The sequence below is a fragment of the Achromobacter sp. 1011791174 genome (genome assembly GCF_059760925.1).
On sequence record NZ_JCBANH010000029.1, the window covers coordinates 1 to 56063 of the forward strand.

Here is a 56063-nt window from a genome sequence, read left to right on the forward strand (position 1 = left end):
CTGCCGGCCGCGTCCTGCCCATGCAGATGGAAGCTGTGTTTGCCCAGATCGATGCCAATCAGCGTGACGGTGCTCATGAGAGGTCTCCCAAAAAGAACAATCCCCACTCAGCGTACCGCTTCGTGGGGATCGGGCTGACCATCTCATTAACCCCCGCGCCCTTGCGGGCGCGGGGGTTTTTCAGGCCAAGCGCGGCCGATCAGTTCCTGGCCAGACGCTGCCAGGTGTCGACCACGGTGTCCGGGTTCAGCGACATGGACAGGATGCCCTCGTCCTTCAGCCACTGGGCGAAGTCCGGGTGATCGCTGGGACCCTGGCCGCAGATGCCGACGTACTTGCCGGCGTCCAGGCAAGCCTTGATCGCGCGGCGCAGCATGAACTTCACCGCCTCGTCGCGCTCGTCGAAGTCGGCCGCCAGCAGCTCCATGCCCGAATCGCGGTCCAGGCCCAGCGTCAGCTGGGTCATGTCGTTCGAACCGATGGAGAAGCCGTCGAAGTACTGCAGGAACTCATCGGCCAGGATGGCGTTGGACGGCACCTCGCACATCATCACCAGGCGCAGGCCGTTCTCGCCGCGCGCCAGACCGTGCGCGGCCAACAGCTTGACCACCTTGTCCGCCTGGCCCAGGGTACGCACGAAGGGCACCATGATCTCGACGTTGGTCAGGCCCATCTCATCGCGCACCTTCTTGAGGGCTTCGCATTCCATGCGGAAGCACTCGGCGAAGTCCTCGGCGATGTAGCGCGACGCGCCGCGGAAGCCGAGCATGGGGTTCTCTTCCTCGGGTTCGTAGCGCGAGCCGCCGACCAGCTTGCGGTACTCGTTGGACTTGAAGTCCGACATGCGCACGATCACGGGCTTCGGATAGAAGGCCGCCGCGATGGTGGCCACGCCCTCGGCCATCTTCTCGACGAAGAAGGCGCGTGGGCTGGCGTGGCCGCGGGCGGCCGATTCGACCGCCTTCTTCAGCTCGCCATCCACGTTCGGGTAGTCCAGCACCGCCTTGGGGTGGATGCCGATGTTGTTGTTGATGATGAATTCCAGGCGGGCCAAGCCGACGCCGCTGTTGGGGATCTGGGCGAAGTCGAAGGCCAGCTGCGGGTTGCCGACGTTCATCATGATCTTGACGTCGATCGGAGGCATGTCGCCGCGGCGCACTTCTTCCACTTCGGTCTCGATCAGGCCGTCATAGATGCGGCCTTCGTCGCCCTCGGCGCAAGACACGGTGACCGCCTGACCTTCCTTCAGCACGTCGGTGGCGTTGGCGCAACCGACCACGGCCGGGATGCCCAGCTCGCGCGCGATGATGGCGGCGTGGCAGGTGCGGCCGCCGCGGTTGGTGACGATGGCGGCGGCGCGCTTCATCACCGGCTCCCAGTTGGGGTCGGTCATGTCGGTGACCAGCACGTCGCCGGGCTGCACCTTGTCCATGTCGGAGATGTCGCCGACCACGCGCACCGGACCGGCGCCGATCTTCTGGCCGATCGCGCGGCCGGTGATCAGGACCTGGCCGGTGGCCTTCAGGCGGTAGCGCTGCTGCACGTCATTGGCGCCCTGCTGCGACTTCACCGTCTCGGGACGGGCCTGCAGGATGTAGATCTTGCCGTCGATGCCGTCGCGGCCCCACTCGATGTCCATCGGGCGGCCGTAGTGCTTTTCGATGATGACGGCGTAGCGGGCCAGCTCGTTGACCTCGTCGTCGGTCAGCGAGTAGCGGTTGCGCTCCGACACCGGCACGTCGACGGTGCGCACGGCACGGCCGCCTGGACGCTCGGGATCGAATTCCATCTTGATCAGCTTGGAGCCGATGCGGCGGCCGACGATGGGGAAATGACCCTGGGCCAGCGTGGGCTTGAAGACGTAGAACTCGTCGGGGTTGACGGCGCCCTGCACCACGGTTTCGCCCAGACCGTAGGACGAGGTGATGAAGACCACGTCCTGGAAGCCCGATTCGGTGTCGATGGTGAACATCACGCCGGCGCTGCCCTTGTCGGAGCGGACCATGCGCTGGATGCCGGCCGACAGCGCCACGTCGGCATGGGCGTAGCCCTTGTGCACGCGGTACGAAATGGCGCGGTCGTTGTAGAGCGAGGCGAACACGTGGCGGATCTTGTCCAGCACGTCGTCGATGCCGACCACGTTCAGGAAGGTTTCCTGCTGGCCGGCGAAGGACGCGTCGGGCAGGTCTTCGGCGGTGGCGGACGAGCGCACGGCGAACGAGCCCTTGCCGTCGGCGTCGAGCTTGGCGAAGGCGTCGCGGATCTGCTTCTCGAATTCGGCCGAGAACGGGGCGTCGACGATCCACTGGCGGATCTCGGAGCCTGCGTTGGCCAGCTCGCGCACGTCTTCAGGATTGAGCGTGGTCAGGCGTTCGGCGATGCGCTTGTCCAGGCCGGAGGCCTTGAGGAAGTCGCGGAAGGCGTCAGCGGTCGTGGCGAAGCCGCCCGGCACGCGGACTCCCGCGCCAGACAGCTGACTGATCATTTCGCCTAGTGATGCGTTCTTGCCTCCTACCGAGTCCACGTCCGTCATGCGGAGCTGCTCGAACAAAACAACGTACGACATTGAAGTCACCTTTTACAATGGAATGAAAGCGAGTTTGGTCAATGCATGGAAGGCGCTTTCGCCTTGCCGTCACGCGCTGACCAAACTGGCCTTGGACCGCCCTTGGGGTGACTCATATAGGGGCCTGATTGTACTCTTCGGAGCACTGCCGGCCATCCGCCCGGTTGGAATTTTTTACACATGACATCTAGCCCGATCGCACGCACCGTCTACATCGTTTCTGACAGCACCGGCATCACCGCCGAGACCTTCAGCCAGTCGGTCCTGTCACAATTCGAGGAGGTCCAGTTCAAGCCCGTGCGACTGCCCTACGTCGACACCCTGGAAAAAGCCGCCGAGGTGGCCCAGCGCATCGACCGCAGCGCCCTGGAAGCCGGGGTCCCGCCCATTGTGTTCAGCACCCTGGTCAATCCGGATATCCTGGCCCGTGTTCGCCAGGCGAACGGCGTTTTCCTGGACCTGTTCGGCACCTTCGTCAGCCATATCGAGCAGGCGCTGGGACTGAAATCCAGCCATTCCATCGGCCGGTCCCACATGGCGGCCAATTCCGAGAAATACCGCAACCGGATCGACGCCATCAACTTCAGCCTGGCGCATGACGATGGGCAGTTCGTGAACCAGTTGGACCAGGCCGACGTGATCCTGGTGGGCGTGTCCCGCTGCGGCAAGACGCCGACCAGCCTGTACCTGGCCATGCAATATGCGATCAAGGCGGCCAATTTCCCGCTCACGCCGGACGATTTCGAGCGCGGCACGCTGCCCTCCACCATCGCGCCCCACCGCGCCAAGCTGTTCGGCCTGTCGATCCAGCCCGAGCGACTGGCGGAGGTGCGCAACGAGCGCCGTCCGAACAGCCGCTACGCGCAGCTGGAGCAATGCCGTTACGAAGTCGCCGAGGCCGAGCGCATGATGCGGCGCGAGGGCATTTCCTGGCTGTCGACCACCACCAAGTCCATCGAGGAAATCTCGACCACGGTGCTGCAGGAAGTGGGCCTGGACCGGACCTGAACGCCACGCCGGCGACGACGCCACCGGACGCCCGGCGCCTCCGGGCGGGGGCGGCTCGACCAGACGGCCGCCAGGGCCGCCACGCCAGGCGAATCGCGCCCTACAGGCGCTGCGAGAACGGCAGCACCTGCGACTCGGACAGCGGCAGGAACACGCTGGCCGCCGGCAAATAGAACCCGATCAACCGTCCGGAAGACGCCACCAGATAGGCCTCCGAGCGCGCGCCCTTGCCCAGCGCCACCGGCGCGCCCAGCGGGCGATAGACATCCCCCTGCACCAGCGCCCCCACCCTGCGCCACTGCGAGGCATCTTCCAGCCTGAAGGCCTGACCGTCGGACAGCTTGCCGGTCACGGCGCGCGACAGCACCTGGGTGTTGGCGGCGTCCGCCGACACCACTGGCACCAGCACCGCCCGCTCGGGGCCGGACGCGCACGCGCCCAGGACAACCAGCGCCGCGGCGCCGGCCAGGCCGCGCCAGGCGCGCCCGGATGACAGGAATGACATGCGCGGCATCGTCATGAGCCCGCTCCCCAATGTTGACGACGTTGTTCGAACAGACAGATCGCGGCGGCGGCGCCGACATTCAGCGATTCCACCGCCTGCGCATCATGCGGGATGCGGACCTTCAAGGCCGCGGCGGCCAGCAGGCCCGCGTCCACGCCCTGCCCTTCATGTCCGAACACCCAGGCGCAGCGCGCCGGCAATGCGGTGCGGTACAGGTCGCTGGCGCCGTCCAGCGCCGTCGCCACCAGCGGCGCGCGCAGGCGCGGCAGCAGGGCCGCAAGATCCACGTGTTCATGAATCGCCAGCGCGAAATGCGCGCCCTGGCCACTGCGCAGCACCTTGGGCGACCAGGCGGCGGCCGTGCCGGTGGCCAGGAACACGCGCTTGACGCCGGCCGCCGCGCAGGTGCGCAGCAAGGTGCCGACATTGCCCGGATCCTGGATGCGGTCGAACAGCACGCAATTCTCGTCCACGGCACCCGGCAAGGCCGGCGCCGGCGGCGCGACCACGAAGGCCACGCCCTGCCCGCTCTCCACGCTGGCCAGCGATTGCATCAGGCGCGCGTCCAGCGCCAGGCAGCGCTCGGACGGCAGCGCGGCGGCCAGGGCCGCGAGTTCGGGCTGGTCCAGACGCTCGGCATCGAACACCGCCTGCTCCGGCTGGCCATGATGGTCCAGCCAGGCCCGGCACAGATGCACGCCGTCCAGCAAGACGGACGCGCCACGGCGCCCCGCCAGCCCGGCCAGCTTGACCAGCGCCTTGACGGCCGGGTTGTCGCGGGAACTGATGTGTTTCATGCGTCGGCGCCGAAGGCCTTGATGGGCGCGAAGCTGCGCCGGTGTTCGGCGCAGGGGCCATGCTCGCGCAGCAGCCGCAGGTGCAGCGCCGTGCCGTAACCCTTGTGCTGATCGAAGGCATATTGCGGATACTGCTCGTGCAGGCGCAGCAGGTCGGCGTCGCGGGCGGTCTTGGCCAGGATGGACGCGGCCGAGATCGCCGGCACCAGGGCGTCACCCTTGATCACGGTCTGCACCGTGCAGCCCAGCTTGGGCGCCTGGTTGCCGTCCACCAGCGCCAGTTGCGGCGCGACGGACAGGCCCTGTACCGCGCGCTGCATCGCCAGCATGGTGGCGCGCAGGATGTTCAGGCTGTCGATCTCCTGGACGCTGGCGCTGGCGATGAACCAGGCCAGCGCGCGCTCGCGGATCTCCAGCGCCAGCGCTTCGCGCCGCGCCGGCTTGAGCGCCTTGGAATCGGCCAGGCCCTCGATCGGCCGGGCCGGATCGAGAATCACGGCGGCGGCGTAGACCGCGCCGGCCAGCGGGCCCCGGCCGGCCTCGTCCACGCCGGCGGTGATCTGCTCGGGCTGGGGCGTGGCCCCGAAAAGGTCAGGCTGCACCGTCGGCGACCTCGAGGATGGCGCGCGCGGCCAGCGCGGGCGTGTCGCGCAGCAGGTCCTGGTGCAGCGCCGTGAAGCGCGCCTCGATGCGCGCGCCCAGGGCTTCGTCGGTCAGAGCCGTCCAGGTCGCCTCGGCCAGCTTTTCCGGCGTGGCGTCGTCCTGCAGCAGCTCCGGCACCGCGAAGTCGCGCAGCAGCACGTTGGGCAGTCCGACCCAGGGCAGATAGGGGCGTTCCTGGCCGGATTTCCAGGCCATGATGCGCCGCATCCACGGCGACAGCACGTAGGAGATGACCATGGGACGCTTGTACAGCGCCGTCTCCAGCGTGGCGGTGCCGCTGGCCACCAGCACCGCGGTGCTGGCCTCCATGACCGACCAGGCGACCGGCGCCTGCCGTTCGCCGCCTTCGCCATGCAGGTCCTGCGCCGTGACGCAGCGCAGGCCCGGCACCGGGTACTGCTCGAGGAAGGACTGGAACTCCGCGCGCCGCTGTTCGTTGACCATGGGCACGATGCACTGCAACGCCGGATCGCGCTTTTGCAGGATCTGCGCGGCCTGCAAGAAGCGTGGCGCCAACAGGCGAATTTCCGACGAGCGGCTGCCTGGCAGGATCGCCAACACGCGGGCGTTCTGGTCGATGCCCAGCCGCGCGCGCGCGGCGGCCCGGTCCGGCTGCATCGGCACCGCGCCGGCCAGCGGATGGCCGACATAGGTGACCGGTATGCCTTCCTTGCGGTAGATCTCTTCCTCGAACGGAAACAGTACCAGCATGTGCGAAACCGACTCGCGGATCTTGTGGATGCGCTCATAGCGCCACGCCCAGATCGACGGACCGACGAAGTGCACCGTGGGCGTGCCGGCCTGGCGCAGCTGATGCTCCAGGCGCAGGTTGAAATCAGGCGCGTCGATGCCAACGAACACGGCCGGCGGCTCGGCCAGCCAGCGCCGCTTGACGTCGCGATAGGTGGACAGCAGGCTGGGCAGGCGCTTGAGCGCGTCGACGTAGCCGAACACGGTCAGGGCATGCATGGGATGCCAGGCGTTGAAGTCGCGGGCCTGCATCTGCGGCCCGCCGATGCCTTCGCAACGCACCGAGGCGTCGCCGGCCTGCAGGCCGGCGATGATGCGACCGGCCAGCAGGTCGCCCGAGGGCTCGCCCGCCACCATGCCGATGCGCTTGCTCATTGTGCATCCCCCAAATTGCCCGGCTGCGCTGCGCGCCGGGGAGCCCGACACGGCTGTGGCGGCCGGACGGGGGTCATGGACGAATGATGCCGCGCGAGGCGACGTCCAGGAAATCCAGGAAAACCTGCAACGGCTCGGCCACGCCGGGCTCGGACTGCTGGCGCGCCTTCAGCTCGGCGCGCGCTTCGTCCAGCGACAGGCCGCGGCGGTAGACGATCTTGTAGGCCTCGCGCAACGCGGAAATCGCCTCGGCCGAGAAGCCGCGGCGGCGCAGGCCCTCGACGTTGACGCCGACCGGCCGGCAGGGATTGCCCGCGGCCAGCAGGAAGGGCGGCGCATCCTGCATCAGCGAGCTGTTGCCGCCGGTCATGGAATGCGCGCCGATGCGCGAAAACTGGTGCACGCCGGTCAGGCCGCCGATGATGGCCCAATCGCCCACATGCACGTGGCCGCCAAGCTGGACCGAGTTGGCCAGGATGACGTTGTTGCCAACGTGGCAGTCGTGCGCCACATGCACATAGGCCATGATCCAGTTGTCATTGCCCAACGTGGTGACGCCGCCGTCCTGCACGGTGCCCGTGTTGAGCGTGACGAATTCACGGACCGTGTTGCGGTCGCCGATCGTCAAGCGAGTGCGCTCGCCGTCGTACTTCTTGTCCTGCGGCATGCCGCCGATCGAGCAGTACCGGTAGAAGCGGTTGTCGCGCCCGATGGTCGTCACGCCGTCGATCATGCAATACGGACCCACTTCGGTGCCCGCGCCGATGGTCACATCCGGCCCGATCACGCAGAACGGCCCGATGGTGACAGAGGGATCGATCTTCGCCGCCGGATCGACGACAGCGCTCGGATGGATGTTCGCGGCCATTTACTCTTCCAGGCTGCGGATGGCGCACATGAGCGTGGCCGCGGCCACTTCCTGCCCGTCGACCGTCGCGCGCGCTTGGTACTTACAGATGCTGCGGCTCAGGCGCAGCGCCTCGACTTCCAGGCGCAGCTGGTCGCCCGGCACGACCGGACGGCGGAAGCGCGCATCATCGATGCCGACCAGGTAGTAGGCGGTCTTGCCGTCGCACTTCAGGCCGCCGTCGGCATCCGTGAACGAGAACAGCGCGGCGGCCTGCGCCATGGCTTCCACGATCAGGACGCCGGGCATCACAGGGTGATGCGGGAAGTGCCCCGTGAAAAACGGCTCGTTGATGGAGACGTTCTTGATGGCGACGATGGACTTGCCGGGCACCATCTCCACGACGCGATCGATCAGCAGCATCGGGTAACGATGCGGCAGACGCTCCATGATCCCCTTGATGTCGAGTTCCATTTTTCTGTGAATTCCTGCGAAATGAAATGATCTTGCGGCGTGCGCCGGGCGGCGGACCCGCGCCTTACTCTTTTTCGAGCGAGCGCACGCGGCGGCGCAACTGCGCCAACTGTTGTATCACGGCGGCGTTGCGCTGCCATTCGCCGTGCTCGGCGTACGGGAAGACCCCGGTATACCGGCCCGGCTTCAGGATATTGGACGTCACCGCGGTGCCACCCGAAATATGCACATCGTCGCCCAGCGTCAGGTGCCCCGACAGCATCGCGGCGCCACCGATGGTGCAGCGCTCGCCGATGGTGGTCGAACCGGCCACCCCCACGCACGCGGCCATCGCTGTGTGCGCGCCGATGCGGCAGTTGTGACCCACCATGATCTGGTTGTCCAGCTTGACGCCGTCGGCCACGAAGGTGTCTTCGAGCGCGCCGCGATCGATCGTGGTGTTGGCGCCGATCTCGACGTCGTCGCCGATGGCCACGCCGCCCAGCTGGGGGATCTTGCCCCAGGCGCCCTGCCCCAGCGAGGGATCCGGCGCGAAACCGAAACCGTCCGCGCCCAGCACGACACCGCTATGGAGGATGGCGCGGGCGCCTACCTTGACGCCTTCGTACAGGGTCACGTGCGCGTGCAGCAGGCTGTCCGGCCCCACCGAGGAACCGGCGCCGATCACGCAGCCCGGGCCCAGCACGGCGCCGCGCCCGATGCGCGCGCCCGATTCCACGACACAGAGCGGGCCGATGCGGGCGCCCTCTTCGATGACGGCGTCAGCCGCCACCACCGCGGAAGGATGCGTGCCGCCCGGTAGCGCGGGACGACGCGCCGCGTCGAACCACTGGGCCACGCGGGCATACAGCAGGTAGGGATGCTTGCAGACGACCAGCGCAAAGGGCGGACGGCCTTGCTCGCCGCTTTCCAGGGCCTGGGCCACATCGGGGGAGACGATGACCGCCGCCGCCTTGGTGGCACCCAGCTGACTCTGGTAGCGCGGGTTCGCCAGGAAACTGATTTCCTGGCCGCCCGCCGAGGACAAGGTCCCCACGCCCTGGATCTTGAGAGGCCCCGCGTCGGGGACCGCGCTGATCCGCCAGTCCATGCCCTGGGTCTTGGCGGCGCTCAGCAGCGCTTCAAGCGTGGGCGCGCGGGCAATATCCAGCAATACCGGCATGCTGACGACCGAGCTTACTTGCCCAGGCTCTGAATCACCTTGTCGGTGATGTCGATGCGCGGGTTGACCGTGACGGCGTCCTGAATGATCAGGTCGTAGCTTTCCTGTTCGGCAATGCGCTTGATGGCGTCATTGGCCTTGGTCACGATCGAGGAGAACTCTTCGTTGCGGCGGCGGTTGAAGTCTTCCTGGAACTCGCGGCGCTTGCGCTGCAGGTCGGTGTCCAGGTTGGACAGTTCGCGCTGGCGCTTGACGCGGTCGGATTCCGACAGCACCGGAGCGTCCTTGTCGAACTTCTCGGCTTGCGTGCGCAGGCTGGTGTTCAGGCGCTGCAGTTCGTCGTCACGCTTCTTGAATTCGGATTCGATCTTGCTTTGCGCGGCCTTGGCGGGGGCCGATTCACGCAGGATCCGCTCGGTATTGACGAAGCCGATCTTGGTGCCTTGGGCCTGGGCGGGAACCGCCGCGACCGAACCGAGAATGAGCGCACCTGCCAGGGCCATGGTGGCGCCCAGCTTGCCGCGGCGCTTGGCGCCCAGCGAATCCGACGATTTAAGTGCGAAATCAGACATCATGAAAATCTCACCTTCCAGTAAGGCAAAGCCAAAGTGTGTATTGTGCCACTAAACGATAAGGGAGCCGGGCCACCCGGCCCGCCCCTTGTTTTCAAGCGTAACCGGACAGCTTAGAAACCGGTTCCGATCTGGAACTGGAATGCCTGCTTGTCGTCGCCCTGCTTGGCGTTGAGCGGTCGCGCATAGGACAGCTGCAGCGGACCCATCGGCGATTGCCACGACAGGCCGATACCCGCCGAGAAACGCCAGCCGCAAGGATCTTCCACGGGGCTGCTCGACTTGCCGGTGGTGCAAGACAGGCCGCTGCCCGCGGACACCTGGCCGGCATCGGTGAAGAGGAACCAGCGCAACGTGCGGTCCTTCGACGCGCCCGGGAACGGCAGGTACAGCTGCGCGTTGGCCACAACGCGGCGCGTGCCGCCCAGGTAGTCGCCGGTCACCGGATCGCGCGCGCCCAGCGAGGAGCCCTCATAGCCGCGCACCGTGCCGATACCACCAGCGTAGACGGTCTTGATGATCGGATAGTCCTTGCCGCCGTAGCTCTGGCCCCAGTCGGCCATGGCGTTCAAGGCCAGCGTGTAGGCGCCACCCAGCGGCACGAAGTATTGCTGCTGGGCCGTCAGCATGTAGTACTTGAGGTCCACGGTCGACAGGTCGCTCTTCAGACGCGTATAGCTGCCCTTGGTGGGCGCCAGCGCGCTGTCGCGCGTATCCTTGGACCAGCCGGCGCTGAAGATCACCGAGTTGGTGGAATCGCCGTACTGGTTCACGAAATTCTTATAGGCCAGCGGCGAGTTGTTATACAGGTCGATCTGGTTGCGCTCGAAGTTCGCGCCCAGGAAGATCCGGTCGTATTCCGAGATCGGCACGCCGAAGTTCATGCCCAGGCCCATGGCCTTGACACGGTAGTCGCCGTCGTTGTTGTTCCAGGGCTCGGTCACGCGGTAGTAGGCCGACGTGGTGCGGCTGATGCCGTCCTTGGTCCAGTACGGGTCCGTATGCGACAGCACCACCGCGCGGTTGCTCTTGCTGGTGTTCAGCTGCAGGGTCAGGTTGGTGCCGCTGCCGAAGACGTTGTCTTCGCTGATACCGGCCGACAGGATGGCCTTTTCGGACGAGCCGTAACCCACGCCCAGATTGATCATGCCGGTGGGCTTTTCCTTCACGTCGACGTTGACGTCGACCTGGTCGGGCGAGCCCGGCACAGGGTCGGTCTTGACATTGACTTCGCTGAAGTAGCCCAGACGGTCGACGCGGTCGCGCGAGGTCTTGATGTCCTTGGCGTCGTACCAGGCGGCTTCCTGCTGGCGCATTTCGCGGCGCACGACCTCGTCGCGCGTGCGGGTATTGCCGCCGATCTGGATGCGGCGCACGTACACGCGGCGGCTCGGGTCGACGTAGAAGGTCACGTCGGCTTCGTGCTTGTCGCGGTCGAGCTGCGGATTCGGGTTGACGTTGGCGAAGGCGTAGCCCAGTTCGCCCAGGTAGTCGGTGATGGCCTTGGCCGAATCGTTGGCCTTGGCGGCCGAGAAGGTCTCGGCGGGCTTGAGCTGCACCAGACCATTGATCTGGCTGTCCAGGCCGAGCAGGTTGCCGGCCAGCTTGACGCTGCGCACCTTGTAGGGCTCGCCCTCGTGGACGGTGATGGTGATGCGGATGTCCTTGCGGTCGGGCGAGATCGTGACCTGCGGGGGCTCGACGGAAAACTCCAGGTAGCCCCGGTCCAGATAATACGAACGCAGGCGTTCCAGATCGCCTTCGAGCTTTTCGCGCGAATACTTGTCGGTATCGGTATACCAGGTCAGCCAACCCGGCGTGGTCAGCTTCATTTCGTCAAGCAGGTCGCTTTCCGAGAAAGCCTTGTTGCCGACGAAACGGATTTCCTGGATGCGCGCGACCGAGCCTTCGAACACGTCGAAGCTCACGCCCACGCGGTTACGCGGCAGCGGCGTCACGGTGGAGGTCACTTCGACGCCGTACTTGCCCTTGGACAGGTACTGTTGCTTGAGTTCGTATTCCGCGCGCTCGAGCATGGAGCGGTCGAAAATACGGCCTTCGGCGAAACCGACCTGGCCCAGCGACTTGATGATGGCCTTGGAATCGAATTCGCGCATGCCGTTGAAATTCACGGATGCGATGGTGGGACGTTCCTGTACGACCACGACAACGACATTATTGTCGGTCTGGATCTGCACGTCGGAGAAAAAGCCCGTGCCGTACAGGCGGCGAATCGCCTCGGTGGCTTCTTCATCGGTGAATTTCTCGCCCACTTTCACGGGGAGATAACCGAATACGGTGCCGGCGTCGGTTCGCTGGATCCCTTCTACGCGGATATCCCGCACGACGAAAGGGTCGAAGGCGTGAGCCATGGCCGGAACGAGCAGCGCGGCGACAAGACTCGGCAATACACCCTTCTTGTGTTGAAACATCCGGCGAAAAGACATCCTTGAGTATCCTCGGTCGTGCAAATGGCGGGGGATTTTATATGCTATTGACGCCTAGGTGAACAGGCGCGAGAAATCATTAAACAGCGCAAGGCCCATGAGCCCTGCCAATATTCCTATGCCGGCGCGCTGTCCGATATCGATCCAGCGGGCGGGCGGCGGGCTGCCCCGCACGATTTCGACGAGATAGTACAGCAGATGGCCGCCGTCCAGCATAGGAATGGGCAGCAAATTTAGTACGCCAAGGCTGATACTGATCAACGCGATATAGGCGATATAAGCAACAATGCCGATCCGGGCGGTCTGGCCAGCGTAGTCGGCGATCGTGACCGGGCCGCTGACATTGCGCCAGGACACCTCGCCCATGACCATGCGGCCCATCATCCGCAGCGAGAACCAGGCGGTGTCCCAGGTGCGGACCGCGCCGCGCCACAGGCTTTCGAACACGCCATAGCGGACCGTCACCATCGGCACATCGCCGCCCAGCTGCACGCCAAGCCGGCCTATCTGGCGGCCTTCCACGGTTTCGGCGCGGGGCGTCACATTCAGCGTGACCGTGTCCGAGCCACGCTTGAGCGTCAGGGCCAGCGGCTGGCCGGCGCTTTCCTGGATGCGGCGCACCAGCGCGCCGGTATCCGGGGCCGGCTGGCCGTCGACGGCCACGATCAGGTCGCCGTCCTTAAGGCCGGCCGCTTCACCCTGCCCGCCCGCGATGACGCTGCGGACGGCGGGACGCGGCTGGGCCAGCCGCAGGCCGGCGGCCGCCAGCGGGTCGCCGCCAGCGGGATCCATGGCATTGGCGGGCAACGTCAATTCACGCTGGTGCACCGCGCCGGACGGAGTGCTGACCTCGACCAGGGCGCGCCCGCCGCCGGACATCACGTCCATCAGCCGCCAGCGCGCGTCCGCCCAGGAAACGACTTCCTCGCCGCCGATGGACAGGATGCGGTCCCCTTCCAGCAGCCCGGCACGGGCCGCCGGCGTATCCACGGCCGGCTTGGCCAGGATCGCGGCAGGCTCCTGCGTGCCGGCCAGGTTCAGGACGGCGTACAGCAGCACGGCCAGGATCAGGTTGAAGATCGGCCCGGCCGCGACGATGGCGATGCGCTTGCCGACCGGTTGGGTATTGAAGGCGGAAGCGATCTCGGACGGACTCGCGCCCGGTGGAGGATCGTCCTGCATCTTGACGTAGCCGCCGAGCGGCAGGGCCGAGACGGCCCACTCCGTGCCGTGCCGGTCGGTGCGGCGCAGCACCACCTTGCCAAAACCCACGGAAAACCGCAGGACCTTCACGCCGCACAGGCGCGCGACCCAATAGTGGCCCAGCTCGTGAAAAATGATCAGGGAGCCTAGCGCAACCGCAAAGGCGAGCAGGGTGAAAAGCATCGGGATCTAGAATCCAGGATCGATAAGCAGGCGATAACCCAACGATTGCCAAGCGGGATACACCAGACAAGGCAGGCGCGCGGGGCGCCTCAGGCCAGCCCCAGGTTGCCCGCGTAACGGCGCGCCGCCGCATCCAGCGCCAGCACATCCTCGAGACTGCCGAGCGTAACAGAAGCCTGCCGCGCCTGCCACTCCAGCGCCGCCTCGATGACGCGGGGGATCCAGGTATAGGCCAGCCGGCCGCTCAGGAATGCCTCCACCGCCACCTCGTTGGCGGCGTTCAGCGCCACGCAGGCGCCTTGCCCGGCCCGCAACGCGGCAAAGGCCAGCGCCAGACAGGGAAAGCGCGCCAGATCCGGCTGCTCGAAATCCAACCGGCCCAGGCGCATCAGATCCAGCGGGCCGACCCCGCTGTCGATGCGCTCGGGAAAACCCAGGCCATAGGCGATCGGCGTGCGCATGTCGGGCTGGCCCAGCTGGGCCAGGATGGAGCCGTCCGCGTACTCCACCATGGAATGCACCACGCTCTGCGGGTGGACCACCACCTCGATGCGGTCGGCGGGCATGGCGAACAGCCAGTGCGCCTCGATCACTTCCAGGCCCTTGTTCAGCATGGTGGCCGAATCGACGGAAATCTTGCGGCCCATGCTCCAGTTCGGGTGGGCGCAGGCCTGCGCCGGGGTCACGTCATGCAGGTCGTCCAGGTCGCGCCCACGGAACGGACCGCCCGAAGCGGTCAGCAGCAGGCGGCGCACGCCTGGCGCGGGCGCGTCTGGCGCCTGGGCCCGGCCGCCATGCGGCAGGCACTGGAAAATGGCGTTGTGCTCGCTGTCGATGGGCAGCAATTCGGCGCCGCTGTCGCGGATGGCCTGCATGAACAGCGAACCGGCCGCCACCAGGGCTTCCTTGTTGGCCAGCAGCACGCGCTTGCCCGCCCGGGCCGCGGCCAGCGCCGCCGGCAGGCCGGCCGCGCCGACGATGGCGGCCATGACCGCGTCGCAACGCGCGTCGGCGGCCGTATCCGCCAGCGCCTGGGCGCCCACCCGGATCTCGGGCAAGGCCGGGCCGGCGGGCCAGGCGTCCAGGAACTGCCGGCGCGCCGCGTCGTCGGGCACCACCACCACTTCCGCGCGGCTGGCCAGCGCCTGCTCGGCCAGCTTCTGCATGCGCGTGTACGCCGACAGCGCATAGACCGCCAGCCGTTCGGGATGGCGGGCGATCACATCGAGCGTGCTTTCGCCGATCGAGCCGGTGGACCCCAGCACGACGACGCGTTGGAAAACCGTCAAGACAACACTCCAGACAAAATTAGCGCGAACGGCGCGACCGGCAGGATGGCGTCGATACGGTCGTAGACGCCGCCATGGCCGGGCAGCAGCGCGCTGGAATCCTTGCGGCCCGCGCGCCGCTTGAGCAGCGATTCGAACAGGTCGCCGATGATGGACAGCACGCCCAGCGCGGCCGCCAGCGGCAGCGCCAGCCAGAAGCTCCAGCGCGCCACCAGCGCGTGGCCATATGTGCCGTCCCAGAGGCTGGACAGGCCGATCCACACGACCGCGCCCAGCACGCCGGCGACCGCGCCGGCGATGGTCTTGCCGGGGCTCACCCGCGGCGCCAGTTTACGCTTGCCGAACGCGCGGCCGGCAAAATAGGCGGCGATATCGGCCACCCAGACCAGCGCCAGCAGCGACACCACGAACGCCGCGCCGCGCGCGATGTACATCTGGGCCAGCACGGCCCAGGCCACGAAGGCGGCGGGCACCGAGAACAGCGACCAGCCCAGGCTGGCAGGCGGCGCGCTGGACTGACCGCGAACCACGGCGGTCACGCCGCCGAACAGCCAGACGGCGGCGACGGCGGGCGCCGCGTAGCCCAGGATCCAGCGAGGGTCGGCCCAGCCTGGACCCGCGCCGCCCAGCCATGCCGAGCTTAGCGCCAGCATCGCGGCGAACAGCAGGACCGGCACGCCGGCGCAGATCAGTGGGGACGGAGGCTGCGGCAAGGTCAGCCGCAGCCATTCCCAGTTGGCGCAGGCCGCGGCCAGCGCGAGCAGGGCGACGAACCACCAGGGATTGGCGCTCATCATGGCGGCGGCCAGGATGGCCAACAGGACGACGGCGGTAACGATACGCTGGCCCAACATGTGACGGTCTCCTCTTGTGCTGCCCGGAAAGACGCGCGCTCGGCGGCCTATTTCGGGTCGTCGCCGTTGACTTGGGCGCTGGTGCGGCCGAAGCGGCGCTCGCGGGTCCGATACCAGTCGAACGCCGCCTGCAATTCGGCGGCGCCGAAATCCGGCCAGTAGCGATCCGTGAAGTAGAACTCCGCGTAGGCCATCTGCCAGATCAGGAAATTGGAAATGCGTTGTTCTCCGCCGGTGCGGATGAACAGGTCCGGCTCGGGCGCCCAGGACATCGACAGGTGGCGCGACAGATGCGCCTCATCGATCCGTTCCGGGTGCGCGGCCAGATCGGGTTCGGCCGCCAGCATGGCGCGCGTGGCCTGCAGGATGTCCCAGCGTCCGCCGTAATTGGCCGCCACGGTGAGATGCAGGCGGTCGTTGTGGGCGGTGCGTTGCTGCGCCGCGAAAATGAGTTCCTGCAGCCGCGGCTCGAAGGCCGAGAGATCGCCGATCACGTGCAGCCGCACGCCCTGCTCTTCGAGCTTGCCGACCTCGCGCTCCAGCGCCTGGACGAACAGCCGCATCAGCAGGGAGACCTCTTCGGCGGGACGCCGCCAGTTCTCGGAGCTGAACGCGAACAGCGTCAGGTAGCGCACGCCGGCGCGCCCGCAGGCCTCGACCACGCGCCGGACGGCCTGCACGCCCTTGGCGTGTCCCGCCGTGCGGGGCAGCAGACGCCGCGTCGCCCACCTGCCGTTGCCGTCCATGATGATGGCCACGTGCTGCGGGGTATCGCGGGTCTCGGGAACCGCCTGGGTGGAACTGGTTGCCATGGAGTCTGGTGCCGCGCGCGTATGACCGGCGAAAAACGTAATACGGGAAAATCCGCGCCGTGATTCCATCGCCGCCAAGCTTGGCGCGAAACGGCGGACGGGGCGGCGCAAAAAAGCAAAAACCGGCGCCGGGACACGAGCGCCAACCCGTGTCCCGCCATGCGCCGGAATTATACGGTCATGATTTCCGCTTCTTTCTGAGTGACCATCTTGTCGATGTCGCTCACGTTGCGGTCGGTCAGCTTCTGGACATCGTCCTGGGCGCGACGCTCGTCGTCCTCGGAGATTTCCTTGTCCTTGACCAGCTTCTTGAGCGCGTCGTTGGCTTCGCGGCGCAGGTTGCGCACGGCGACCTTGGCATCCTCGCCTTCGCTGCGCACGACCTTGGTCAGGTCGCGGCGGCGCTCTTCGGTCAGGGCCGGCATCGGCACGCGGATGGTGTCGCCCATGGACATGGGGTTCAGGCCCAGGTCCGACTCGCGGATGGCCTTCTCGATCGGGGCGGCCATGCTCTTCTCGTAGGGCTGCACGCTGATGGTGCGCGCGTCCACCAGGTTCAGGTTGGCCACCTGGCTGATCGGCACCGGCGAACCGTAGTACTCGACCTGCACATGATCCAGGATGCCGGCGTGGGCGCGGCCCGTACGGATCTTGGACAGGTTGGTCTTGAGCGTATCAAGCGACTTGACCATCCTGGCTTCGGCGGATTTGCGGATTTCTGCGACGCTCATGGTTTTTCCTTTTCTTTAAACGTGTACCAGGGTGCCTTCGTCGTCCCCGCTGACCACGCGCTTGAGCGCGCCGGACTTGTTGATCGAAAACACCTTGATCGGCAGCTTCTGGTCACGGCACAGCGCGAAAGCGGTGGCGTCCATGACTTCCAGGCGACGCACGATCGCCTCGTCGAAGCTGATGCGGGCATAGCGCGTGGCGGTCGGGTCCTTGTTGGGATCCGCGCTGTAGATGCCGTCGACCTTGGTGGCCTTCAGCACGATCTCCGCGCCGATCTCGGCGCCGCGCAGGGCGGCCGCGGTATCGGTCGTGAAGAAGGGGTTGCCGGTGCCCGCGGCGAAGATGACGACCTTGCCTTCTTCGAGGTAGCGCAAGGCCTTGGGGCGGATGTACGGCTCGACCACCTGGTCGATATTCAGGGCCGATTGTACGCGCGTGTCGATACCCTTGTGCTTGAGCGCGTCCTGCAGGGCAAGCGCGTTCATGATGGTGGCCATCATGCCCATGTAGTCGGCGGTGGCGCGGTCCATGCCCTGCGCACCCGGCGCGACGCCGCGGAAGATGTTGCCACCGCCGATGACGATGGCCAGCTCGACGCCCGTGGCGGCGACTTCGGCGATCTCATCGGTCATGCGGACGATGGTGGAGCGGTTGATGCCGAAAGCATCTTCGCCCATCAGCGCCTCGCCGGAAAGCTTGAGAAGAACCCGTTTGTATGATCTGCTGCTCATAGGTGATATCCCGTAGAACAATCCGACGAAAGTGTAAGACAAGAAATGATAGCCCTGCCCTGGCGCCACGCCTCCCCCGCAGGAGAAACGTTACGTCACAGAAGGGCCTGGCGAGAAAAAGGCCGGACTAGACTGTAATCTAGCGCCGGCCTTCAAGCACTACCCTGCGATCAGGCGCGGCCGGCGGCGGCGGCGGCAACCTCGGCGGCGAAATCGCTGGTCTTCTTCTCGATACCTTCGCCGACGACGAACAGCACGAACTTGGTGATCGAAGCGCCCTTGGCTTTCAGCATCTGTTCGACGGTGTTCTTGTCATCCTTGACGAAGGGCTGCGACAGCAGCGTCACTTCCTTCAGGAACTTCTGCACCGAGCCTTCGACCATCTTGGCGACGATTTCAGCCGGCTTGCCCGATTCGGCGGCCTTCTGCTCGGCGACCGAGCGCTCGGCGGCGATGTCGGCGGCGTTCACGCCATCGGCGTTCAGAGCCTTGGGCTTGGTGGCCGCGATGTGCATGGCCAGATCCTTGCCGACTTCTTCCGAGCCGCTGTACTCGACCAGCACGCCGATGCGGCCGCCGTGCACGTAGCTGGCCAGGGCGTTGGGGGTCTCGATGCGCTCGAAGCGGCGGATCGCCATGTTCTCGCCGATCTTGCCGATCAGGGCGGTGCGGGTCGTTTCGACCGTGCCGTCGCCGTAGGGCAGCGCCGACAGAGCGGCCACGTCGGCCGGGTTCTGCGTGGCGACCAGTTCGGCCAGCTTGTTCACGAAGGCGACGAAGTCGTCGTTCTTGGCGACGAAGTCGGTTTCGCAGTTGACTTCGATGACGGCGCCCTTCTTGGCGTCGGCGGAGATGAACAGGCCGATCAGGCCCTCGGCGGTGACGCGGGCGGCAGCCTTGCTGGCCTTGTTGCCCAGCTTGACGCGCAGGATTTCCTCGGCGCGGGCCAGGTCACCCTCGGCTTCCGTCAGAGCCTTCTTGCACTCCATCATCGGGGCGTCGGTCTTTTCGCGCAGTTCCTTGACCAGGGCAGCGGTAATTTCAGCCATGTTTGCTCCAAATTTGCTAAGACATGCCCCGGCTTGGCGGGGCAGCGGTGTGATTCGATGGGACGCCCGCGTACAGCGGGCCTGGAAGATGGGAGCCCATCCTCGCAATGCCGGCGAGGCGGGAGCGGCGACCGCCGCTCCCAGACACTAACCGCCGGACATGACAGCAGGCTTAGGCCTGGTTGTCCTGCACTTCGACGAACTCTTCCTGGCCTTCGCCCAGCTCTTCGACCAGACCGTTCAGGTTCTGCTCGCGGCCTTCCAGCACGGCGTCGGCGATGCCCTTGGCGTACAGCGCGATGGCCTTGGCCGAGTCGTCGTTGCCGGGGATGACGTAGTCGATGCCGTCGGGCGAGTGGTTGGTGTCAACCACGCCCACGACCGGGATGCCCAGCGTCTTGGCTTCGGCGATGGCGATCTTGTGGTAGCCAACGTCGATCACGAAGATGGCGTCGGGCAGGCCGTTCATGTCCTTGATGCCGCCGATCGACTTGTTCAGCTTGTCCAGTTCGCGCTGGAACAGCAGGCCTTCCTTCTTGATCATGCGCTCGGCGCCGCCTTCGGCGACCAGGGCTTCCATGTCCTTCAGGCGCTTGACCGAGGTCTTGACCGTCTTGAAGTTGGTCAGCATGCCGCCGAGCCAGCGGGCGTCGACGAAGGGCATGCCGCAACGGGCGGCTTCGACGGCGACCAGTTCACGGGCGGCGCGCTTGGTGCCGACGAACAGGATGTTGCCGCCACGAGCAGCCACTTGCTTCACGAACTTGGTGGCTTCGACGTACTTCTCAACCGTCTTTTCGAGGTTGATGATGTGAATCTTGTTGCGATGGCCGAAGATGTATTGGGACATCTTGGGGTTCCAGTAGCGGGTCTGGTGACCAAAGTGGACACCCGCTTCCAGCATTTCGCGCATCAGGGACATTCTATTCTCCAAGGGTTGATTTCTTGCGCCGCACCTGCATCGGCCTTTGCCGACACCCTGGGTGGTGTTGCGCGCGATTTCCCGCACATGCGGGATGAAAAAATTTTAACCGGACCTGCCGATCACTGCCGCATTCATTCAGGACGCCTTGCGACGTCCCGCGACCTGCTCTGCCGCGATAAACCCAGACGGCCATCACGACCAAGAGCCTTGCGTTGCCGCCCGCCTGACGCCCCAGAAAAATGGGAGCGCGCCCGGACCTGTTTCGTCGGTGGCGAAATCGAGTTCCATTCATGCGCCTGTGCTACCGCGCACGCATCAGACCGCGGGGCATTTCTTCAAGAAACCGGGAAACCCGTCTTCCAAGAACTTAGGCCGCCGTCCACAGGGAACCTGCATCGCCGCTCAAAAACATGACCGGGCTTACGGGCATGCCCCGCTCCAGCCTGCGCTCGCCGTTCCGGTCTTTCCGCACTCGTGAAACCCGCCAGGCCGTCCCGCCGCCGCCCTTTCCGCGTCGTTGTTCTTTTGCTTGCCGCCATCCACAACCTTCGCTTGCGGACACAGATGCCAAAGAATCCCGATATCGGAAAAACCGCCGCCTGGGCCGTCTTGCCGGGCGCCTGAGCGCCGACCGACCAAATCCAGATCGCACAAACCGGATGAAGGCTCTTTGCCGTAACCTAAACCCGATTACTACACTACTTGCTTTGCGCACATGAAAGGCTTTCCGTCCCGTCGGACCAGGCCTTCCCGCCGCGCATCGCTCCCCAAAAATTTAGGGAAGCCTATAATTCTACTATTCTTTCCAGCAGACATTCAAGCAAGAGAGCTTCAGTTACTTCATGGGCACCATTACCAATCCGGACGACCTGAACAAGATGCGCGCGGCCTGCCAGGACGCCGCCAAGGTTCTCGACTTCATCACCCCCCACGTCAAGCCGGGCGTCACCACCGGCGAGCTGGACCGGCTCTGCCTGGAATACCTGACCGACGAACTCAAGGTGAAGTCCGCCACGGTGGGCTACGCCCCGCCTGGCTACCCGCCCTTCCCCGGCGCCATCTGCACCTCGGTCAACCACCAGGTCTGCCATGGCGTTCCGGGCGACAAGGTCCTGAAAAACGGGGACTCCCTCAATATCGACGTGACCATCATCAAGGATGGCTGGTTCGGCGACACCAGCCGGATGTATCACGTGGGCGAGCAGTCCATCCTGTCGCGCCGGCTGACCGACGTCACGTTCGAGTGCATGTGGAAAGGCATCCAGCAGGTCAAAAACGGGGCCACGCTGGGCGATATCGGTCACGCCATCCAGAAGCACGCGGAGGCCAATGGCTTTTCCGTGGTGCGCGAGTTCTGCGGCCACGGCATCGGCCAACGCTTCCATGAAGATCCGCAGGTGCTGCACTATGGCAAGCCAGGCACGGGCGTGAAATTGGTGACGGGTATGCTGTTCACCATCGAGCCCATGATCAACGCCGGCCGCCGCGAGATACGCCAGTTGTCCGATGGCTGGACGGTCGTGACGCGCGACCACAGCCTGTCGGCCCAATGGGAGCATGCTGTATGCGTCACCGATACCGGCTATGAAGTGCTGACCCTGTCGCCGGGCATGCCCCAGCCGCCCGCCTTCATCACCGAACCCCTCGTCATCCCCGCCGTCTGACGCAGCCGCCACCATGACCGCCGCCCCCCTCGCCGCCCTGCGCGAACGCATCCAGGAATCCCGGCGGACGGCGGTGGCCCAGTTCCGCGAGCACGAGCGCCCCGACACGCTGCTGTCCGAATTGCGCCGGATCGTCGACGCCGCGCTGCGCGATCTGGTCAAGCAACACCCCCTGCCCGAGGGCGCGGCGCTGGCGGCCGTGGGCGGCTATGGCCGCGGCGAGCTGTACCCGCATTCGGACGTGGATCTGCTGATCCTGCTGCCGCAAGCGCCGTCGGCCGACGATGAAGCCGCGATCGAGCGCCTGGTCGCGGCCCTCTGGGACCTGGGCCTGGAGCCCGGCCACAGCGTGCGCACCATCGAGGACTGCCAGCGCGAAGCCGAGGCCGACATCACGGTGGAAACCGCGATGCTGGAATCGCGCTGGCTGGCGGGCAGCCGCGCGCTGATGAAGAAATTCGACGCGGCCACCAAGGCGCGGCTGGACCCGCGCGCCTTCTTCCGCGCCAAGCGCGTCGAGATGCAGCAGCGTCACGCCCGCTACCAGGACACGCCCTACGCGCTGGAGCCGAACTGCAAGGAATCGCCCGGCGGCCTGCGCGACCTGCAGGTCATCCTGTGGATGGCGCGCGCGGCCGGCTTCGGCGACAACTGGCGCCAGGTGGCCCAGGCCGGCCTGCTGACGCCGTCCGAGGCGCGCGACCTGCGCAAGGCCGAGCAGGCCTTCAAGCGGCTGCGCATCGAACTGCACCTGCTGGCCCGCCGCCGCGAAGACCGCGTGCTGTTCGACCTGCAACCCGCGCTGGCCGAGATCTACCGCATCCACGCCACCGCCACGCGGCGCGGCAGCGAACTGCTGATGCAGCGCTATTACTGGGCGGCGCGGCTGGTGACCCAGCTCAACGTCATCCTGGTGCAGAACATCGAAGAGCGGCTGTTCCCGCGCCCGGACAGCGACGCGCGCGACATCGACGACGATTTCCGCAACCTGCGCGACCGGCTGGACATCATCCGTGACGACGGTTTCGAGCGCAATCCGACCCTGCTGCTGCGCGCCTTCCTGGTCATGCAGCAACATCCCGAGCTGACCGGCATGTCGGCGCGCACGCTGCGCGCCATCTGGCATTCGCGCCACCGCATCGACGCGCAGTTCCGCCGCAACCCGGTCAACCGCAAGCTGTTCCTGCAGATCCTGCAGCAGCCGCGCGGCATCGTGCACGAGCTGCGCCGCATGACCATGCTGAACATCCTGCCGCGCTATCTGCCGGTGTTCCGGCGCATCGTCGGCCAGATGCAGCACGACCTGTTCCACGCCTATACCGTGGACCAGCACACCCTGGCCGTGGTGCGCAACCTGCGCCGTTTCACCATGCCCGAGCACGCCCAGGAGTATCCGCTGGCCAGCCAGCTGATCGCCGGCCTGGACCGCCACTGGCTGCTGTATGTCGCGGCGCTGTTCCATGACATCGCCAAGGGCCGCGGCGGCGATCACTCCGAACTCGGCGCGCGCGACCTGCGCCGCTTCGCCCATGAGCACGGGCTGGACGCCGAGGACACCGAGCTGGCCGAATTCCTGGTGCGCCAACACCTGCTCATGTCCGCCGTGGCGCAAAAGCGCGACTTGTCCGATCCTGCCGTGATCCAGGACTTCGCCGCCATCGTCAAGGACGAACGCCACCTGACCGCCCTGTATCTGCTGACCGTGGCCGACATCCGCGGCACCAGCCCCAAGGTCTGGAACGCCTGGAAGGGCAAGCTGCTCGAAGACCTGTACCGGCTGACGCTGGCCGCGCTGGGCGGCGCCCATGCCGACGCCCATACCGTGCTGGCCGAGCGCAAGGAAGAAGCCGCGCGCCTGACCCGCCGCGCCGGCCTGCGCGACGACGCCCGCGAAGCCTTCTGGAACCAGCTCGACGTGGCCTATTTCCTGCGCCACGACGCCTCGGACATCGCCTGGCACACGCGCCACCTCTATCACCAGGTGACGCCGGCCGAGCCCGTGGTGCGAGCCCGCCCCACCGAACAGGGCGAGGGCCTGCAGATCATGGTCTACACGCGCGACGTGCCCGATCTGTTCGTGGCCATCTGCGCCTATTTCGCCGCCAAGTCGCTGTCGATCCAGGACGCCCGCATCCATACCACCCGCCACGGCTGGGCGCTGGACAGCTTCATCGTGCTGCTGCCCGAGGGCGACGCCGACCTGCGCGCCCAGGCGACACTGGTCGAACACGAACTGGCCGAGCGCCTGAAGGCGCCCGCCGCCACGGCGCAACAGCCGGCGCACACGGGTGGCTACTACGGCCGCGCGCGCCAGTCGCGCGTTTCACGCGTGTTTCCTGTCATGCCCCAGGCCGAACTGCAGCCCGACGAGCGCAGCAAGTCCTGGCGCCTGTCGGTGACCGCCACCGACCGCGCCGGCCTGCTGCACGCGCTGGCGCAGGTATTCGCGCGGCACGAGGTGAACCTGCTCATGGCCAAGATCATGACGCTGGGCGACCGCGTCGAGGACGTGTTCATCGTGGACGGCGCGGCGCTGGAGCGGCCCCGCACGCAGATGCAGTTCGAGCGCGACATCCTGGACGCATTGGCCGGCGAGGAAGCCCGCCAGCGCGCGGCCTGATCGCAGCGTGACCCGGCAGCAATAACGGCCCGCGCGGCGCATCGCCACGCGGGCCGCCAACGCATACAATCCGGGTTTTGGCTCCGGCGATGGCCCTCTATGCAGCTCTACGACTACCTGCGCGTGTTCGGCGGAAGCTTTCTCTTCGCGCTGGCGACCCTGCTGCCCTTTCTCAATCCGCCGGCCATCGCCCCCATCTTCCTGTCGCTCACCGAAGGCGCGTCGTCCTCGACCCGCACCGTGCTGTCCAAGCGGGTCGCCGTCAACGTTGGCCTGATGCTGGTCGTGGCCATGGTCGCCGGCAACGTGCTGCTGAGCTTCTTCGGCATCTCGCTGTCCATCGTGCGCGTGGGCGGCGGCATGCTGGTGATCGCCAGCGCCTGGCGCCTGGTCAACTCGCCCGACGCCGACACCGAGCGCGTGGCGCGGCTGGCCGAATCGTTCACCCCGGAAATGGCCAAGGCCCGCGCCTTCTACCCGCTGACCTTCCCCATCAGCTGCGGCCCCGGCTCGATCGCCGCGGCCATCACGGTCGGCGTGTCGCTGCGCGACCAGAACCACGCGCTGAGCCTGGTCCGGCTGGCCGGCTCCATCCCGGGCATCATCGTGGTGTCCGTCACCCTGTATATCTGCCTGCGCTTCGCGGCTCAGATGCTGCACCGGCTGGGCGACAATGGCACCGCCGTGTTCATGCGCCTGTCGGCCTTCATCATGCTGTGCCTGGGCGTGCAGATCTTCTGGGAAGGCGCGCGCGAACTGATGGTCGGCGTGCTGCAGCAGGTCATGCAACCAATTCCGGTTCCCAAGGTCTAGGTCTAGGCCACGGGCCGGAAGGCCCGCGCAGGCCCCGGCCTGCCCCGTGCCGCGCCGCGGCTCCACCAACCCGTCTTACAAGATTCATTGAAACCATGACCTCCCGCTCCGAACGCCTGCTACGCCTGGTCGCCCTGTTCTGCTTCGGCGCCGTCGGCGTCGCCCTGATCTCCCAGCATGCGTTCGACATGCCGCCCTGCGCCTGGTGCGTGATGCAGCGCCTGATCTACCTGGTCATCGGCGTGGTGGCGCTGGTTGGCGGCTTAGGCGGCGGCCGCGCCCTGACGCGCGTCTGCGGCGCGCTGGCCGCGCTGCTGGGCCTGGCGGGCGTCGTCGCCGCCTGGTACCAGTACAGCGTGGCCGCCAAGATGCTGTCCTGCGACCAGACCTTCGCCGACCGCTTCATGAGCGGCGCAGGCCTGGACGCCGCCGTGCCCTGGCTGTTCGGCATCTACGCCACCTGCATGGACGCGGTCGTGTCGGTGCTGGGCGTGGAATACGCGCTGTGGAGCCTGGCGCTGTTCGTGGTCGTGCTGCTGCTGTCCCTGCGGGCCGCCTTCGGCCGCGGCCGCGCATAGCAAATAGTGATTGAAGATCCCCGCGCCGACGCGCTGCGCGCCCTGGTCCGCGCCCACGCGCCGCTGATGTGCTGGCTGCGCGCGGCGCGGGCCTGCGCGACCGGGCTGGACTGGTGCATCGGCGCCGGCGCGGTGCGGGCGCTGGTCTGGAATCACCTGCACGGACTGCCCGCTGGCAGCCATGCGCCCGCCGACGTGGATTTCGTTTATTTCGATCCCGCCGACCTGTCCTCGGCAAGTGAAACCGGGCTGGCCGCCCGCCTGCGCGCGGCGGCGCCGGACGCGCCCTGGGAAGTGGTCAATCAGGCGCGCGTGCATCTGTGGCGCCGCGATGGCGAGCGCGTCCCGCCCCCCATCGCATCGCTGGAAGCCGGCATCGCCGCCTGGCCTGAAACGGCGACCTGCGTCGGCGTTTCGCTGGGGCGCGACGACGCCTTGCGCATCCTGTGCCCGCACGGGCTGTCCGACCTGTATGCCTTGATCCTGCGCCCCAGCCCGGCGCTCGCCGATCCGGCGCTCTTCGCCCAACGGCTGCGCGCCAAGCGCTATACAGAGAAATGGCCCCGGCTGCGCCTCGCGGCCGCGCCCGAACTGAATTCATGTCCGCATTGAAATACCTGACCGGCTACCCGCCCCCCCTGCTCGACCAGGCCCGCAAGCTCATGGACCAGGGCCGCCTGGGGCCGGCGCTGCGCGCCCGTTATCCGCAAGGCCCGCATGGCGTGCGCACCGACCGCCAGCTGTATGACTACGTGGTCGATCTGAAGAACGCCTACATCCGCAACGGCGACCCGATCAGCAAAGTGGCCTATGACAGCAAGATCCAGGTCATGCAGCATGCGCTGGGCCAGCATACCTATGTATCGCGCGTGCAGGGCGGCAAGCTCAAGGCCAAGCACGAGATCCGCGTGGCGACGCTGTTCCGCAACCTGCCCGAGGAATTCCTGCGCATGATCGTGGTGCACGAGCTGGCGCATCTGAAGGAAAAAGAGCACAACAAGGCGTTCTATGGCCTGTGCCAGCGCATGGAACCACAGTATCACCAGTACGAGTTCGACCTGCGGCTGTATCTGACGCACCTGGATGCGACCCGGCAGGTGCTGTGGGAGCCGGCGGGCTGAAACCTGGCGTCACGCGCCCGCCCCACCCACGCGCCGCGAAGGGTTCATTCGGTGTGGACGGCCATGTCCCAGACGCGTTGCGCGATGGGGTTGCTCTGCTCCTCGAGGATGTGGGCCATCAGCCCCACGGACCGTCCTATCATCGTCAGGGCTTTGCCCAACTCCGGCGTCAGTCCCATGTCGAGCACGATCGCGCCCTTCGCGCCCGTCGCGTTCAAGGGAATCTTGCGGCCAGACTGGCGCGCGGCAGCGGCAGCCAGCTCCACGGCGAAGCGGGAAAAATTGCCGTAGTATCCGCAAGCCCTTGCGATCTCGAACATTTTTTCGCAGCGGGGATCGCCATCTACGTGTATTGGATGGCCGATGCCGGGAATCTTGCGCTTTGCCGCCTTGTTGGCGGTGACGCATTCCTCGGCATAGCGGCGCAGTTCCTCGTCTGTGTAGCTGTCTTGCTCGGGCAAGGCGTCGCGCAGAAAGCGCGCGGCGTATTCGATCACACCGAGAAAGCGGCTGCCGGCGCCCAGCAGCCCTGCCGCCAGGGCGCCCTGCATCGCCTCGGGCGCGCCATGCAGCGTCAGCCGCGCCGACAAGGCGCTGGGCGTGAGGCCATGGTCGGTCGCGCTCACCAGGAACAGGTTGAGCATGGTCTTCAACTGAGGCGTGGGGAACTCGCCCAGCAGCTCCAGGGCCAGCACGTCGATGAAATCGCGCTGGAACAGGTCCTGCACCAGGTCGTGGCCTCGCACCAGGATGGTATGGGCGTCGCCGCCTCCGATCTTGCTGTCAAGCATTTGAAATCTCCGTGTTTTCTCCAGCGCGACGATGCCCGCCGCGCCGGTCTGCTATTCGATCACCGCATCCAGCGCCACCACGCCATCGCCGGCGTCGAGCACCACCAGCGGGTTCACCTCCAGTGATTGCACGCCATTTCCAAGCGCGGTAAACAAGGCCGTGATGCGCTGCACGGCGTCCACCAAAGCCGCCTTGTCGCGCGCCGGCTGGCCGCGATGGCTGGCGAGACGCCGGACGATGCGCGTCCGCTCCAGCGCGCGCGCTATCTGCCCGGCGCTGGCCGGGAGATGACAACGCGCCACATCGGCCTCCACCTCCACCCAGACGCCGCCCGCGCCCACGCTCAGCACCGGACCGAAGACCTCGTCGCGATGCAGGCCCACCAGCATCTCCACGCCGCCCACCACCATTTCGGACACCAGCACGCCGCGGATGGCCGCGGCCGGCACCTGAAACCGCGACGCGCTCGCGACGATGTCCTCGAAAGCCTGGCGCACTTCGGCCTCGTCGCGCAGCCCCATCCGCACGCCGCCGACCTCGCTCTTATGCAGCACGCCGTCGGCCACCAGCTTGAGCGCCACCGGAAAACCGATTTTGCGCGCCGCCGCAGCCGCGTCTTGCGCCGTCGCGGCCTGGGATTCGCGGGGAGCGCGCACGCCGTACTGAGCCAGCAGCGCCTTGGCCTGCGCCTCGTTGCAAGGCAGTTGCACGGCAGGCGAGGCTACCGGCAGGCCCTCGGGCGGGGTATGCGGCGCCTCGTCAACGGCCAGGTCCGCGTATGCGCTCACGCGCTTGAGCGCCTGCATGGCGTTGCGCAGGCTGTAGACGGGCGCGAAGCCTTCCTCGATCAGCAGGTCGTGCGCCTGTCCACGGCGGCTGCTCATCCAGACAGGAACGAAAGCCTTGGCGCCGCCCCGCGCCACCGACAGCATGTTGCGCACCAGCCCTTCGGTGCTGGCCGAATAGTTGGAGGTGATGGGATAGAGCACGGCGTCCACGCCCGGATCCGCGAACAGCGGCGCCAGGCAGCGCCGCGCCAGATCCGGATCGGTCAGCGCCTTGGTGGTCAGGTCCACCGGGTTGGTCAGCGCTGCGTAGGCGGGCGCGTGCCGGGCCATTTCGGCGACGGTTTCATCCGCCAGCACAGCCATGGCCAGCCCGGCTTCGCCCACCTTGTCGGCGGACAGCACGCCCGCGCCACCCGACGAGGAATACACGCAGATGTTGCGCAGGCGGCGCACGCCCACGCGCGATATCAGGCTGGCGACGTCCAGCAGCTCGTCCAGGTCTTCCACGCGGATGACGCCGTACTGCGAGAACACCGCGTCGTTGACCGCATCCTCGCCGGCCAGCGACGCCGTATGCGACTGCGCCGCCTTCTTGCCGAAATCAGAACGGCCGATCTTCAGCGCGATCAGGGGCTTGCCCGCGCGGCGTGCGGCGGCCGCGGCCGCGATAAAACGCGGACCGCTGCGTATGCCTTCCATCACGGTGCAGATCAGGTCGGTGCCCGGATCATGCGCCAGCCAGTTGATGAAGTCCGCGCTGTCCAGGTCCAGCTCGTTGCCGGTGGAGAACCAGCGCGAGAAGCACACGCCCCGCTCGTTGCCCTGCATGAGCGAACGGCCCAGGCCGCCGCCCTGCGTCACCAGGCCGATGCGCGAGAGCTTTCCCGTCCTGCCGTCGTTGCGGAACTCAGTGGAGAAGGTCAGACCCAGGCGCGGCGCGAGCATGGTCATGCCCGCGCAGTTGGGACCGTACAGGCGCATGCCGCTGCGCTGCGCCACCGCCAGCATCTCGGCCTCCAGCGTGCGCCCCGCCTCGCCCAGCTCGGCGAAGCCGCCGGTGAACACGATGACGTAGCGCACGCCCTTGTCGGCGCAGGCGCGCAGCGTGGCGACGGCGGATTCGGCCGGCACCAGCAGCAAGGCCACGTCGATGCCTTGCGCCGGCACCGCGTCCACGCTGGCATGCAAGGGCTTGCCGAAGAGTTCGCCGCCCTTGGGATTGACCAGATGCACCTCGCCGTCGAAATCCGAGTGCTCCAGCACATTGACCACGGTGGTGTGGCCCAGCGTGCCGGGCTTGCTGGAAGCGCCCACGATCATGATCGAACGCGGCCGCGCCAGTTCCACCAGATCATCGAAGCGGACGTTGGGGTCGAACCGGGAAGGGCTGGCGCTCATGCGGCCTCCGGTCGGCACTTCATCAGCGTGGTCCATTCCGACTCCACCACGATCTCGCCGTTCTGGTTCCTTACCGTGCGCAGCATGGTCACGCGGCCCGTGCCGGGGCGCTTCTGCGACAGCGTCTTCTCGCCTATGCCGAGTTCGACGTGAATGGTGTCGCCGATCAGCACCGGCTTGCGCCACACGCAGCGCAGCTCGGTCAGCGCCAACCGGGTGCCGTCCATCAGCCGGTACACCGGCATGCGGGTGGTCAGGCCCGAGGCGATGGCCAGGGTCAGCATGCCGTGCGCGGCGCGCTGGCCGAATGGATGGCCCGCGGCGAACACGGCATCCGTATGCAAGGCGTTGTAGTCGCCGGACAGTCCAGCGAACTGCACCACATCGGCTTCGGTGACCGTGCGGCGCGGGCTCTCCCAGGACTGTCCGGGAGTCAGATCCTCGAAGTACAGGCGGCGGCCCAGGTGTTCGTCCAGATCGAATGGCGTGCTCATGCGTAGCGTCCTCCCGTCACGTGCACCGTCTCGCCCGTGGTGAAGCCGGCCAGGCGGGACGCCAGGAAGGCCACCGTGGCGGCGACGTCGGCCGGGTCGCCCAGGCGGCCGACCGGCGTGCTGGTCTTGGCGCGTTCGGTAAGCGCCTCGTAGTCGGGACGCTGCTGCATGCGCGGCGTCGAGATGACGCCCGGGGCGACCGCATTGGCGGTAATGCCGAACTTGCCGGACTCCAGCGCCAGCGAGCGGGTGAAGCCAATCAGTCCCGCCTTGGCGGCCGAATAATTGGTCTGCCCCGGATTGCCCAGGTGGGCGCGCGAGGCAATGTTGACGACGCGGCCAAAGCGCTGCTCCATCATCAGCGGCAACACGGCGCGCGAACAATGGAAAGCGCCCAGCAGCGTCACGTCCAGCACGGCGTGCCAGTCTTCTTCGGACATCTTGGTCAGATAGCGGTCGCGCGCGAAGCCCGCGTTGTTGACCAGGATATCCACCGTCTTCCAGCGCTCGACCGCCTGCTGCACGGCGCGGCCCACCTCGTCCTTGCGGGTCACGTCGGCGCGCACGCCCAGGACGCTCCCGCCCAGGGCCGACAGTTCCGCGCAGGCGGATTCGATCGCCGCTTCATTGGCGTCGCACACCACCACATTGCAGCCTTCCTGCACGAAGCGCCTGGCCATCGCCATGCCCAGCGTGCCCGCGCCGCCGGTGATGAAAGCGGTGCAACCATTCAGTTCCAGATCCATGATGCCTTTCCATTCGAGTTTCAATATTCCTGCCGCGCCGGGTCCCGTCGGGCCCGCCGTTCAATCGACCCGCAGGCGCGCCTGTTCCACCAGCGCCTTGGCGCCAGCTCTTTCCTTGGCCCAGAACGCCGCGAAGGCTTCAGGCGTGCTGCCCACCAGCGGCGTGTAAAGACGCGCGAAACGTTCCTGTACCTCCGGCATCTGCAAGGTTTCGCGCAGCACGCCGGAGAACTTGTCGACGATGGCTTGGGGCGTGCCCGCCGGCATGACCACCGCCTGCCAGGTAGTCACCTTGAATCCGGGCACGCCGGATTCGGCCACCGTGGGCACGTCGGGCATGTCGGCCACGCGCTGGTCGCCGCTGACGGCCAGTGCGCGCAGCGTGCCTTCCTTGATGAAGGGCGCGGTGGTCGAGCGGCTGTCCACCATGAAGGCCAGACGCCCGGCGATCAGGTCCTGCAAGGCCGGCGCGCTGCCCTTGTAGGGCACGTGCGTCATGGGCGCGTTCAGGGCCAGCGACAAAGCCGCGCCGGCCACGTGCATGGAACTGCCATGTCCGGCGGACCCATAGGACAGCGCCGCGCCGGGCTGCTTCGCCGCCTGCACCAGATCCTGCATGGTCTGGAACGGTGAAGACTTCGGCACCACCACCACCAACGGAGAATCGGTCAATTGCGTGACCGGCACGAACGCCGTGCCTGGATCGACCTGCACCCCCTTGTAGAGGTATGTGTTGATGGCCAGCGGCCCCACGTTGGCCCACAGCGCCGTGTAGCCATCGGGCTCGGCCGTGGCGACCGCCTGGTTGGCGATATTGCCGTTGGCCCCGGGCTTGTACATCGGCACCACGGGCTGCCCGAGCTTCTTCGACAGCTCGTCCTGCACCATCTTGAAGGCGATGTCCGAAGCGCCTCCGGGCGCGAAACCGATGACCATGCGGATGGGACGATCGGGCCATTCCGCCTGCGCGCCGGCCGCCAGCATGCAGGCGGCCAGGCCCGAGGCCAGCTTGACGATGAACTTCATGTTGTCTCCTGTGAGCGCCGCGCTAGATCGAGGTGTCGTACTTGACGTTCTTGAGCTGCGTGTTTTCGTAGATGGCTTCGAGTCCGCGCTCCTTGCCGATGCCGGACTGCTTGTAGCCGCCGAACGGCGCATCGAACGACGTCCGCAGACCGGTGTTGATGGCCACGCTGCCTGACTGCAGGCCACGCGCCATGCGCAGGGCGCGGCCGCCGTCGCGCGTGTACAGCACTGCCGCCAGGCCGTAGCGCGTGTCGTTGGCGATGCGCAGGGCATCGGCCTCGTCGCGAAAGCCGATCACGGATTGCACCGGGCCGAAGATCTCGTCCTGCGCGCTCTGCATGCGCGCATGGGAGTGCAGCAACAGCGTGGGCCGCACGAAATGGCCATTGACCGTGTCGCCTTCCAGCTGCATCTTGCCGTGGCGCGCCGGCTGCGCGCCCTCTTCCTGCGCCAGCGCCACGTACTTCTCCACGCGCTGCTTCTGGGCCGCGCTGACCAGGGGGCCCATCTCGGTGGCGGGATCCGCGGGCGAGCCGATGCGCACGGCATCCAGGCGCTGCCGCAGCAGGCCGAGGAATTCCTCGCGCACGGAATCCTGCACCAGCAGGCGCGTGCAGGCGATGCAGACCTGGCCGGAATTCTTGATGATGTCGCCCGCGGCCACGGCCACGGCCTTGTCCAGCGGCGCATCCTCAAACACGATCAGCGGTGATTTTCCGCCCAGTTCCAACGTGACCCGCTTCACGTCGGCAGCCCCCGCCGCCAGAATGCGCGCGCCCGTCACCGTGCCGCCGGTGAACGACACCCTTGATACCAACGGATGCGTGACCAGCCGTTCGCCCACCGTGGCGCCCGGGCCGTTGACCACGTTGATCACGCCAGGCGGAAAGCCGGCTTCCTCGAACAAGCGCGCCAGCGCCATGGTGGACAAGGGCGTCACTTCCGAGGGCTTGAGGATCACCGTGTTGCCCGCGGCCAGCGCCGGACCTAGCTTGTTGACGGTCAGCGTCATTGGATAATTCCACGGCATGATGAGCGCGCACACGCCCAGCGGCTCGCGTATCGTGAAATTCAACACCTCGGCATTGCCCACCGGTATGGTCTCGCCTCGCAGGGCCGGGATGATGCCCGCGAAGTATTCCAGCGACGCCGGCATGCCCTTGAGCGAATCCAGCGAATGCGTGATGGGCTTGCCCACGTTCAGCGTTTCGATCCAGGCGAGCTTTTCGCGGTCGCGCTCGAACAGTTCGGCCAGGCGCCGCAACAGCTTGCCGCGCTGCGCCGGCGTGGTTTTGCGCCAGTGCGTTTCAAAGACGGTGTGCGCGGCCTGCACGGCGGCATCGACGTCGGCCGCCGAGGCCTCATGCACGCTCGCCAGCACCTGGGCCGTGGCCGGATTGCAGGTATCGAACGTGCGGCCTTCGGCGCCAGCGCGCCAGCGGTCCCCGATCAGCAGTTCATAGGGGCGAGAATCAATGACATCCATGCGGGCGCTCCTTACACGGCCATTTGCAGGTACAGGGATTGGATTTCTTCGGCCGCGAGCACGCGCGGATTGATGGGCATGGACGCGCTCAGCATGGCCTGGCTGGCCAGCTGCCGGGCGTCCTGCTCCGACAGCGACAAGCCGGTAAAACGCAGCGGGATGCGGGCCAGCCGAGCCAGCGACTCGACCGCCTCGATCAGGGCCAGGGCGTCCTGCTGTTCATCGCCCGTGGCGGCAATGCCCAGCGCGCGCGCGGCGTCGGCGTAAGGCGCGGCCGCGGTCTGCGCCGTATGGCGCGACACCACGCTGAAGATCGGGCCCAGCACTTCCGCATGCGCCATGTGGACGCGCGATTCCAGCGGCGTACACATGGCGTGCACGGCATCGACCTTGCTCATGCCGATCGCAAGCCCCGCCATGTAGGCGCCCATCTGCATGTCGGCGCGCGCCCGCAGGCTGTCCGGCGCGCGCAGCACCTCGGGCAGCGCCCGCATGCACAGGCGCAAGGCCTGCAAGGCCATGGCCTTGCCGACAGGGGAAGGATCGGTATTGATCCAGGCGCCCAACGCATGCAACACGGCGTCGAAACCGCCCTGCGCGGTGGGGCGCGGCGGCAGGCTCAACGTGAGTTCTGGTTGCAGCGCCACCAGGGATGGGCGCGCGCGCAGCGAGCGGTGCAGGCGCTTGCGCCCATCGTCGCCTTGAATCAACGCGGCCGAGCTGCTTTCGCTGCCGGTGCCCGACGTCGTGGGCATGGCGATGAAGAGCGGGTCGGCGCCCTGGGCGGCGGCGTTCAACCAGGCCTGTCCTCGCGGCGCCTGCAATTCGTCGGCATCGAAGCCACCGGCGAGGCAGGCGTAGACCGCCTTTGCCACGTCAATGGCGCTGCCTCCGCCCACCGCCAGCACGCTGGCGCAATTCCGTTCGCGCGCCACGCGCAGCGCCGCCCGCACCTGAGCCAGGGCGGGATTGGGCACCACGCCGTGATAGACATGCCATTGCAGTCCCGGCACGGCGGCAAGCGCCGCCTCGACGACGGATCCCACGGCGCCCCAGGTGCCAGCGTCCGTCACCACCAGGGGCTGACGCAGGCGTTCGCCCGCGGCCGCCAAGGTTCTGGCCAGGGCGTTTCCGCCCCAATGGCAAACGCCCGGCCAGGCCATGACGCCCTGGCCCAGTAGCGCACAATCGTGCTGACCGCTCACATCATCCTCCTCATCTTGCATAATTTGCTATGCGAATTTATAATTCATTTAGTGAATTGATGATAAAAAAGGAGCTTGCCCATGTCAAGAGCCTCGGCTCGTGCGTCCAAGAACGACGTGACTGAAGATTCCGCCGAACCCGACCGCCAGTTCGTCACCGCGCTGGCCCGCGGGCTGGACATCCTGCGCTGCTTCAGCGCAGAACGACGCATGCTGGGCACGACGGAGCTGGCCCAGCTGACCGGTCTGGCGCAGCCCACGGTCTGGCGGCTGTGCCACACCCTGCAAAAGACGGGCTTCCTTGTCACCGTTCCCGGCAAGGACAAGCTGCAGCTGGGCATCGCCGCCATCGCGCTGGGCGGCGCGGCGCTGGCGGGACAGGAAGCGCTGGACGTCATCCGGCCGCTGCTGCAGGCGCTGGCCGACCGCTACCAGGTGGCGGTGGCGCTGGGCCGGCGCGACGGCGACAGCATCGTCTACCTGCTGCGCTGCCAAGGGAACTCGCCCCTGCTGATGAACCTGCGCGTGGGTTCGCGCATACCGCTGTTCCACAGCGCGATCGGCTGGGCCTACCTGGCCTGCTGCTCGCCCGAAGAACGCGAGGCCCTGCTGCAAGAGGCCCGCGCGTCCGGCAAGGCCGGCGACGCCACGGAGCAGCAGGCCATCGCCGACGCCATCGCCCAATATCCGGAGCGCGGCTTCGTCTATCACGAGCGCCCCGCCTACCAGATCAACACCGTCGCCGCCGCCATCGAACTGCCTGCCGGCGAACGCTACGTCGTCAGTTGCGGCGGCCCGGCGGCGCTGCTGCCCCGCCCGCTGATGCTGGACGAAGCCGGTCCCACGCTGCGGCAGCTGGCGCGCGAACTGCAGCCCATCCTGCTGATGGGGAGGCACGTGTGACCCTGCCTCTTGCGCCGGCCGTTCCGCAACGCTGGCCCACCCGCATCACCGAACTGATGGGCATGCGCTGGCCGCTGCTGCTGGGCGGCATGATGTGGCTGTCCGATGCGCGGCTGGTGGCGGCCATGGTGCGCGCCGGCGGCATGGGCTTCATCACCGCGCGCAGCTCGCGCACGGACCACGACTTCCGGCTGACGCTGCGCGAATGCGGCCAGCTGACCGGCGGCCTGCCGTTCGGCGTCAACCTCACGCTGTCGCGGCGCGCGGCCAACAACGAGGCCATGCTGACGCGGCTGCGCATCGCGCTCGACGAAGGCGTGCGCCTGTTTGAAACGGCGGGCCTGCCGCCCACGCCGCTGCTGCCCGCCATCCGCGAGGCCAGCGCCATCGTCATCCACAAGTGCGCGCACGTGCGCCATGCCGTCGCCGCCCAGAACATGGGCGTGGATGCGGTGACGCTGGTCGGCATGGAAGAAGGCGGCCACCCCGGCAGCAATCAGCTGCCCACGTTCCTCAACGGGGCCTATGCCCTGGAACAGCTGCGCATCCCGCTGGCGCTGGGCGGCGGCATCGGCCACGGCCGGCAGATCGCCGCGGCGCTGGCGCTGGGCGCCGACGCGGTGGTGATGGGCAGCGTCTTCACGCCGGCGCAGGAAACACCGGCGCACGCGGCATACAAGCAACGCGTGGTCGAGACCAGCGAGCACGGCACCCGCGCCGTGCTCGGCAGCCTGGGCGATACCTGGCGCATTCTGGACAACGAAAATGCCCGCAAGGTTGCCGCCTTGGAACAAGCCGGCGCGAGCCGCTACGCGGACTTCGGCGACCTGATCAGCGGCGAGCGCACCCAGGCCCTGGCCTACCAGGCGGGCCAGCACGAAGAAGGCATGCTGTCCATGGGGCCGGCGGTGGGCTTTGCCCGCAACATCGAACCCGTGGAAAACATCGTCCGACGGCTACAGCAGGAATGCGTGCAGGCCAGCGCGCGCTTCATGCGAATGGTCGATTCCGTCTGATTTCCCGCCCGCGTCGACGGGCGGCTCCACGCCCCCTTGCATCCCTGCCCCGCCTCGCGCGCGGCAGGGATTTTTCATGCGCCTGCGCGACCCGGTCTGACCACGGACCAAAAGCCCGTTATTGCGGCACCCCCAAGGCCGCAGTATCATCAATTCATTAAACGAATTAATAATTCGCAAAGCGAATTAAAAATGGATCACCCAAGAATCCATCCGCGCGACACGAACGCGCTCAACCCAGAAAAACAGGAGACGGAAATGAAGTTCAGCAAGATGGTGGCGGCAGCCCTGCTGGCCACGGGCTTCACGGCGGCCTCGGCCGCGCAATGGCCGGACAAGCCGATACGCGTGGTGATCGGCTTTGCGCCCGGGGGGCCTTCCGACATCGCCTTCAAGATGATGCAGGACGAGCTGGCCAAGAAGCTCGGCCAGCCCGTGATCCCGGACTACAAGCCGGGCGCCAACGGCAACCTCTCGCTGCTGGCCGCGGCCAGCGCCCCGGCCGACGGCTACACCATCCTCTGGACCAACGCGGCCACCATCGCCGTCAACCAATACCTGTACAAGGACTTGAAGATCGACCCGGCGCAGGCTTTCGCGCCCGTCGCTCAACTGACCGATTCGCCGCTGGTGGTGGTGGTGCCCAAGGATTCGCCCTACCAGACCATGGTGGACCTGATCAAGGCGATCAAGGCGGACAAACAGGCGACGATCACCTACGGATCGCCGGGCTATGGCAGTTCGGCGCACACCGCGGCATCCTCGCTCGCGCTCGCCTTGAACACCAGGCTCACGCATGTGCCGTACAAGGGCAGCGCGCCCGCGCTGCAGGACCTGATCGCGGGACGGCTGACGTTCATGATCGACAGCCGCTCCAGTTCCCTGCCCTACATCAAGGACGGCATGCTGCGCCCCCTGGCGGTCAGCGGCGCCGCCCGCGTCAAGGATCTGCCCGACCTGCCCACCATCGCCGAGTCTGGTGTCCCGGGCTTCAAGGTCACCACCTGGCAGGCCGTGGTCGTCCCCGCCGGCACACCCAAACCCATCATCGACAAACTGGCCCGGGCGCTGGAAGAAACCGCCGCCATGCCCGTCGTGCAGGAACGCTTCGAACGCATCGCCACCCCGCTGGTCAGCAGTTCGCCCGAGGCGTTCGCCCAGTTCTGGGCGGAGCACCGCGAGGCCACCCGCGACCTCGTGGAACGCGCCAACCTGAAGCTGGAGTGAACGCATGAGCAACATCGACCTGACGCCCGAACAACAGGAACTGCAGCACAGCATCCGCCGCTTCATGCTGGCGGAAGTGGCGCCCATCGTCGCGCGACACGAAAAGGCGCGGACCTTTCCGTTCGAACTCATGCCCAGGCTGGCAGCGCTCGGCTACCTGGGCGGCAATCTGCCGGAAGACCAGGGCGGACACGGCATCGACATGCCCACCTGGGCCATGATGATGGAAGAGCTGGGCTACCACTGGCTGTCGCTGCGCACCATCGTCAACATCACCAACGGCTCGATCAAGCGCCTGGCCGCCCACGGTTCGCCAGCGCAGAAAGAGCAGTATCTCAAGCCGCTCATGGCCGGCCGCCTCAAGGCCTGCACCGGACTGACGGAACCGAACACCGGTTCCAACATCGCCGGCATCCAGACGCGGGCCGAGCTGGTGGGCGACGAATGGGTGTTGAACGGCCGCAAGCTGTGGATCACCAACGGCTGCGACGCGGATGTCGCCATGGTGGTCGCGCGCACCTACAGCCCCACCTGTGAAGGCAAGCTGTCGACCTTCATCGTCGAACGCGCCCTGGCCAACTACGACGTGCGCAAGCTGGACACCATGGTGCTGCGCTGCACTGGCACGGCCGAGCTGGGCTTTGCCGACGTCCGCATTCCCAAGGAAAACCTGGTCGGCGAGGAAGGCGCGGCGCTCGCCGGTACGCTCAAAGGCCTGGACGCCGCGCGGCTGAACATCGCCATGGGCGCCGTCGGCGCCGCACAGGCGGCCCTGGACATGTCGATCGACCATGCCAAGCAGCGCGAGCAATTCGGCCGGCCCATCGGCAGCTTCCAACTGGTACAGAAGCATATCGTCGACATGACGGTCCGCGTCGAAGCGGCGCGCGCCCTGGGCATGCGCGCGGCCCATGCGCTGGAAGCGGGCAAGGACGTGCGCCAGGCCTGCTCCATCGCCAAGCTCTACGCCACCGAGGCCGCCCACGAAGTCGCCAGCATGGCGCTGCAAGTGCATGGCGGGCTGGGTTACTCGGAGGAGTATCCGATCGAGCGCATCTTCCGGGATACGCGCGGCGGCATGATTCCCGAAGGCACGACGGAGATCCAGACGCTGATCGCGGGGCGCGAGATCCTGGGGATGAACGCGATCGCCTAGCGAACAAGCAGCGGGAGACGCCAGTTCCCTGAGCGTCAGACGGGCCGCCGCCCATCCTCGGCGGAGGGCGTCGGCGCGGCCCGGCAAGGTTCGATGCGCCAATGAAAAAGCCGTCCCTCCCGGGACGGCTTTTCAGGCAGCAGCGCCCGACGCTCAGGCGTCGTTGGCCGCGTACCCCATGTTGAACTGCAGGCCGCCGGCCGATTCGCCATCGCTGGCTTGCCCGCGCGACTGGCCCAGGCGCGCCAGGTATTCGGCGGTGATGTCACCCGTGACGTATTCACCGTCGAAGCAGGACGCCTCGAAACGCGACAGCGCGGGATTGACGTCGCGCACGGCCTGCTGCATGTCGTGCAGATCCTGGTAGACCAAGGCATCGGCGCCGATGGTGCGGGCGATTTCCTCGTCGCTGCGGCCGGTGGCGATCAGCTCCTGCTGCGTCGGCATGTCGATGCCGTACACATTGGGGAAGCGCACCGGAGGCGCGGCCGAGGCGAAATAGACCTTGTTAGCGCCAGCGGCGCGCGCCATGTCCACGATCTCGCGGCTGGTCGTGCCGCGCACGATGGAATCATCCACCAGCAGCACGTTCTTGCCCTTGAACTCCATGCCGATTGCGTTGAGCTTCTGGCGCACGGATTTGCGGCGCACAGCCTGGCCCGGCATGATGAACGTGCGGCCGACGTAGCGGTTCTTGATCAGGCCCTCGCGGTAGTCCAGGCCCAGGCGCGCGGCCAGCTGCATGGCGGCGGGACGCGAGGAATCCGGAATCGGCATGACCACGTCGATGTCGCCCAGGCGCATGTTGCGCGCGACCTTGTCGGCCAGGTATTCACCCATGCGCAGACGCGCGCCGTAGACCGACGCGCCGTCAATCAGCGAGTCCGGCCGGGCGAAGTAGACGTATTCGAAAATGCAGGGCACCAGCTGCGGATTGTCGGCGCACTGGCGGCTGACGAAACGGCCGTCCAGGTCGATGAAGACCGCCTCGCCCGGCGCCACGTCGCGCACGAAGGCGAAGCCGCTGCCTTCCAGCGCCACCGACTCGGACGCCACCATCCACTCGACGCCCTCATCCGTTTCCTGGCGGCCGATGCACAGCGGACGGATGCCGTGCGGATCGCGGAAGGCCAGCAGGCCGTAGCCGGAAATCTGAGCCACCACGGCGTAGGCGCCGCGCACGCGCTTGTGCACCGCCGCGACCGCGCGGAACATCGCATCGTCGTCCAGCGACACGCCGCTGGCGGCCGATTGCAGTTCGTGCGCCAGCACGTTCAGCAGGACTTCGGAATCGGAATTGGTGTTGATGTGGCGGCGGTCGACGCGGTAAAGCGATTCGCGCAGCTCGCGCCAGTTGGTCAGGTTGCCGTTGTGGGCGAACATGATGCCGAACGGGGCGTTCACGTAGAAGGGTTGTGCCTCTTCCTCGCTGGCGCTGGAACCCGCGGTGGGATAGCGTACCTGGCCGACGCCGGACGTGCCGGGCAGCGCGCGCATGTTGCGGGTGCGGAACACGTCGCGCACCAGGCCATGCGCCTTGTACATATTGAACTGGTTGCCTTGCGACGTTGCGATGCCCGCGGCGTCCTGCCCGCGATGCTGCAACAGCAGCAAGCTGTCATAGAGCAGCTGGTTGACCGGCCCGCGCCCGATGACCCCTACGATTCCACACATGGTGAGAGTTCCTGGTTGATGTGAAGCAAATCAATACGGCAGCCAGGTCGCCAGCGACGGCGGCAGCCACGTCTTGATATGTTTGATGGCCTCGATGGCCGAATGCGAAAACATGGCGTCCCGCCACCAGGGCTCCTGGGGCAAGGGCGTATAACCGGCGGCGGCGACCAGCGCCAGCACGATCAGCAGACCACGGGCCAGCCCGAACATTCCGCCCAGGCCGTGGTCGGCCGGGCTCAGTCCGGTGCTGCGGATCAAGGCTGAAAGCGTCATATTGACCAGGCCCACGCCTAGCAGCACGATAATGAACACCGCCGCGTAGGAAACCCCCATGCGCAGCAGCGTGGTTTCAATGTATGGCTCCAACCAGGCGTAGACCGTGGGTCCCCACCAGATCGCCGCCACGAACGCCAGCAGATACGCCACCAGCGACAGCACTTCCTTCAGCAGGCCGCGCACCAGGCCCAGCACACCCGATACCACCAGGATGGCCAGCACGACGAAGTCGAAACCGGTCACTACTGGGCGGCGATGAAGCCGTTGTCATAGCCCAGCGTGCGCAACCGCGCCTGGGCCGCCTGCGCCGCCTCGCGCGAGGGGAACGGCCCCACGCGCAAACGGTACTGCTGCTTGCCGCCGATGTTCGCCTGCTCCACGAAGGCGTTGGTCACGCCGGCCTGATGCAGCTTGCTGCGCCGCGACTGCGCGTCATCGGACGTGGTGTACGCGGCGACCTGCAATACGAAATTGCCCTTGGTCGCGGCCGGCTTTGCGGCGGGCGGCGTGGCGGCAGGCGCGCTGCGGCCCTCGAGCAACGCCAGCGCGCGGGCGCCGTCGTCGGTACGCGTTTCCGGCTTGGCGGCGGGCTTGGGATCGGGCTTGGGATCGGGCCTGGCGGCAGGCTTGGGGTCCGGCCTGGACGGCTGCGCCGCGGCCGACGTCGCCGGCGTGGTGCCGGCGGGCGGCACTTGCGGCTGGGCCGTGATCACGGGCGGCGGCACCGAGACCACCGGCGGCGGGGTTGGGATGGTTCCCGTGGGATCCGCCGGCGCGGCGGCGCCGGGCGTCTGGCCCGCGCCCTGCGCGGACGCCACGGGCGGCGCGACCTGCGGCTCGCTTACCTGGGGCTGGAACGGCGTGTTGCGTTCCGGCACCTTGATGGGGATGTTGTCCGCAACCGGAACCGGCTGGGAATCGAGCACCATGGGCAGCACGATGACGGCCGCCAGGACCAGCGCGATCGCGCCTGCCAGCCTGCGCCGCGCACGGCCGCGCAACTCCGCCGCCTGCACTTCGCTGGGCACGGCCGCCCGTTTGGAGGACTGCGCCTGGTCGGCAGGATCTTTGCGTTTGAAAAAACCCATGGAAGAGAATTCCTTGCGGCGCCTTTCGGCGGACGGCGCGGCGGCTTGCCGCCACCTTGCCGATGAACCGAATCTAGCCCCGATTGCCCGCGCTCTTGCCTATGCCTTGCGACCCAGGGCCTGCAAAACCGAGGCCACGGTGAGAAACGACCCGAACACCACGATTCTATCATTCTCGGCAGCCCGTTCGCGCGCTGCCGCGAAGGCCGCGGCGGGATCGGCATAGGCCTGCACGCTGGGATTTTCACCGCCCGCTGGCGCAGCCGGCAGGGCCTGGCCGACCTGCCGCGCCAGGTCTTCGCCGCTGGCGCCGCGCGGGCCCGGCAGGCCGGCGCAATACCAATGGTCGACGCGCGAGCCCAGCTTGGCGACGACGCCCGCCAGGTCCTTGTCGTTCAGCATGCCGAAGACCGCGTGGGTGTACGGATGGAAACCCATGTTGTCCAGGTTCTGCGCCAGCACCGCGGCGGCGTGGGGATTGTGCGCCACGTCCAGGATGACGGCGGGCTGGCCGGGCAGGATCTGGAAACGGCCGGGCAGCGAAGCCTGCAACAACCCCATGCGCACGGCCTGCTGCGGCACGGGCAGCAGGTCGCGCACCGATTCCAGCGCGGCCAGCGCCGCCGAGGCGTTGAGCAGCTGATTGGCGCCGCGCAGCGCGGGATAGGCCAGCGCGCTGCGGCGCTGTTCGCGCCCGCCGTAGGCCCATTGCTGGCGATCGCCCGAGTAATTGAAATCGCGGCTGAACAGCCACAGATCGGCGCCGATGGCGGCGGCATGGTCCAGCAACGACTGCGGCGGCGACGGATCGCTGCAGATGGCGGGCTTGCCCGACCGGTAGATATGCGCCTTCTCGAAGCCGATCTTCTCGCGCGTGTCGCCCAGCCAGTCCATGTGGTCCAGGTCCACGCTGGTGACGATCGAACAGTCCGCGTCGACGATATTGACCGCGTCCAGCCGGCCGCCCAGGCCCACTTCCAGCACCACGGCGTCCAGCCGCGACTGCGAGAACAGGCGCAGGATCGCCAGGGTGGTGAACTCGAAATAGGTCAACGAGGTGTCGCCCCGGGCGGCTTCAACCGCCTGGAACTGCTCGATCAGCGCCTCGTCGGTGGCGATCTGGCCGTTGACGCGGGCGCGCTCGTTGAAATCGATGAGATGGGGCGAGGTGTACAGCCCGACCTTGTAGCCCGCGGCCAGCAGAATGGCCTCCAGCATGGCGCAGGTGGACCCCTTGCCGTTGGTGCCGCCGACCACGAACTTGACGCCGGACAGCGCCAGCCCCAGCCGATCGGCCACCTCGCGCACCCGCTCCAGGCCCATGTCGATGGCCGTGGCATGGATGGATTCCAGATAGCGCAGCCAATCGGACAGGGTGGCGGCGGGCGCGGGCTTTTGGACAGGAGACATGGACGGACGGCAGAGAGGAACGCAACACGCGATTCTATCAGCGCGAGACCGGCGTTTTCCCTAATCCCCCCTTGGACGGCCTGGAATCGCGCGCAAAATGCCTTGCCGATATTTTTCTCATATATAAAAATAAATTCATGAATGAGAATTTCATGGAGCCCGCATGAGTCTGGACACCAGAACGAAACCCACCCCTGCCTGGCTGGTGCGCGAGGCCGATGTGCCCGGCTACCACCCGGCCAACCACACCGGCACGCTCAACCGGCGCCTGATCGGCCCCGACACCGTCGGCTCGCGCCACGTGGAAGTGCTGCTGGGCGTGATCGAAAAGGGCCAGGGCGCCCTGCCGCATGCGCATCCCGGCATCGAACAGGTCTGCTACCTGTTGTCCGGCACCGCGCGGGCGCAGGTGGCGGACGAATGGGCCGACATGGCGGCGGGCGACTGCTGCTATTTCCCGCCGGACGTGCCGCACGTCTTCACCGTGACCAGCGACCAGCCCGCGCGGCTGCTGGTGATCTACTCCCCACCCTATGAAGAATCGCCGGACCGCGTGATACGCGGCTTCCCGACGCCCCCCGCCGCCTGACGCGGCGCCCCGCCGGCCGTGGCGGCCGCAGAAGCCGCCCGCGCCATCCCACCAAGGAGACCAGCCATGAAACCATCGCGCCTGCTCGGCGCCGCGCTGCTTGCCGGCGCGGCCCTGCTGCCCGCGGTCGCGGTCCGCGCCGCGGACTATCCCGCCAAGCCCATCACGCTGATCGTGCCCTTCCCCGCCGGTTCCGGCACCGACGCGGTCGGGCGCATTTTCGGCAACGAACTCTCGTCCATCCTGGGCCAGCAGGTCATCGTCGAGAACAAGCCCGGCGCCAACGCCACCATCGCCGCCAGCCTGGTGGCGCGCGCCCGCCCCGACGGCTACACGATCTTCGTCACCACCAACACCTCGCACTCGGCCGCGCCCTGGCTGATGAAGAACGTGCCCTACGACCCCGTGAAGGACTTCACGCCCATCGCGCGCGGCGGCAACCTGCCCTTCATCCTGGTCGCCAACCCCAAACGGCCCTGGATAACGGTCGCCGACCTGGTCACCGATGCGCGCCAGCGCCCCGGGCGCATCACCTATGCCAGCGGCAACAGCACCGGCATCGTGGCCGGCGCCACGCTGGCCCGCCGCGCCAATATCGACATCCTGCACGTGCCCTATAAAGGCACGCCGCAGGGCCTGACCGACGTGGTCGGCGGACAGGTGGATTTCATGTTCACCGACCTGGCTTCCGGCCTGCCCTTCGTGCAGTCCGGCCAGTTGCGGGCGCTGGCGGTGTCCACCGCGCAGCGCAGCGCCATCGTCCCCGACCTGCCCTCCATGGCCGAATCCGGCGTGCCGGATTTCGACCTGAACTCCTGGAACGGTTACTTCGGCCCGGCCGGACTGCCGCCCGAGGTCGTCGCCCGGCTCAACGCGGCGATCAACCAGGTCGTCGCCAGGCCCGAGACCCGCCAGCGCCTGGCCGCGCTGGGCTTCGACGCGTTCTCGGGCACGCCGCAGGACTTCGCCCGCTTCGTGGGCGAGCAGCGCGACCTGTGGGGCAAGCTGATCCGCGATGCCGGGATCGAGCAGCAATGAGCCCGCAACCCGCCTCCGCCTCCGCCGGCCCGCTGGCCGGCGTGCGCATCCTGGACCTCAGCTCGGTCGTCATGGGCCCCTACGCCACCCAGGTGCTGGGCGACCTGGGCGCGGACGTGGTCAAGGTCGAGTCCCCCGCCGGCGACAACCTGCGCGCGGTCGGCCCCATGCGCAATCCCGGCATGGGCCATCTGCACCTGCACCTGAACCGCAACAAGCGCTCGATCGCGCTGGACCTGAAGACGCCCGAGGGCCGCGAGGCCTGCCTTCGGCTGGCCGAGGGCTGCGACGCCCTGCTCTACAACATCCGCCCCCAGGCCATGGCCAGGCTGGGCCTGTCCTATGAAGCGGTGGCGGCGCGCAATCCGCGCATCGTCTACCTGGGCGCCTATGGCTTCGGCGAGCAGGGACCCTACGCCGGGCGGCCCGCCTACGACGACCTGATCCAGGGACAGGCTGGCATCGCGGCGCTGTATGCGCGGCAGAGCGGCGAGGTGCCGCGCTACGCGCCCCTGACGCTGGCGGATCGCGCCGTCGGCCTGCATGCCGCCATCGCGCTGGTGTCGGCCGTGCTGCATGCCCGCGCCAGCGGACGCGGCCAGCAGGTCGAGATTCCCATGTTCGAGGGCATGGCGCACATGACGCTGGGCGACCACCTGGGCGGCGCCACGTTCGACCCGCCGCTGGGCCCCGCCGGCTACGCCAGGCTGCTCGCGCCGCACCGCCGGCCCTACGCCACGGCCGACGGCTACCTGTGCCTGCTGATCTACAACGACAAGCACTGGCGCAACTTCTTCGCCCTGATCGGCCAGCCGGAACTGGCCGACGATCCGCGCTTTCGCAGCCATGGCGCGCGCGCCGCGCACATCGGCGAGGTCTACGCCTTCGTCGCCGATGTCATCCGCCACCGCGCCACGGACGACTGGCTGGCCGATCTGGCGCGCGCCGACATCCCGGCGGCCCGCCTGCACGCCATCGAAGACCTGCTGGATGACGAACACCTGGCCGCCACCGGTTTCATCCGCGCGCAGAACCACCCCACCGAAGGCCGCCTGCGCACGCCCGCGCCGCTGGGCCGCTACGCCGGCACGCCCACCGCCATCCGCCGCCCCGCCCCCGCGCTGGGCCAGCACAGCCGCGAACTGCTGGCGGAAGCCGGTTACGACGAGGCCGCCATCGATGCCCTGTTCGCGCGCGGCGCCGCCCTTTCTCCCGATTCCCCGGAACCCCCAGGAACGCCAGATGGACTTTGAATTCACGCCTGACCAGCAGGCGCTGCGCGCCGCCGTCTCCCGCATCTGTGAACGCTATCCCGACGAATACTGGCTGGAGCGCGACCGCGAAGGCGGCTTTCCCGAGCCGCTGCACGCCGACCTGGCCCGCGACGGCTGGCTGGGCATCGCCATGCCGCAGGAATACGGCGGCGCCGGCCTGGGCATGACCGAGGCGGCGCTGATGATGCAGACCATCGCCGCGTCCGGCGCGGGCTTTGCCGGCGCGTCGGCCGTCCACATGAACATCTTCGGGCTGAATCCGGTGGTGGTGTTCGGCGACGACGCCCAGCGCCGCCGCTGGCTGCCGCCCCTGATCGCCGGCCGCGAAAAGGCCTGCTTCGCCGTGACCGAGCCGGACGCCGGGCTGGACACCACCAAGCTGGGCACGCGGGCCGTGCGCCAGGGCGATGAGTACGTGGTCCACGGCCGCAAGATCTGGATCTCGACGGCCCAGGTGGCGCACAAGATGCTGCTGCTGGCGCGCACCACCCCGCTATCGGAGGTGGACAAGCCCACCCAGGGCCTGTCGCTGTTCTATACGGACCTGGACCGGTCCAAGGTGGAAGTCCGGGAGATCGAGAAAATGGGTCGCAAGGCCGTGGACTCGAACATGCTGTTCATCGACGGGCTGCGCATCCCCGTGGCCGACCGGGTCGGCGAGGAAGGCCGAGGCTTCGAGTACATCCTGCACGGCCTGAACCCGGAACGCATCCTGATCGCGGCCGAGGCAGTGGGCATCGGCCGCGCCGCGCTGGAGCGCGCGGTGCGCTATGCCGGCGAGCGCGTGGTGTTCGGCCGCCCGATCGGCCAGAACCAGGGCGTGCAGCATCCGCTGGCCCAGGCCTGGATGCAGCTGGAAGCGGCCGACCTGATGGTATACAAGGCGGCCAGCCTGTACGACGCCGGCAAGCCCTGCGGCCCCGCCGCGAACTCGGCCAAGTACCTGGCCGCCGAAGCCGGCTACAACGCCTGCCAGACCGCCGTCATGACGCTGGGCGGCATGGGCTACGCCAAGGAATACCACGTGGAACGGCTGCTGCGCGAGAGCTTCATTCCGCGCATCGCGCCGGTCAGCCCGCAGCTGATCCTGTGCTTCATCGCGGAGAAAGTGCTGGGACTGCCCAAGTCCTATTGAGCGCGGCGCGACAGGGCGGACCGTCCGGCGGGGTTGCGTGCCGCCGCCGGTCGCCCTCAGGCCTGCCGCTCCAGCCCGGCGCAGGCCGAGCGCAGGATGCTGGCGTACTCCGCCTGCCTGGGTTCGATGCGGTATATCGGCCCGCCGACCGAAATGGCGTAGTGCTCGCCCGACAGGGTCAGCGGCCAGGCGATCGCCCCCACATCCGCGATGGATTCACCGTTGTTCATAAACCAGCCGCGCTGGCGCGACAGTCCGATATCCGCTTCCACCTGCGCCGGCGTCGTCAGCGTCCGCTCGTTGTAGCGGGTCATTTCCACGTTGGCCAGCATCGCCGCGCGTGCCGGCTCGTCCAGCAATGAAATCAGCGCCTTGCCCAGCGAATTGGCATGGATGCTCTTGAATTCGCCGGCGACCGGCGCGTAGCGGATCGTGTGCGGGGAATCCAGCACGTCCAGGTAGACCACCCGCGCGTCCTGGCTCAGCTTGGCGAAGACCACGGTCTCCTTGGTTGCGTCCCTTAATTCCACCAGGCTGGGATAAACCCGGTCCAGGACCGGATCGGCATGAGCGATGCGCTGCGCCATCGCCAGCAGGCGTCCCGTGGGGTAGTACCCCTGGCGCCGTCCGGTTTCATAGAGATAACCCAGCCCGGTCAGCGTGCGGATCAGCGCCAGGCAGCTCGACACCGGCACATCGAGCAGCCGGGCGAGCTCCGACAGGGGCAAGGCGCGCTTCTCGCGGGCATAGGTTTCGATGATTTCGATGACGCGCAGCGCCGTCTTGACACTCATTGCCCTGTCCACAACCCCGGAACGTGAGAAATATCTTGTTTCAGATGGCGCTAAAGTTCGCCCCTGAGCGTGCCGTTATGGTAACTGAGAATTTCCTGATAACAGCGCGCTCCTCCGAGACGCCCGCACCGCCGCTGGAGTGATCATGGCCGTATCCCCCTTAGCCCCCGCCTCGTATGCCCCCGTGGCGGTAGCGCCTGCGCCCGCCGTCCCGGACCCATCCGTCACTGTTGCGCCTGCCGCTGCCTCAGCCCATAGCGGCGGCTCGGACAGCGCCACGTCCGAGCAGTCGGATTCGCAGAAGCTGCCGCTGGAACGCGCACTCGACGAAATCAACGACCAGATGAAAGCCTGGTCCACCCAATTGCAGTTCGAGGTCGACCCCGACGTGCATCAGATCGTGGTGTCCGTGGTCGACTCCGAATCGGGCAAGGTCCTGCGGACCATCCCGAGCGAAGCTGTTATCAAGATCGCCAAAATGATCGTCAACATGCAGGGAAATGGCATCAAAACCTCGGTTTGATCCGTACCCAATATATTTCAGAGAATGCCTTTCAGTCCGCGCGCGCGGGCGGAAAGACCGAATTAAGCCAGCCTTATGCCCTTACCCGGCCAATCGCTGACCTCCAATCTTTGACAGAATCATATCGCTAGGAAGGAATCTCACATGGCCTCCATTACCAACCTTGGTTCGGTCTCCGGCCTGCCCCTGGAAAAGATCCTGACGGATCTGGCGGCAGCCAACGACAAGGACCTGCAGCGCTACACGACGCGAGCGACGAGCTATCAGGCGCGCATCAACGCCTACAGCCAGCTGCAAAGCGCGCTGGAAGCGGTGCAGAAGTCCGCCGCCACGCTGGGCAAGCCGGAGACCATGGCCGCCATGATGGGCAGCGTCACCGGCGGCAACGCCTTGACCGCCACCGTCGGCGAAGGCGCCGTCGCGGGCCAGTACACGATCGAAGTGAAGAACCTGGCCATCGCGCAGGGTCTGCGCTCCGGCGCCGTGGCCGACCGGACCGCCAAGAACGGCGACACTGGCACCTTCGAGATCGAACTGACCGACGGCACCAAGCGCACCATCGACCTGAAGGGCGACACCTCGCTCAACGGCATCGTCAAGGCCATCAACGCCGACGACAAGGCGGGCGTGCGCGCCACGGTGCTGAACGATGGCAACGGCAACAACTACCTGATGCTGACCGCCAAGGACACCGGCGTGCAGGCCTCGGTGAAGAACATCACCGTCACCGGCGACCAGTCGCTCAAGAATATCCTGGGCTTCAGCACCGCCGCCGACGGCACCACCAGCGGCATGACCCAGACCAAGGCCAAGGACGCCGAACTCGTCATCAACGGCCTGACGGTCAAGAGCGGCTCGAACAACGTCTCCAAGGTCATCGACGGCGTGACGCTGAACCTGACCGACACCACGCCGACCGACAAACCGATCCAGCTCAAGCTGGAAGCCGACGTCTCGGTCGCCACCAAGGCGGTGCAGGATTTCGTCAAGACCTACAACGCGCTGCAGACCACGATCAAGGGCCTGACCGCGTACAACCCCAAGGAACCGGACGACACCAAGAAGGCCAGCCCGCTGACCGGCGACGGCACCACCCGTTCGATCCAGTCCGCCGTTTCCAGCGTGCTGAGCGGCGCGCTGGGCTCCGGCAACATCAAGTCGCTGGCCGACCTGGGCATCACCACCGATCCCCTGACGCGCCAGCTCAAGCTGGACAACGTCAAGCTGGACAAGGCGCTGAAGGAAAACCCGGCCGACGTGGGCACCCTGCTCAACGGCAAGGATGGCTTGGCCAAGAAATTCGACGCCGCCGTCAAGGATGTGCTGGGCAGCAACGGCTCGCTCAAGAACCGCACCGACGGCCTGAACAAGACCATTACCGACCTCGGCAACCAGCAGGCCCGCGCCAAGGCCGCCAGCGACGCCGAGCTGGCCGCCATGCGTACCCGCTTCATCGCGCTGGACAAGATGGTGGCCCAGATGAACTCCACCGGCGCGTACCTGAGCCAACAGTTCGCGGCGATGAACAAATCGTCCAAGTAACCCGTAGAAGATGCACTAATGACTTACGCCGCCCGCCGCCCGACAGGCTCTCACTCTGCCCGATCCTACGCCGATATCGGCCTGGAAACCCAGGTGATGAGCGCCACCCCCGAGCGGCTGATCACCCTGTTGTTCAACGGCGCACGGGCGGCGATCGGACAGGCTCGCATCCATCTGCAGGAAGGCCGGGTCGCGGAACGCGGCGCGGCGATCTCGAAAGCGATCAAGATTGTCGACGAAGGCTTGAAGACCGGGTTGAACATGGAGGCTGGCGGCGATGTCGCCGCCAATCTTTCGCGCCTCTATGATTACATCGTCCGCACGCTGCTGACGGCGAACTTGAAGTCGGACGCCGAGCAACTCGACATCGCAGACCGGCTGCTGGCCGATCTGGCCGAGGCTTGGCAGACATCCATCGACCAGCCGGCAGGCAGCGTGTCGCCGTGATGGCCCGCAAAACGAACCTAGCCAGCCAGAGCCCGCCCGAGATTTCCATGACGTCCCTTACCCATATATCCTCCCCTATCCTGGAGCATTACCAGGAGATAGCCGTTATTACCGGCGAAATGCTTACCGCCGCCCAGGCCGGGGATTGGGACACGGCCATGGTGCACGGGCAGCAATACTGCGAACTGGTGGAGCGCCTGCGGCACAGTGAACCGTCCATGCCGCTGGACGACGCCGGTCGCGCGATGAAATACGACCTGCTGGTCCGCATCCTGGAAAACGATGCGCTGACCCGCGACCTGGCGATTCCCCAGTTGGCCCGCCTGGGCGAGCTGCTGGGCAGGATGAAGCGACAGCAGACCCTGCTCTCGGCCTACGGCTACCAGGCGCCTGAAACATGAGCGTAGGTCCCGCCGCGCTGGGCAACGTCCTGGTGCAGCGGCTGGACGCCGTGCTCGGCACGACGATGTCCGCCGCCTCCGCCAATCAGGTTTCCGGCGCTCGCCCGGATGCGGTCAGCCAGCCCGGCAGCCTGGAGAAACCCGGCCAGGCCGATGGCTCGCCGCGCGATCCCCGCCAGGGCGTCCAGACCGGCGGCGCGCGCGGTGAACGCGCCGCCATCGTCGACGCCAAGACCGCCGCCGCGCTGGCCCTGGCCGCGCGCGGCCTGGTCACCAGCAACGACACCACCGCTTCCGCGCCCACCACGCTGGGCCGCACCGCCCGCGCGATTCTCTCGCTGCTGGCGCAGTACCCCGACGCAGCCCCGCCCGTTCAAGGGCGCGCGCCACTGTGGACCCCCGATGCATCGGCCGGCCGCCAGCCCGGTGCCACGGCCGGGCAGCCCGCCGCGGGCCAGCCGGCGCCCGGCGGCCAGCCCCCGGCGCCGCACGCCAATACGCCCGCCGGACAACCGCAGGCCGCTGCCGCGAACAGCGCCGCCAACGTGGCGACGGTCCTGAATGCGATCGCCGGCGACCCGGCAACCGCCGCCGGCAAGACGCCCGGCCAGACCGGCGCCACCGAGGGCGCGCCCCCCGCCCAGGACCCGGCCGCCGCCGCCCGCGCCGCGTTGGCCGCGCAGGGTCCGGCCGCCCGCGCGCTGGGCCAGGCCCTGCGCGAAGCCCTGCAGACCAGCGGCCTGTTCTACGAATCACACCTGGCCGATCTGGCCTTCGGCCGCGCCAACCCATCCGAGCTGCGCAAAGAACCGCAGGCCGACCTCAAGCAGGCCGACGCCCAGCAGCAGCAACACAGCGCCGCCGCCACGCGCGCACGCGCCGAAGCGCCCGCCAGCCGTGGCGCCGGCGGCGCGGACGCGCCCGCCTCCGGCGGCTCCAATGCGCCCGCGCCCGGCACGCCGATCAACGGCATCCACCAGGACCTGAACGCGCTGGTGCGCCAGCAGCTCGATGTGCTGGCCAACCAGGCGCTGGCCTGGCGCGGAGAAGCCTGGCCCGGCACGCCGATGGACTGGGAAGTGCAGCGCGACCCCTACGGCGGCGATCCCGAATCGGCCGTTCCGACCTGGGCCACCCGCCTCAAGCTCGACCTGCCCCGACTGGGCCTGGTGGACGCGCGGCTGAACCTGGCCGGCGACCAGATCGTGCTGCAGCTGGTCGCGCCCCACAGCGCCGCCCTGATCGACGAATCGTCCGACCAGCTGCGTTCGCGCCTGCTGGCCGCGGGCCTGACGCTGAGCCACATGACGGTCAACGTGGTCGACCCGCGCCCCATCATTCCGACTGATTTCTGATGGCAAACCCGCAACGCCCCGAGGACAGCCACGCCGCCTCGCCCAACGCAGGCCGCAACGCCGCCGTCGCCTTGTCATACGACGAAGCGGACGGCGCGCCGCGCGTCGTCGCCAAGGGCTACGGCCAGCTCGCCGACACCATCGTCCGCACCGCCGAGGAAAACGGCCTGTACGTGCACGAGTCGCGCGAACTCGTCGGCCTGCTCATGCAGGTCGACCTGGACGCGCATATTCCTCCCCAACTGTACGTTGCGGTGGCAGAATTGCTGGCCTGGCTGTATCGCCTGGAATCGCGCGAGATTCCGGCCGACGCCGCGCCGCCCGATCTATCTATCTAAGGAATCTCCACCGTGTTGGACGCCAGCGATCCGGAATTTCTGCTCACCCGGCCGGAAGACATGCGTTCCGCGCTGTTCGAGCTCACCCACCCCGACAGCCACATCCTGGTGCGCGACGCCGCCGATCGCGAGATCGCCGTGCTCATCCTGGGGGCGGACAAGCACACGCGTCAGTTCTTCTGGCGTCCGCGCGACTACGCCGGCGCGGACTTCGAACAGTCCGACAGCATGGGCCTGCTCAGCGGCACCACCTTCCACTTTCACGCCACGGCCTATGGGGGCGTGCAGATCCGCTTCCGGGTGCAGCGGCCCGACGTGATCCATTTCGACGACGGCAGCGCGGCCCTGGTGTCGCCCTTCCCCGACCGCCTGGCGCGGATCCAGCGGCGCAAGATGTTCCGAGCCTCGCTGATCACCAGCGCCAACCGCTGCGAGGCTACCTGGCTCCCCGAGGCCCAGGCCAAGCCGCTCGCCTTCACCGTGCGCGACATCTCGGTCGATGGCGTGGGCCTGCGCGTTGGCCTGGCCGCGCCCGAACTGCCCCAGCGCGGCGAGGTGCTGGAAGGCGTGCAGATGAATTTCGGCGACCTCGGGAAGCTGGTCGCCAACCTGGAAGTGCGCAACGTCTATCCGGTATCCGGGCAGCCGATGATCGCGCCGGGAGCGGACCCGGACGAACCCGCGCCGCGCCACGTGTCGCTGACGGGCGAGCCACCGGTCAGCCACCTCGGCGCCATCTTCCTGAACCTGGACGCGCGCCAGGAGAACTGGCTGCAGCAGGTGGTCTGGCGCCTGGAAAAAGGCAATAGGGACTAGATCCCCCCCGAAGCGCTGCGCGCTTCCCCCCCAGGGGGGCGCAGCTGCGGACCGGCAAAGCCGGCTCCGCGCTGCCCTGGTGCTGGGGCGATTTGCTAATGCCGTGAGCGGTGTTCTTTGAGGGCGCGGGGTGTTTGGCGCTGCCGCTGCCTCGGGGACATGCGACGCTGGCATGGAGAAAACCTGGCTTGGCGCTGCATGCGCGCCAACGCCAAAGGGGCGCTCGCTGGCGCCCCTCTTCGTGCGGTGTTTTCGTCTCGCGGCCTTAGACGGCCATCGACGAGATTTCCTTGTAGGCGGCGACCAGCTTGTTGCGCACCTGTATCGCCGTCGAGAAGCCGATGCTGGCCTTCTGCATGTCGACCATCACGTCGTTGAGCGAGACGTCGGGCGCGCCCAGTTCGAAGGCCTTGGCCTGGGCGCTGGCCGCGTTCTGAGCGGCCGTGACACGACGGATCGAGCGTTGCAGCTCGGCGGCGAAGCCGTCGGGCTGGGCCAGCGGCGCGGCGCCGACCGACAGGCCGGATTCCGCCTTGCTGACGACCTCGCGCATCTGGGACAGCATGCTTTCGATGCCGGACAAACCTGTTACCGCCATTGCCATGTTTCCTTGCAGGTGGGGCGTAATGCCGAATCTGCAGGCAGCGTAACCGGGATCGGCGCCTCTCATAGCCGACAAGAACCGCCAAAAAACCCGATATTTCCCCCGATCCGGCGCCGCTCGCGGCGGGCCGCGGGCTGTCCCGCGTCCGGGCTTGCGCCACCCCGGGCGACATAGGGGATAAGTAACGCCAAAAAACCGCTGTTTTCGACGATTGGGATTGCGCCCCCAGCGGCAATAATCCACGCTCACCCCAGACCAGAAGCACGTTGCATGTGTAATCTGCCCTACCCGAACATGAAGTCCTTTCCCCAGCTCCGCGCAGCCAGCGGGGGCCGCAAATGAATCAGCAGGCCACTCTGAGCTCGTCTTTGCTGGCGAAGTTCCCCGTGCTGGAAAAAGTCCGGGCGCTGCCCAAGCCCGTCCTGCTGGGCGCGGCGGCGGCCGTGGTCGCGCTGGTCGTGGCCGCGGTCATGTGGACCAGCGAGCCCAAGTACAAGGTTCTGTTCTCGAACCTGGAGGACCGCGACGGCGGCGCCATCGTGACCGCGCTGGGGCAGATGAACGTGCCCTACCGCTACAACGAGAACGGCACCGCCCTGCTGGTTCCGGCCGACCGCGTCTATGACGCCCGGCTGCAGCTGGCATCGCAGGGCCTTCCGCGCGGCGGTTCGGTCGGCTTCGAGCTGATGGACAACGCCCGTTTCGGCGCCAGCCAGTTCGCCGAACAGATCAACTACCAGCGCGGCCTGGAAGGCGAACTGGCCCGCTCGATCGAATCCATGCACACCGTGCAGCACGCCCGCGTGCACCTGGCCATGCCGCGCCAGTCGCTGTTCGTGCGCGAGCGCCAGGCCCCCACGGCCTCGGTGCTGCTGAACCTGTACCCCGGTCGCAGCCTGAGCGACGCCCAGGTGTCCGCCATCTCCTGGCTGGTCGCTTCCAGCGTGCCGGAACTGACCGCCGAAAACGTCTCCGTCGTCGACCAGAACGGCCGCCTGCTGTCGGCTCCGCTGGGCGAAGGCCGCGGCATGGACGCCGATCAGCTGCGCTTCGTGCGCGAGATGGAACAGCGCACCGTCGAACGCATCCTGACGATCCTGAATCCCCTGGTCGGCCCCGGCAACGTGCACGCCCAGGCCAGCGCCGAGATGGACTTCGCGCGCCGCGAGGAAACCTCCGAGGTCTACCGCCCCAACCAGGAACCCGGCCAGGGCGCGATCCGCAGCCAGCAGACCAGCGACGCCACCCAGCGCGGCATCGGTCCGGCGCAAGGCGTGCCCGGCGCGCTGTCGAACCAGCCGCCCGGCAACGCCCAGGCGCCCATCACCAATCCGCAGCAGCCGCCGGCCCGTCCCGGCCAGACGCCGCAGCAGCAAGGCGCCCAGCAGCAGACCGGCGCGCAGGCCGCCTCCGGCAGCCTGAACGAGCGCCGCGACGCCACCACCAATTACGAAGTGGACCGCACCATCAGCCACGTCAAGCAGCCGGTCGGCGCGCTCAAGCGCCTGTCGGTGGCCGTGGTGGTGAACTACATCCGCGACAAGGACGGCGACCTCAAGCCGCTGCCGCCCGAGGAACTGAACAAGCTGACCAACCTGGTCCGCGAGGCCATGGGCTATTCCGAAGGCCGCGGCGACTCACTCAACCTGGTCAACAGCCAGTTCAACGACGGTCCGCCCGCCCTGCCGATGTGGCGCGATCCGGAAATGATCGCCCTGTTCAAGACCATCATGGCCTGGCTGCTGGGCTTGATCGTGGCCTTCTGGCTGTACCGCAAGGTGC

General features: G+C 67.2%; 54 protein-coding genes (1 of these 54 running past the window's edge). 23 read left to right on the forward strand and 31 right to left on the reverse strand.

Annotated elements, in window-relative coordinates; genetic code table 11:
* Positions 1–199: 199 nt before the first annotated feature.
* A complete protein-coding gene (gene ppsA / locus AC6LJ5_RS12675; protein WP_103274085.1) occupies positions 200–2566 on the reverse strand; it encodes a phosphoenolpyruvate synthase in 2367 nt (788 codons plus the stop codon).
* A gap of 180 nt (positions 2567–2746) precedes the next feature.
* Between ppsA and ppsR the strand changes: the two genes are divergently transcribed.
* A complete protein-coding gene (gene ppsR, locus AC6LJ5_RS12680) occupies positions 2747–3574 on the forward strand; it encodes a posphoenolpyruvate synthetase regulatory kinase/phosphorylase PpsR (protein ID WP_103274084.1) in 828 nt (275 codons plus the stop codon).
* 100 nt (positions 3575–3674) lie between these two features.
* Here the strand turns inward: ppsR and AC6LJ5_RS12685 are convergent, their stop codons facing one another.
* The 17 genes from AC6LJ5_RS12685 to rpsB all read right to left on the reverse strand — a co-directional run bounded on the left by AC6LJ5_RS12685 (position 3675) and on the right by rpsB (position 19941).
* The gene (locus tag AC6LJ5_RS12685; protein ID WP_498140648.1) at positions 3675–4079 is read right to left on the reverse strand and encodes a hypothetical protein; all 405 of its coding nucleotides are present in this window, start codon (positions 4077–4079) and stop codon (positions 3675–3677) included.
* Between the two features lie 11 nt (positions 4080–4090).
* Entirely contained in the window at positions 4091–4876 is a 786-nt protein-coding gene (locus AC6LJ5_RS12690; protein ID WP_498140649.1) for a TrmH family RNA methyltransferase, read from the reverse strand.
* On the reverse strand, positions 4873–5478 hold the full coding sequence (gene rnhB, locus AC6LJ5_RS12695) for a ribonuclease HII (RefSeq protein ID WP_103274081.1): 606 nt from the start codon (positions 5476–5478) through the stop codon (positions 4873–4875). Before rnhB ends, AC6LJ5_RS12690 begins: the two co-directional genes overlap by 4 nt.
* Entirely contained in the window at positions 5468–6664 is a 1197-nt protein-coding gene (gene lpxB / locus AC6LJ5_RS12700) for a lipid-A-disaccharide synthase (protein ID WP_392413542.1), read from the reverse strand. The genes rnhB and lpxB overlap by 11 nt, the downstream gene beginning before the upstream one ends.
* Positions 6665–6737: 73 nt before the next feature.
* A complete protein-coding gene (lpxA, locus tag AC6LJ5_RS12705; protein WP_103274079.1) occupies positions 6738–7532 on the reverse strand; it encodes an acyl-ACP--UDP-N-acetylglucosamine O-acyltransferase in 795 nt (264 codons plus the stop codon).
* Complete coding sequence (gene fabZ / locus AC6LJ5_RS12710; protein WP_103274078.1) at positions 7533–7985, reverse strand: 3-hydroxyacyl-ACP dehydratase FabZ; 453 nt, start codon at positions 7983–7985, stop codon at positions 7533–7535.
* Between the two features lie 64 nt (positions 7986–8049).
* Entirely contained in the window at positions 8050–9147 is a 1098-nt protein-coding gene (lpxD, locus tag AC6LJ5_RS12715; protein WP_103274077.1) for a UDP-3-O-(3-hydroxymyristoyl)glucosamine N-acyltransferase, read from the reverse strand.
* Positions 9148–9161: 14 nt separating this feature from the next.
* Positions 9162–9722, reverse strand: coding sequence for an OmpH/Skp family outer membrane protein (locus tag AC6LJ5_RS12720; RefSeq protein WP_103274076.1), 561 nt, complete (start codon positions 9720–9722; stop codon positions 9162–9164).
* Between the two features lie 110 nt (positions 9723–9832).
* On the reverse strand, positions 9833–12166 hold the full coding sequence (bamA, locus tag AC6LJ5_RS12725) for an outer membrane protein assembly factor BamA (protein ID WP_392413540.1): 2334 nt from the start codon (positions 12164–12166) through the stop codon (positions 9833–9835).
* 54 nt (positions 12167–12220) lie between these two features.
* A complete protein-coding gene (gene rseP / locus AC6LJ5_RS12730) occupies positions 12221–13552 on the reverse strand; it encodes an RIP metalloprotease RseP (RefSeq protein WP_103274074.1) in 1332 nt (443 codons plus the stop codon).
* An 89-nt stretch (positions 13553–13641) separates the two neighbouring features.
* The gene (locus AC6LJ5_RS12735; protein ID WP_498140650.1) at positions 13642–14841 is read right to left on the reverse strand and encodes a 1-deoxy-D-xylulose-5-phosphate reductoisomerase; all 1200 of its coding nucleotides are present in this window, start codon (positions 14839–14841) and stop codon (positions 13642–13644) included.
* The gene (locus AC6LJ5_RS12740) at positions 14838–15695 is read right to left on the reverse strand and encodes a phosphatidate cytidylyltransferase (protein ID WP_498140651.1); all 858 of its coding nucleotides are present in this window, start codon (positions 15693–15695) and stop codon (positions 14838–14840) included. The genes AC6LJ5_RS12735 and AC6LJ5_RS12740 overlap by 4 nt, the downstream gene beginning before the upstream one ends.
* A 47-nt stretch (positions 15696–15742) precedes the next feature.
* Positions 15743–16507, reverse strand: a complete 765-nt coding sequence (gene uppS / locus AC6LJ5_RS12745; protein ID WP_212316554.1) for a polyprenyl diphosphate synthase — start codon at positions 16505–16507, stop codon at positions 15743–15745.
* Positions 16508–16677: 170 nt separating this feature from the next.
* Positions 16678–17238, reverse strand: coding sequence for a ribosome recycling factor (frr, locus tag AC6LJ5_RS12750; protein WP_103274070.1), 561 nt, complete (start codon positions 17236–17238; stop codon positions 16678–16680).
* A gap of 15 nt (positions 17239–17253) precedes the next feature.
* On the reverse strand, positions 17254–17970 hold the full coding sequence (gene pyrH / locus AC6LJ5_RS12755; RefSeq protein ID WP_103274069.1) for a UMP kinase: 717 nt from the start codon (positions 17968–17970) through the stop codon (positions 17254–17256).
* Between the two features lie 170 nt (positions 17971–18140).
* On the reverse strand, positions 18141–19019 hold the full coding sequence (tsf, locus tag AC6LJ5_RS12760) for a translation elongation factor Ts (RefSeq protein WP_103274068.1): 879 nt from the start codon (positions 19017–19019) through the stop codon (positions 18141–18143).
* A 172-nt stretch (positions 19020–19191) separates the two neighbouring features.
* On the reverse strand, positions 19192–19941 hold the full coding sequence (gene rpsB, locus AC6LJ5_RS12765; protein WP_498140652.1) for a 30S ribosomal protein S2: 750 nt from the start codon (positions 19939–19941) through the stop codon (positions 19192–19194).
* 845 nt (positions 19942–20786) lie between these two features.
* Between rpsB and map the strand changes: the two genes are divergently transcribed.
* The 6 genes from map to AC6LJ5_RS12795 all read left to right on the forward strand — a co-directional run bounded on the left by map (position 20787) and on the right by AC6LJ5_RS12795 (position 26740).
* On the forward strand, positions 20787–21608 hold the full coding sequence (gene map / locus AC6LJ5_RS12770) for a type I methionyl aminopeptidase (RefSeq protein ID WP_103274066.1): 822 nt from the start codon (positions 20787–20789) through the stop codon (positions 21606–21608).
* 13 nt (positions 21609–21621) lie between these two features.
* A complete protein-coding gene (locus AC6LJ5_RS12775; RefSeq protein ID WP_103274065.1) occupies positions 21622–24228 on the forward strand; it encodes a [protein-PII] uridylyltransferase in 2607 nt (868 codons plus the stop codon).
* Positions 24229–24327: 99 nt separating this feature from the next.
* Positions 24328–25041 carry a MarC family protein gene (locus AC6LJ5_RS12780; protein ID WP_103274064.1) on the forward strand — a complete coding sequence of 238 codons (714 nt, stop codon included), beginning with the start codon at positions 24328–24330 and terminating at the stop codon, positions 25039–25041.
* 95 nt (positions 25042–25136) lie between these two features.
* Positions 25137–25619, forward strand: a complete 483-nt coding sequence (locus AC6LJ5_RS12785; RefSeq protein WP_498140653.1) for a disulfide bond formation protein B — start codon at positions 25137–25139, stop codon at positions 25617–25619.
* 6 nt (positions 25620–25625) lie between these two features.
* Positions 25626–26231: a nucleotidyltransferase family protein gene (locus tag AC6LJ5_RS12790; RefSeq protein WP_498140654.1), complete on the forward strand. Its 606-nt coding sequence runs from the start codon at positions 25626–25628 to the stop codon at positions 26229–26231.
* Entirely contained in the window at positions 26219–26740 is a 522-nt protein-coding gene (locus tag AC6LJ5_RS12795) for a M48 metallopeptidase family protein (RefSeq protein ID WP_498140655.1), read from the forward strand. The genes AC6LJ5_RS12790 and AC6LJ5_RS12795 overlap by 13 nt, the downstream gene beginning before the upstream one ends.
* A 44-nt stretch (positions 26741–26784) precedes the next feature.
* Here AC6LJ5_RS12795 and AC6LJ5_RS12800 read toward each other — a convergent pair whose 3' ends face one another.
* Genes AC6LJ5_RS12800 through AC6LJ5_RS12830 form a run of 7 tightly spaced genes read right to left on the reverse strand, consistent with a single transcriptional unit; the run spans position 26785 to position 34675 of the window.
* Positions 26785–27531 carry a citryl-CoA lyase gene (locus AC6LJ5_RS12800; protein WP_498140656.1) on the reverse strand — a complete coding sequence of 249 codons (747 nt, stop codon included), beginning with the start codon at positions 27529–27531 and terminating at the stop codon, positions 26785–26787.
* A 51-nt stretch (positions 27532–27582) separates the two neighbouring features.
* Positions 27583–29754, reverse strand: coding sequence for an acetate--CoA ligase family protein (locus AC6LJ5_RS12805; RefSeq protein WP_498140657.1), 2172 nt, complete (start codon positions 29752–29754; stop codon positions 27583–27585).
* Positions 29715–30212, reverse strand: coding sequence for a MaoC family dehydratase (locus AC6LJ5_RS12810; RefSeq protein ID WP_498140658.1), 498 nt, complete (start codon positions 30210–30212; stop codon positions 29715–29717). Before AC6LJ5_RS12810 ends, AC6LJ5_RS12805 begins: the two co-directional genes overlap by 40 nt.
* Positions 30209–30958 (reverse strand): SDR family oxidoreductase, encoded by a 750-nt coding sequence (locus AC6LJ5_RS12815; protein WP_498140659.1) that lies wholly within the window; start codon positions 30956–30958, stop codon positions 30209–30211. The genes AC6LJ5_RS12810 and AC6LJ5_RS12815 overlap by 4 nt, the downstream gene beginning before the upstream one ends.
* A gap of 60 nt (positions 30959–31018) precedes the next feature.
* Positions 31019–31984, reverse strand: a complete 966-nt coding sequence (locus tag AC6LJ5_RS12820) for a Bug family tripartite tricarboxylate transporter substrate binding protein (protein WP_498140660.1) — start codon at positions 31982–31984, stop codon at positions 31019–31021.
* 22 nt (positions 31985–32006) lie between these two features.
* Positions 32007–33470, reverse strand: coding sequence for an aldehyde dehydrogenase family protein (locus AC6LJ5_RS12825; protein WP_498140661.1), 1464 nt, complete (start codon positions 33468–33470; stop codon positions 32007–32009).
* A gap of 11 nt (positions 33471–33481) precedes the next feature.
* Positions 33482–34675 carry an iron-containing alcohol dehydrogenase family protein gene (locus AC6LJ5_RS12830; RefSeq protein WP_498140662.1) on the reverse strand — a complete coding sequence of 398 codons (1194 nt, stop codon included), beginning with the start codon at positions 34673–34675 and terminating at the stop codon, positions 33482–33484.
* A gap of 81 nt (positions 34676–34756) precedes the next feature.
* Here AC6LJ5_RS12830 and AC6LJ5_RS12835 point away from each other — a divergent pair, with 81 nt between their 5' ends.
* From AC6LJ5_RS12835 to AC6LJ5_RS12850, 4 genes are all read left to right on the forward strand, one after another.
* Positions 34757–35578, forward strand: a complete 822-nt coding sequence (locus AC6LJ5_RS12835; protein WP_498140663.1) for an IclR family transcriptional regulator — start codon at positions 34757–34759, stop codon at positions 35576–35578.
* A complete protein-coding gene (locus AC6LJ5_RS12840) occupies positions 35575–36594 on the forward strand; it encodes an NAD(P)H-dependent flavin oxidoreductase (protein WP_498140664.1) in 1020 nt (339 codons plus the stop codon). Before AC6LJ5_RS12835 ends, AC6LJ5_RS12840 begins: the two co-directional genes overlap by 4 nt.
* A gap of 258 nt (positions 36595–36852) precedes the next feature.
* Positions 36853–37821 (forward strand): Bug family tripartite tricarboxylate transporter substrate binding protein, encoded by a 969-nt coding sequence (locus AC6LJ5_RS12845; RefSeq protein WP_498140665.1) that lies wholly within the window; start codon positions 36853–36855, stop codon positions 37819–37821.
* 4 nt (positions 37822–37825) lie between these two features.
* Positions 37826–38977, forward strand: coding sequence for an acyl-CoA dehydrogenase family protein (locus tag AC6LJ5_RS12850; protein WP_498140666.1), 1152 nt, complete (start codon positions 37826–37828; stop codon positions 38975–38977).
* 153 nt (positions 38978–39130) lie between these two features.
* Here AC6LJ5_RS12850 and purF read toward each other — a convergent pair whose 3' ends face one another.
* The 4 genes from purF to folC form a co-directional block, all read right to left on the reverse strand.
* Positions 39131–40651, reverse strand: a complete 1521-nt coding sequence (gene purF / locus AC6LJ5_RS12855; protein ID WP_392411648.1) for an amidophosphoribosyltransferase — start codon at positions 40649–40651, stop codon at positions 39131–39133.
* A 30-nt stretch (positions 40652–40681) separates the two neighbouring features.
* Positions 40682–41170 carry a CvpA family protein gene (locus AC6LJ5_RS12860; protein ID WP_103274060.1) on the reverse strand — a complete coding sequence of 163 codons (489 nt, stop codon included), beginning with the start codon at positions 41168–41170 and terminating at the stop codon, positions 40682–40684.
* Positions 41170–42015: an SPOR domain-containing protein gene (locus AC6LJ5_RS12865; protein ID WP_498140667.1), complete on the reverse strand. Its 846-nt coding sequence runs from the start codon at positions 42013–42015 to the stop codon at positions 41170–41172. The genes AC6LJ5_RS12860 and AC6LJ5_RS12865 overlap by 1 nt, the downstream gene beginning before the upstream one ends.
* Positions 42016–42114: 99 nt before the next feature.
* Entirely contained in the window at positions 42115–43425 is a 1311-nt protein-coding gene (gene folC, locus AC6LJ5_RS12870) for a bifunctional tetrahydrofolate synthase/dihydrofolate synthase (protein ID WP_498140668.1), read from the reverse strand.
* A 163-nt stretch (positions 43426–43588) separates the two neighbouring features.
* Between folC and AC6LJ5_RS12875 the strand changes: the two genes are divergently transcribed.
* From AC6LJ5_RS12875 to AC6LJ5_RS12890, 4 genes are all read left to right on the forward strand, one after another.
* Positions 43589–44014, forward strand: a complete 426-nt coding sequence (locus AC6LJ5_RS12875; protein WP_498140669.1) for a cupin domain-containing protein — start codon at positions 43589–43591, stop codon at positions 44012–44014.
* 66 nt (positions 44015–44080) lie between these two features.
* The gene (locus AC6LJ5_RS12880; RefSeq protein ID WP_498140670.1) at positions 44081–45052 is read left to right on the forward strand and encodes a Bug family tripartite tricarboxylate transporter substrate binding protein; all 972 of its coding nucleotides are present in this window, start codon (positions 44081–44083) and stop codon (positions 45050–45052) included.
* Positions 45049–46305 carry a CaiB/BaiF CoA transferase family protein gene (locus AC6LJ5_RS12885; protein ID WP_498140671.1) on the forward strand — a complete coding sequence of 419 codons (1257 nt, stop codon included), beginning with the start codon at positions 45049–45051 and terminating at the stop codon, positions 46303–46305. Before AC6LJ5_RS12880 ends, AC6LJ5_RS12885 begins: the two co-directional genes overlap by 4 nt.
* Positions 46295–47461 carry an acyl-CoA dehydrogenase family protein gene (locus tag AC6LJ5_RS12890; protein ID WP_103274054.1) on the forward strand — a complete coding sequence of 389 codons (1167 nt, stop codon included), beginning with the start codon at positions 46295–46297 and terminating at the stop codon, positions 47459–47461. Before AC6LJ5_RS12885 ends, AC6LJ5_RS12890 begins: the two co-directional genes overlap by 11 nt.
* A 56-nt stretch (positions 47462–47517) precedes the next feature.
* On the opposite strand, the gene AC6LJ5_RS12895 is transcribed toward AC6LJ5_RS12890, so the two are convergent.
* The gene (locus AC6LJ5_RS12895; protein WP_498140672.1) at positions 47518–48255 is read right to left on the reverse strand and encodes an IclR family transcriptional regulator; all 738 of its coding nucleotides are present in this window, start codon (positions 48253–48255) and stop codon (positions 47518–47520) included.
* A 145-nt stretch (positions 48256–48400) separates the two neighbouring features.
* Between AC6LJ5_RS12895 and AC6LJ5_RS12900 the strand changes: the two genes are divergently transcribed.
* The 7 genes from AC6LJ5_RS12900 (at position 48401) to AC6LJ5_RS12930 (ending at position 53677) form a co-directional block, all read left to right on the forward strand.
* On the forward strand, positions 48401–48778 hold the full coding sequence (locus tag AC6LJ5_RS12900) for a flagellar protein FlaG (RefSeq protein ID WP_498140673.1): 378 nt from the start codon (positions 48401–48403) through the stop codon (positions 48776–48778).
* Positions 48779–48922: 144 nt separating this feature from the next.
* The gene (gene fliD / locus AC6LJ5_RS12905) at positions 48923–50320 is read left to right on the forward strand and encodes a flagellar filament capping protein FliD (RefSeq protein ID WP_498140674.1); all 1398 of its coding nucleotides are present in this window, start codon (positions 48923–48925) and stop codon (positions 50318–50320) included.
* Positions 50321–50338: 18 nt separating this feature from the next.
* On the forward strand, positions 50339–50767 hold the full coding sequence (gene fliS / locus AC6LJ5_RS12910; RefSeq protein ID WP_498140675.1) for a flagellar export chaperone FliS: 429 nt from the start codon (positions 50339–50341) through the stop codon (positions 50765–50767).
* Between the two features lie 47 nt (positions 50768–50814).
* On the forward strand, positions 50815–51168 hold the full coding sequence (locus tag AC6LJ5_RS12915; RefSeq protein WP_212318929.1) for a flagellar protein FliT: 354 nt from the start codon (positions 50815–50817) through the stop codon (positions 51166–51168).
* Positions 51165–52523, forward strand: coding sequence for a flagellar hook-length control protein FliK (gene fliK, locus AC6LJ5_RS12920; RefSeq protein WP_498140676.1), 1359 nt, complete (start codon positions 51165–51167; stop codon positions 52521–52523). Before AC6LJ5_RS12915 ends, fliK begins: the two co-directional genes overlap by 4 nt.
* On the forward strand, positions 52523–52861 hold the full coding sequence (locus AC6LJ5_RS12925; protein WP_498140677.1) for an EscU/YscU/HrcU family type III secretion system export apparatus switch protein: 339 nt from the start codon (positions 52523–52525) through the stop codon (positions 52859–52861). Before fliK ends, AC6LJ5_RS12925 begins: the two co-directional genes overlap by 1 nt.
* Positions 52862–52873: 12 nt before the next feature.
* Entirely contained in the window at positions 52874–53677 is an 804-nt protein-coding gene (locus AC6LJ5_RS12930; RefSeq protein ID WP_498140678.1) for a flagellar brake protein, read from the forward strand.
* Between the two features lie 265 nt (positions 53678–53942).
* Here AC6LJ5_RS12930 and fliE read toward each other — a convergent pair whose 3' ends face one another.
* On the reverse strand, positions 53943–54275 hold the full coding sequence (fliE, locus tag AC6LJ5_RS12935; RefSeq protein ID WP_103274046.1) for a flagellar hook-basal body complex protein FliE: 333 nt from the start codon (positions 54273–54275) through the stop codon (positions 53943–53945).
* A 344-nt stretch (positions 54276–54619) separates the two neighbouring features.
* On the opposite strand from fliE, the gene fliF reads away from it, so the two are divergent.
* Positions 54620–56063: the 5' portion of a flagellar basal-body MS-ring/collar protein FliF gene (fliF, locus tag AC6LJ5_RS12940; protein ID WP_392411629.1), read on the forward strand. Its footprint extends 215 nt past the window's final position; 1444 of the gene's 1659 nt are visible here — the first part of the coding sequence; the start codon lies at positions 54620–54622; its stop codon lies off the right edge, out of view.

What these genes read in the sequence shown, in the direction of transcription:
- AC6LJ5_RS12880 (WP_498140670.1), top strand. Translation starts at nt 44,081, where the DNA reads ATGAAACCATCGCGCCTGCTCGGCGCCGCGCTGCTTGCCGGCGCGGCC.
- fliD (WP_498140674.1), top strand. Translation starts at nt 48,923, where the DNA reads ATGGCCTCCATTACCAACCTTGGTTCGGTCTCCGGCCTGCCCCTGGAA.
- bamA (WP_392413540.1), bottom strand. Translation starts at nt 12,166, where the DNA reads ATGTCTTTTCGCCGGATGTTTCAACACAAGAAGGGTGTATTGCCGAGT.
- AC6LJ5_RS12875 (WP_498140669.1), top strand. Translation starts at nt 43,589, where the DNA reads ATGAGTCTGGACACCAGAACGAAACCCACCCCTGCCTGGCTGGTGCGC.
- AC6LJ5_RS12800 (WP_498140656.1), bottom strand. Translation starts at nt 27,531, where the DNA reads ATGCTTGACAGCAAGATCGGAGGCGGCGACGCCCATACCATCCTGGTG.
- AC6LJ5_RS12690 (WP_498140649.1), bottom strand. Translation starts at nt 4,876, where the DNA reads ATGAAACACATCAGTTCCCGCGACAACCCGGCCGTCAAGGCGCTGGTC.
- AC6LJ5_RS12775 (WP_103274065.1), top strand. Translation starts at nt 21,622, where the DNA reads ATGACCGCCGCCCCCCTCGCCGCCCTGCGCGAACGCATCCAGGAATCC.
- rseP (WP_103274074.1), bottom strand. Translation starts at nt 13,552, where the DNA reads ATGCTTTTCACCCTGCTCGCCTTTGCGGTTGCGCTAGGCTCCCTGATC.
- ppsR (WP_103274084.1), top strand. Translation starts at nt 2,747, where the DNA reads ATGACATCTAGCCCGATCGCACGCACCGTCTACATCGTTTCTGACAGC.
- AC6LJ5_RS12740 (WP_498140651.1), bottom strand. Translation starts at nt 15,695, where the DNA reads ATGTTGGGCCAGCGTATCGTTACCGCCGTCGTCCTGTTGGCCATCCTG.
- pyrH (WP_103274069.1), bottom strand. Translation starts at nt 17,970, where the DNA reads ATGAGCAGCAGATCATACAAACGGGTTCTTCTCAAGCTTTCCGGCGAG.
- AC6LJ5_RS12720 (WP_103274076.1), bottom strand. Translation starts at nt 9,722, where the DNA reads ATGATGTCTGATTTCGCACTTAAATCGTCGGATTCGCTGGGCGCCAAG.
- AC6LJ5_RS12895 (WP_498140672.1), bottom strand. Translation starts at nt 48,255, where the DNA reads ATGAGTGTCAAGACGGCGCTGCGCGTCATCGAAATCATCGAAACCTAT.
- fliK (WP_498140676.1), top strand. Translation starts at nt 51,165, where the DNA reads ATGAGCGTAGGTCCCGCCGCGCTGGGCAACGTCCTGGTGCAGCGGCTG.
- fabZ (WP_103274078.1), bottom strand. Translation starts at nt 7,985, where the DNA reads ATGGAACTCGACATCAAGGGGATCATGGAGCGTCTGCCGCATCGTTAC.
- ppsA (WP_103274085.1), bottom strand. Translation starts at nt 2,566, where the DNA reads ATGTCGTACGTTGTTTTGTTCGAGCAGCTCCGCATGACGGACGTGGAC.
- AC6LJ5_RS12795 (WP_498140655.1), top strand. Translation starts at nt 26,219, where the DNA reads ATGTCCGCATTGAAATACCTGACCGGCTACCCGCCCCCCCTGCTCGAC.
- AC6LJ5_RS12865 (WP_498140667.1), bottom strand. Translation starts at nt 42,015, where the DNA reads ATGGGTTTTTTCAAACGCAAAGATCCTGCCGACCAGGCGCAGTCCTCC.
- purF (WP_392411648.1), bottom strand. Translation starts at nt 40,651, where the DNA reads ATGTGTGGAATCGTAGGGGTCATCGGGCGCGGGCCGGTCAACCAGCTG.
- AC6LJ5_RS12890 (WP_103274054.1), top strand. Translation starts at nt 46,295, where the DNA reads ATGGACTTTGAATTCACGCCTGACCAGCAGGCGCTGCGCGCCGCCGTC.
- fliE (WP_103274046.1), bottom strand. Translation starts at nt 54,275, where the DNA reads ATGGCGGTAACAGGTTTGTCCGGCATCGAAAGCATGCTGTCCCAGATG.
- AC6LJ5_RS12925 (WP_498140677.1), top strand. Translation starts at nt 52,523, where the DNA reads ATGGCAAACCCGCAACGCCCCGAGGACAGCCACGCCGCCTCGCCCAAC.
- AC6LJ5_RS12820 (WP_498140660.1), bottom strand. Translation starts at nt 31,984, where the DNA reads ATGAAGTTCATCGTCAAGCTGGCCTCGGGCCTGGCCGCCTGCATGCTG.
- AC6LJ5_RS12835 (WP_498140663.1), top strand. Translation starts at nt 34,757, where the DNA reads ATGTCAAGAGCCTCGGCTCGTGCGTCCAAGAACGACGTGACTGAAGAT.
- lpxA (WP_103274079.1), bottom strand. Translation starts at nt 7,532, where the DNA reads ATGGCCGCGAACATCCATCCGAGCGCTGTCGTCGATCCGGCGGCGAAG.
- AC6LJ5_RS12815 (WP_498140659.1), bottom strand. Translation starts at nt 30,958, where the DNA reads ATGGATCTGGAACTGAATGGTTGCACCGCTTTCATCACCGGCGGCGCG.
- tsf (WP_103274068.1), bottom strand. Translation starts at nt 19,019, where the DNA reads ATGGCTGAAATTACCGCTGCCCTGGTCAAGGAACTGCGCGAAAAGACC.
- lpxD (WP_103274077.1), bottom strand. Translation starts at nt 9,147, where the DNA reads ATGCCGGTATTGCTGGATATTGCCCGCGCGCCCACGCTTGAAGCGCTG.
- AC6LJ5_RS12805 (WP_498140657.1), bottom strand. Translation starts at nt 29,754, where the DNA reads ATGGACCACGCTGATGAAGTGCCGACCGGAGGCCGCATGAGCGCCAGC.
- rpsB (WP_498140652.1), bottom strand. Translation starts at nt 19,941, where the DNA reads ATGTCCCTGATGCGCGAAATGCTGGAAGCGGGTGTCCACTTTGGTCAC.
- frr (WP_103274070.1), bottom strand. Translation starts at nt 17,238, where the DNA reads ATGAGCGTCGCAGAAATCCGCAAATCCGCCGAAGCCAGGATGGTCAAG.
- AC6LJ5_RS12785 (WP_498140653.1), top strand. Translation starts at nt 25,137, where the DNA reads ATGACCTCCCGCTCCGAACGCCTGCTACGCCTGGTCGCCCTGTTCTGC.
- AC6LJ5_RS12685 (WP_498140648.1), bottom strand. Translation starts at nt 4,079, where the DNA reads ATGTCATTCCTGTCATCCGGGCGCGCCTGGCGCGGCCTGGCCGGCGCC.
- lpxB (WP_392413542.1), bottom strand. Translation starts at nt 6,664, where the DNA reads ATGAGCAAGCGCATCGGCATGGTGGCGGGCGAGCCCTCGGGCGACCTG.
- AC6LJ5_RS12780 (WP_103274064.1), top strand. Translation starts at nt 24,328, where the DNA reads ATGCAGCTCTACGACTACCTGCGCGTGTTCGGCGGAAGCTTTCTCTTC.
- AC6LJ5_RS12850 (WP_498140666.1), top strand. Translation starts at nt 37,826, where the DNA reads ATGAGCAACATCGACCTGACGCCCGAACAACAGGAACTGCAGCACAGC.
- map (WP_103274066.1), top strand. Translation starts at nt 20,787, where the DNA reads ATGGGCACCATTACCAATCCGGACGACCTGAACAAGATGCGCGCGGCC.
- AC6LJ5_RS12900 (WP_498140673.1), top strand. Translation starts at nt 48,401, where the DNA reads ATGGCCGTATCCCCCTTAGCCCCCGCCTCGTATGCCCCCGTGGCGGTA.
- folC (WP_498140668.1), bottom strand. Translation starts at nt 43,425, where the DNA reads ATGTCTCCTGTCCAAAAGCCCGCGCCCGCCGCCACCCTGTCCGATTGG.
- fliS (WP_498140675.1), top strand. Translation starts at nt 50,339, where the DNA reads ATGACTTACGCCGCCCGCCGCCCGACAGGCTCTCACTCTGCCCGATCC.
- AC6LJ5_RS12810 (WP_498140658.1), bottom strand. Translation starts at nt 30,212, where the DNA reads ATGAGCACGCCATTCGATCTGGACGAACACCTGGGCCGCCGCCTGTAC.
- uppS (WP_212316554.1), bottom strand. Translation starts at nt 16,507, where the DNA reads ATGGCAACCAGTTCCACCCAGGCGGTTCCCGAGACCCGCGATACCCCG.
- AC6LJ5_RS12825 (WP_498140661.1), bottom strand. Translation starts at nt 33,470, where the DNA reads ATGGATGTCATTGATTCTCGCCCCTATGAACTGCTGATCGGGGACCGC.
- AC6LJ5_RS12885 (WP_498140671.1), top strand. Translation starts at nt 45,049, where the DNA reads ATGAGCCCGCAACCCGCCTCCGCCTCCGCCGGCCCGCTGGCCGGCGTG.
- AC6LJ5_RS12845 (WP_498140665.1), top strand. Translation starts at nt 36,853, where the DNA reads ATGAAGTTCAGCAAGATGGTGGCGGCAGCCCTGCTGGCCACGGGCTTC.
- AC6LJ5_RS12915 (WP_212318929.1), top strand. Translation starts at nt 50,815, where the DNA reads ATGACGTCCCTTACCCATATATCCTCCCCTATCCTGGAGCATTACCAG.